This window comes from Krasilnikoviella flava, assembly GCF_900167525.1.
Taxonomy (GTDB): Bacteria; Actinomycetota; Actinomycetes; order Actinomycetales; family Cellulomonadaceae; genus Isoptericola; species Isoptericola flavus.
Genome location: NZ_FUZQ01000006.1, coordinates 113,750 through 170,297, shown reverse-complemented (window position 1 = coordinate 170,297; position 56,548 = coordinate 113,750). Strand labels below are relative to the sequence as shown.

Genomic DNA, 56,548 nt, shown 5'->3' with positions numbered 1-56,548 from the left:
GAAGCACACCGCCATCAGGCCCAGGGAGACCGCCATGCCCGCCGAGCCGATGAGCAGGAGCGGGCGCCGCCCCACCTTGTCGATGAGGGCGATGGCGATGAACGTCACGGCCACGTTCGTCACGGCCGTGATCGTCGAGACGAGGAACGCCTGCGACTCGTCGAAGCCCACCGCCTGCCACAGGGTCGTCGAGTAGTAGAAGATCACGTTGATCCCGACGAACTGCTGGAAGATCGCCATCACGATGCCGACCCACACGATCGGCTTCAGCCCGAACCGGTCGCCCTTGAGGCTGCCGAGGTCGGCGTTCTGCTCGTCCTTGCTGATCGAGTGACGGATCTCCGAGATCCGGGCGTCGACGTCCTCCTCGGGCCCGAGCACGCTCGACAGCACGCGCCGTGCGTCGTCGTCCTGGCCCTTCGTGACCAGATAGCGTGGCGACTCCGGCATCCGCAGCGCGAGGATCCCGTACACCGCCGCGGGAACCACGGCCACGAGGAACATCCAGCGCCAGGCCTCCCAGCCGAACCAGAGCTCGTTCGCCGCGCCGCCCGCGGCCGTCGCCAGGATCTGGTCGGACAGCAGGGCGGCGAAGATACCGACCGTGATGGCGAGCTGCTGCAGGGACCCCAGCCGGCCGCGCATGACGGCCGGCGCGATCTCCGCGATGTAGGCGGGGGCGATCACCGACGCGATGCCGATCCCGACGCCCGCCATGAAGCGCCAGAGGGCGAGGTCCCAGGCGCTCCACGCGATCGCCGACAGGATCGACGAGGCGAAGAAGAGCACGGCGCCCAGCACCATCACGTGCGTGCGGCCCCACCGGTCGGCCAGCTTGCCGCCGGACCACGCGCCGAGCGCGCACCCCAGCAGGGCGATGGCCACCACGAGGCCCGTGACGGTGGAGTTGAGGTCGAACTGCCCCTCGATCGCGTCGACGGCGCCGTTGATGACCGACGAGTCGAAACCGAAGAGGAATCCTCCGACCGCCGCCGCGGTCGCGAGTGCGGTGGCCTTCCGGTGGGCGCTGTGCGCGGCCGCCTGACCTGGTGTGGAGGTGGACATGAGTCTCCTAAGTCCGGGATTGCTTCGATGCTAGATCCGCGATCGTGTCTCGGCTCGGGGAGCGAGCGGCGGGCCGTCCGGTGCCGCCCGGACGCGGACCGCGGGAGACTGTACCGGTGAGCGACGTACCCGACCCGCGCCGGCCCCGCCGTCCCGCCATGCTCGACCCGCAGACCGCGGAGCAGATCCCCGGCTCCCTGGACCCCGCGCTGCGCGACGAGGTGGCGCACACCACAGCCCGCGCCGTCGTGCACCGGGCGCGGGCCGCCGAGGACCCCGAGGTGGTGGACCGGCTGGTGCGCCTCGTCGAGCGGGAGGGGCTCGACGTCGTCGCCGCCCTGTGGTCGGACGCGATGCCCGCCTCCCTGCCCGGCGCCCTGTGGCGGCTGTACGTGCTGCGCGAGTGGGTGCGCCGCGACCCGCGCACGGTGGGGCTGCGCTACCGGCTCGGCGTCGACGCGGCGCCCGTGCACGAGGTGGTCGCCGGCGTGCCCCGCCCGCCCGCCCCCGAGGACCTGCGGGCGCTGGCCGACGACGTCCTGTCCGGCGTCTACGCCGGCGACCTGGCCGTGGCCCTGGAGCGGGCCGCGTCGTTCTGCCGGATCCTCGCCACCGGCGCCGCGTTCGACGCCGACGCCCGCGAGGTCGCGGACCCCGACGGCGCCACCCGGATGACCCGCGGGGCGGCCGACCTCGTGCGCACGGCGGAAGAGCTGGAGCGGGCCGCGACGGGGTGGCGGGCGGGGACGCTCGACTGACCACATCGGTCCGTCGGTCGAGCCCGTCGGCACCAGGGCGTGGTCTCGACGAGCTCGACCAGCGACGGCCTCCCGGCGGGGCTGACCTGCGTGTTCGGAGCACGCCGACCCCCGGGCTTACGATGTTCGGGCGACGTCGGGCCGCGGTAGCCCCGGGCTCCATCTTCAGCCGCTACGAGCGGCCACGCGCCGAGAGGCGCTCCCGGTCCGGCGTCGCACCTCACCCCGAGTTTCCCGCAGCCGTCAGGTGGAATCGTTCAGCGCGCGTTCAACTGGTCGCGCCAGGATGGCCACCTCTAGTCTGTGAGAGTCTCAGCGTCCTCGATCCGGGAGCCACACGTGCGCCTGCGCCTGACACCGCGCGACACGACCTACTTCGACATGCTGGCGACGCTCGCGCAGCACAACGTCACCGGGGCCTCGCTCCTGGCGGAGCTGCTCGGGGCGTCCCGGCAGGAGAGGGACAAGATCGCCCACCGGCTCTCCGAGGCGGAGCACGTCGCGGACGACGCGACCCACTCGATCATGCGGCGCCTGAACCAGACGTTCGTCACCCCGTTCGACCGGGACGACATCTATGGGCTCGCCTCGGCGCTCGACGACTGCATGGACGCCATGGAGGAGGCCGGCGACCTCATCGTCCTCTACAAGGTCGACGAGCTCCCGCTGCGGGTCTCCGAGCAGGTGCAGGTGCTGCAGCGCTGCGCCGAGCTCACGGCGGAGGCCATGCCCCGCCTGCGCTCGATGGACCAGCTGTCCGACTACTGGGTCGAGATCAACCGGCTCGAGAACCAGGGCGACAAGCTGCACCGCGAGCTCATCGCACAGCTCTTCGACGAGCTCACGGACCCGATCCTGCTCATGAAGCTCAAGGAGATCGTCGACATGCTCGAGGAGGGCGCGGACGCCTTCGAGCGCGTCGCGAACATGGTCGAGGCCATCGCCCTCAAGGAGTCCTGACGGTGGAGGCGGCTCTCGTCGTCCTCGTCGTGGCGATCGCCCTCGGCTTCGACTACACGAACGGCTTCCACGACGCGGCCAACGCCATCGCCACCTCGGTGTCGACCCGGGCCCTGACCCCGCGGGTCGCGCTGGGCATGGCGGCCGTCATGAACTTCGTCGGGGCCCTGCTCGGCACCGAGGTCGCGGAGACCATCGCGACCTCGATCGTCGACCTGCAGGACGCCTCCAACCACACGGCGCTCATCGTCGTGCTGTGCGCGCTCATCGGCGCCATCGCCTGGAACCTCATCACCTGGTGGTTCGGCCTGCCCTCGTCGTCCACGCACTCGCTCATCGGCGGGCTCGTGGGCGCCGGGCTCGCGGCGGGGCTGCCGATCTACGGCCAGTCGATCATCGACAAGGTCGTGCTGCCGATGATCTTCTCGCCCCTCATCGGCTTCATCGGCGCGTACTTCGTCATGGTCGCGGTGCTGTGGATCTTCCGGAACGCCGCCCCGTCCCGCGTCACCCGCCGGTTCCGGCTGGCGCAGACCGCGTCGGCCGCCGCGATGGCTCTCGGCCACGGCCTGCAGGACGCGCAGAAGACGATGGGCGTCATCTTCATGGCCCTCCTCACGGTCGGCTGGGCCGACCCGAACGCCGGCATCCCGCTGTGGGTCAAGCTCGCCGCGGCCGCCGCGATCTCCCTCGGCACGTACTCGGGCGGCTGGCGGATCATGCGGACGCTGGGCCGGCGCATCATCGAGCTCGACCCGGCCCGCGGCTTCGTCGCCGAGTCCGTCTCGGCGCTGGTGCTGTACGCCAACGCGTTCATCCTGCACGCGCCCGTCTCCACGACGCACACGATCACGTCGGCGATCATGGGCGTCGGCGCCACGCGCCGGCTCTCGGCCGTGCGCTGGGGTGTGGCCAAGAACATCGGCGCGGCCTGGGTGCTGACGATCCCGGCCGCGGCGCTCGTGGCCGCCATCACGACGTGGATCCTGCACCCCTGGCTCACCTGACGCCCGTGACCGAGCCCGTCATCAGTAGACGGGGGGCGTGACCTTCTCGACGGCGACGACGCGCGGGCCCTTGCCCGTCGTGGACACGTGCGCCACGAGCAGGTCGCCGGGCTCGAGGAACGGGTCGCGCGAGGGGAGCACGTTCGCGACGGCGCGGCGCGAGTGCCGTCCCAGCACGTCCAGCACCGTCGGCAGCACCGGCCGGTGCGTGCACAGCACGGACGACCGGCCCGACTCGAGCAGCTCCCGCACGGTCGCGGCGACGCGGGACGGCAGGCGCTCGTGCTCCGCCTCGCCCAGCTGGTCGCTGAGCTCCGGCCGGGCGCGCGACGCCTGCACGTACGGCTCGATCGTCGCCGCGCAGCGCTCCCAGCGGCTCGACACCACGGACGAGACGCCGTAGGCCGCGAGGACCGGGACGAGCGCCGTGCCCTGGGCGTGCCCCACCGGGGTGAGCGGCCGGTCGTGCTCCGTACCGTGCCAGGCGGCCCTCGTCACCGCCTTCCCGTGCCGCACGATCACCACGGCGTGCGTCGTGAGGCGGCTCTGGGAGTGCGCCTGGACGAGGGCCTCGAGCGGGCCCTGGTCGGCCGTCCGCGTCAGCCGCGCCGCGGCGTCGTCGACGTCGAGCCATGCCTTCCTGTCGACCTCGTCCTTCGACGGCGGCTGCACGGGGAAGCGCGCGGCCAGGGCCGCGTCGTCGCCGGTGCGGGACGCGCGCCGGGCCGCCCAGTAGTGCACGCGCTTCACCCGGCCCTCGGGCGTCAGGTACTGCAGGCCCGGCAGCGGGACGCCGAGGACCACGGGCTTGCCCGTCTCCTCCGCGACCTCCCGCGCGGCGGCCGTGTTCAGCGACTCGCCCGGCTCGAGCTTGCCCTTCGGCCAGGACCAGTCGTCGTAGCGCGGCCGGTGCACGAGCTGCACCTGCAGCCGCCCCTCCCGCTCGCGCCACACGAGGCCGCCCGCCGACTCGATCACGGGGGCGTGCTCCACCGACGTCGCCCCCAGCCTGTCCACGAGCGGGGCCGCCGTCGCGCCCGCCGCCCGGCGCACCGGCGCCGCCCTCACCGGGCCCGCTCGGGCCGGCGGCGGTGGCGGTCGACGAGCCGCGCCTGCAGGTCGGTGAGCGGCTCGCCGTCCGGGCCGACGCTGTGCCGCACCCACGTGTCGTCCGGCTGCAGGTGCCACGTCGAGGTGCGGTCGGACATCGACGTGTCCATGAGCTCGAGCAGCTCGGCGACCTGGCCCGCGTCGGCGATGCGCACGAGCGCCTCGACGCGCCGGTCGAGGTTGCGGTGCATGAGGTCGGCCGAGCCGATGTACACCTCGGGGCCGGACTCCGGGCCCTCGCCGATCGCCGGGCCGGCCGCGTTGGCGAACGCGTAGATCCGCGAGTGCTCCAGGAAGCGGCCGAGGATGGAACGGACCCGGACGTTCTCGCTCAGCCCGGGCACGCCCGGGCGCAGCGCGCAGATGCCGCGCACCACCAGGTCGACCTGCACCCCGGCCTGGGAGGCGCGGTACAGGGCGTCGATCGTGGCCTCGTCCACCGCGGAGTTCACCTTGATGCGCACCCAGGCCTCGTGCCCGGCCCGGGCGGCGTCCGCCTCGCGCTCGATGCGCTCGATGAGGCCCGAGCGCACGGTGCGCGGAGCCACCAGCAGGCGGTGGAACCGCGACTGCGGGGCGTAGCCGGAGAGCTGGTTGAACAGGCGCGTGAGGTCCTGGCCGACGTCGCGGTCGCACGTGAGCAGCCCGTGGTCGGTGTACATCCGGGCCGTCTTGGGGTGGTAGTTGCCGGTGCCGATGTGGCAGTAGCGGCGCAGCCCGTCGGACTCCTGCCGCACGACGAGGGAGAGCTTGCTGTGCGTCTTGAGGCCCACGATCCCGTACACCACGTGCACGCCCGCCTCCTCGAGCTTGCGTGCCCAGGAGATGTTGGCCTGCTCGTCGAACCGCGCCTTGATCTCGACCAGCGCGAGCACCTGCTTGCCGGCCTCGGCCGCGTCGATGAGCGCGTCGACGATGGGGGAGTCGCCCGACGTGCGGTACAGCGTCTGCTTGATCGCGAGCACGGCCGGGTCGGCGGCCGCCTGCTCGAGGAACGTCTGCACGGACGTCGAGAAGGAGTCGTACGGGTGGTGCAGCAGGACGTCGCGCTCGCGGATCGCGCCGAACACGTCGCGCGCCGTCGCGGACTCCACCTCGGCGAGCTGGCGGTGCGTCGTGGGGACGAACGGCGGGTAGTGCAGCGACGCGCGCTCGATGTCGGCGATGACGTTGAGGCCCGTGAGGTCGAGCGGCGCCGGCAGCTCGTACACCTCCTCGTCGGCCACCCCGAGCTCGCGCACCAGCAGGTCGCGGATGCGCGGGGAGATGCCGTGCGCCAGCTCGAGCCGCACGGGCGGGCCGAAGCGGCGGCGCAGCAGCTCCTTCTCCATCGCCTGCAGGAGGTTCTCGGCGTCGTCCTCCTCGACCTCCACGTCCTCGTTGCGCGTGACGCGGAACGTGTGGCTCTCCCGCACCTCCATGCCCGGGAACAGGTGGTCGAGGTGCTGGGCGATGACCTCCTCCAGCGGCACGAACGAGGTCTGGGTGCCACCGCCCTGCGTGGGGGTCGGCGCCGACGGGCGGCCGCGGTCGTCGACCGCGATGAATCGCGGCAGCAGCGGCGGCACCTTGACGCGGGCGAAGTGCTCCTTGCCCGTCAGCGGGTTCGCGACGACGACCGCGAGGTTGAGCGACAGCCCCGAGATGTACGGGAACGGGTGCGCCGGGTCGACCGCCAGCGGCGTGAGCACGGGGAAGATCTGCTTGCGGAAGAACTTGTGCAGGCGCTCCTGCTCGCGCACCTCGAGCTGGTCCCAGTGCACGATCGTGATTCCCTCGGCGTCGAGCGCGGGCTGCACGTCGGAGCGGAACACTTCCGCGTGCCGCGTCATGAGACGGTGCGCGCCGTCGCCGATCGCCTCCAGCACCTGGCGCGGGCTCATGCCCGACGCCGCGGTGACCGCGATGCCGGTGGCGATGCGCCGCTTCAGGCCCGCCACCCGGACCATGAAGAACTCGTCCAGGTTGGACGCGAAGATCGCGAGGAAACGGGTGCGCTCCAGCAGCGGCAGCGTCGGGTCCTCCGCGAGCTCCAGCACCCGTTCGTTGAACGCCAGCCAGCTGAGCTCCCGCTCCGCGAACCGGTCGTCGGGCAGGGGCTCGAGCCCGGTCCGGACGGTGCCGTCCTCGACCTCCGGCTCCTCCGCGATGTGCTCCGCGATGTGGGCCGCGAGCTGCGGGTCCAGGTGGCGTGACGGCGCGACGGCCGTGGAGCGCGGCCGGCTGTCCGTCACCTCGGCGGCCGCGACGTCGGCGTCCGCTGCGGCGGGGGAGTACCGGCCGCGTCCGTCGCGGGTCCTGGTCGTTCGGGGGCGCGACGCTGTCATGCCCCCCATCGTGGCACCGATGGGTGAACGGCGGGTGACGAAGCCCGGCCTCTACGCCGCGGCGGCGGGCCGTGCGTACTGGACGTCCACGGCGGCGCGCTCGAAGCCGGCGCTCGCGTACGTGGCCAGGGCCGCCGCGTTGTCGCCGTCCACGTACAGCACCGCGCGGTCGCAGCCCACCCGCGCCAGGTGGCGCAGCCCCACGGCGGCGAGCGAGCGGCCGAGGCCGCGTCCCTGGGCGTCGGGGGAGACGCCGACGGCGTAGATCTCCCCGGTCCTGCCCCCGTCGTCGCGGGCCCCGCCGTCCTGACCCGGCTCGACCTTGGTCCACAGGTACCCGAGGGGCTCGCCGCCGCCGTCGGGCTCCACGAGGAAGAACCCTTCGGCGTCGAACCACGGCTCGCGCTGCCGGTCGCGGAGGTCGCCGGTCGTGAGGCGGCCCTGTTCCGGGTGGTCGGCGAAGGTGCGGGCGTTGAGGCGCACCCACGCCTCGTCGTCCTCGCCCGGGCGGAACGTGCGGAGCCGCAGCCCCGGGGTCTCAGGGGCTTCGGCCGCCGCGTCGCCGGCCCCGAGCGGGCGGGCCAGGACCAGCAGCTCGCGCGCCACCTCGTAGCCGTGCGCCGCGGCGAAGGAGCGTGCCGCCGGCAGGTCGCCGTGCGCCCACACCCGGAGCGGCTTGCCACGCTGGCCCGGCGCGCCGGAGAACATCGGCAGGCGTGCGTCGCGCTCCGCCGTCCGCAGCAGCACGCCGCCGACGCCTCGGCGCCGGTGCTGCGGGTGCACCACCAGCTCGGCGCTCGCCTCCTCGCCCCCGCGGTCCACCTGCAGGTAGCCGACGAGGGTGCCGTCGTCGTCGTGGGCCGCCACGTGCGTCAGCCAGTCGGCGTCCGTGCCGAGGCGCAGCAGCGGCTGCTCGGACAGGGGCGGCACGTCGTCGTGGGCGGCCGCGGCCGCGGCGAGGGCGCGGACGGCGTCCTGCGCGGCGGGGTCGAGGGGATCGAACCGGAGCGGGGGAGGGGTGCGCACACGCCCATTCTCCCCGAGGGGCGGCGCTCCGCGTCGACCACGGCGCCTGGGCCCCGGCCGGCGGCGACGTTCACACGCCCGCGCCGCCCCTGTCACGCGGCGGAAACAGCCCGCCCCTAGCGTTCGGGATGTTCCTCTGATCAACATTCACGCTCGGTCGACGCTCGGTGAGAGGAGACGTCGTGCAGCACGACGCCACAACCGTCGCCCCGCTCCCGGTCGGGCCACCCGACGGAGCCGCGACCCTGGCCGGGGCTGAGGTCGCCGCCCTGTGGGGCGTGCGGCAGCTCGACGGGACGCTCGTCGACGTCGGGCTCTCCGGCGGCCGGGTCGTCTCGCTGGCCCCGAGCGGGCCGCGACCGTCGTCCGACCTCCCCGGCCCCGGCCTGGACGCCCGCGGCTGGCTCGCGCTGCCCGCGGCCTGCGAGCCGCACGCCCACCTCGACAAGGCGTTCACCGCCGCGCGGGTCCCGGCGGGACGCGGGGCGGACCTCGAGGGCGCCGTCGCCCGATGGCGCGCGCTCGCACCGCGGATCGACCGCTCCGACGTGCTGGACCGGGCACGGTCCGCCGTCGAGCGGTACGCGAGCCGCGGCATCACCACGATCCGCACCCACGTCGACGCCCCCGCCGAGGGAGACCCGCTGCGCATGCTCGACGCGCTCCTCGCGCTCCGGGAGGAGCTCGCGGGGTCGGTGACCGTGCAGGTCTGCCTGCTGGGCGGGTGGCACACGCCGACCGCCGTGCTCCTCGAGGCCGCCGCCCGCGGTGTGGACGTGCTGGGCGGGTGCCCGCACCTCGCACCCGACCCGCACGGCGAAGTGACGCGCGTGCTCGACGTCGCGGAGCGCACGGGCCTGCCCGTGGACCTGCACGTCGACGAGCAGACGGCGCTGCCGGCGGACGGGACGCTCGACGTCGAGGACCTCGCCCGGCAGGTCATCGCCCGGGGCCTGACCCAGCGGGTCACCGCGAGCCACGCCGTCCGGCTGGGCTCCCTCCCGCCCGACCGGCTCGCCCCCGTCGTCGACCTCGTGGCGCGCGCCGGCATCGGCGTCGTGACTCTGCCGATCACCAACCTCTACCTGCAGGGTCGCGACGCCACCCACCTCGCCCCCCGCGGCCTCACCGCCGTGCGCGCGCTGCTCGACGCCGGGGTGCCCGTCGCCGCCGGGGCGGACAACGTGCGCGACCCGTTCAACCCCGTCGGCAGCTGCGACCCGTTCGAGACGACCGCGCTCCTGATGACCGCGGCCCACCTCACGGAGCGCGAGGCGCTCGCCGCGGTCACGACGACGCCCCGCACCGTGCTCGGCCTGCCGCCGGCCGGCCTGTCCCTCGGGGACCGCGCCGACCTGGTCCTCGTGCCCGACGTGCCGCTGGGCGACGTGCTGGCCGGCGCGGAGCAGGCGCGCGTCGTCCTCGCCGGCAACCGCGTCGTCGCGGACACCCGTGTCCGCCGCGACCTCTCCCTCGTGACGCCGCGCCGGCCGGCCGTCGTCCCGGCCCCTGTACCCGACCAGCTCGTGAGGTGACCCGATGAGCGCAGCGACCACGACGACAAGCACGAGCACGACCAGCACGACCCCGCGACCCGCGTCCATGACGCGCACGCTCGTGCTCGACGACGTGACCAAGGCCTTCCCCACCGGCACCGTCGCCCTCGAGGAGGTGAGCCTCTCCGTTTCCGCCGGCGAGTTCGTGTCGGTCGTGGGGCCCTCGGGGTGCGGCAAATCCACCCTGCTGCGGCTCGCGTCGGGGCTCGACGAGGTGTCCGGCGGGGACGTCGAGGTGAACGCCACGTCGACCTCCTACGTGTTCCAGGAGCCGACGCTCCTGGAGTGGCGCAGCGCGCTGCGCAACGTCGAGCTCGTCGGCGAGCTGCGGGGCGTGCCCAAGCTCGAGCGGCGCCGCCGGGCACGCGAGGCGCTCGACCTCGTGGGGCTGTCCGGGTTCGAGAAGCAGCACCCGCGCCAGCTCTCCGGCGGGATGCGGATGCGGGTCTCGATCGCGCGGGCCCTGGTCGCGGAACCCGACCTGGCCCTGTTCGACGAGCCGTTCGGGGCACTCGACGAGATCACCCGGCTGCGCATGCAGACGGAGCTGCAGAGCCTCTTCGCGCTCAAGAGCTTCGCGGGCCTGTTCATCACCCACTCGGTGTCCGAGGCGGTCTACCTGTCCACGCGGGTGGTCGTCATGAGCGGCCGGCCCGGGCGCGTGGTCGCCGACATCCCGGTGCCGTGGGGGTACCCGCGCACGCCCGAGCTGCGCTACGAGCCCGAGTTCGGTGCGCTCGTCGGCGAGGTCTCCGCCGCACTGGGGGAGCACTCGTGAGCACCGCCGCCGTCCACCAGCCCACCGCACACCCCGAGAACCGGACCGCTCCCCAGGAGGCCCACGTGACGTCGACCGCGACCCCGGCCGCGAGCTCCACCGTGGCCTCGGCCGAGACCCCCGCCGCCGGGTCCGTCCCGCCCTCGGGGCCCACGCCGCGAGCGGGGTCCGGCCGGGCCGCCGGACGGCGTCGCCTGGCCGGCGCCGTCGCCAAGGTCGGACCGCTGCTCGCGGCCGTCGCGGGCATCGTCGCCGTCTGGTACGTCGTCACCTACCTCGTCCTCAGCCCGGAGCGCCGCTTCCTGCTGCCGCCGCTGCACCAGGTCCTCGGCACGACGCTCGGCAACCCGCTCGTCATGGGCCCGATGCTCGACGCGCTGTGGCAGACCGTCGGCGTCGCCCTGTGCGGCCTGGCGATCGCCGTCGTGCTCGGCATCGGGTACGCCGTGGTCATGGTGCAGTCGGGCTGGGCCGAGAGGATCCTCTACCCGTACGCGGTGATCCTGCAGACCATCCCGATCCTCGCGCTCACGCCGCTCATCGGGATCTGGATGGGCTACGGGTTCAGCGCCCGCATCGTGGTGTGCGTCATCATCGCCCTCTTCCCGATGATCGCGAACACCCTGTTCGGGCTCCAGTCCGCGAGCCCCGCCGCGCACGACCTGTTCACCCTGAACCGCGCCACCCGCGCGCAGCGGCTCTTCAAGCTCCAGTTCCCGGCGGCGCTGCCGTCGATCTTCACGGGCTTGCGCAACGCCGCCGGCCTCAGCGTCATCGGCGCCATCGTCGGCGACTTCTTCTTCCAGCAGGGCTCGCCGGGGATCGGCGGGCTGCTGCGCACCTACACGCTGCGGCTCAACATGGACTCCCTGTTCATGGCCATCATCCTCACCGCCCTGTTCGGGGTCGCGATGTTCTCCGTCTTCGCCGCGCTCGACCGTGCGGTCATCGGCCGCTGGTACGGCCGCAGCGGCGCCTGACCGCGCGTCGACGGCGGCGCCCGCCCCCCGACGGCCGAACCACGTCCGTGGGGCGTCCCCGCACGCCTCCGTGCCGTCTCCCAGCCACGCCATCCTCCCCATCCGCCCGAGCCACCCCAGGAGTCACCATGGCACTCTCCCGACCCCGAAGGATCGCCGTCGCCGCGCTGTTCGTGGTCCCGCTGCTCGCCCTGACCGCGTGCGCCGGCGCGGACGCCGCCGGCGAGCAGGGCGGCGCGACCCCCCTCGACGCCCCGGCGGCCGAGGCGGACGGTCCGCTGGACCTGTCCGGCGTCTGCCCGGAGACCGTCGTCATGCAGCAGGACTGGCAGCCCGAGGCGGAGCACGGCGCGATGTACTCGCTGGTCGGCACCGACCACACGGTGGATGCCGAGGCCAAGTCGGTCACCGGATCCCTCGTGGCCCAGGGCGTCGACACGGGGGTGGACGTCGAGGTGCGGCCCGGCGGGCCGAACGTCAACTTTCAGCCCGTGCCGTCGCTCATGTACCTCGACGACTCGATCCTGCTCGGCGCCGTGACGACCGACGCGCAGATCACCGCGCTGGCCGACAACCCCGTGGTCACGGTGGCGTCCCAGCTCACCACCAGCCCGCAGATCGTCATGTGGGACCCGGCGAGCCACGACGGCGCGACGACGATCGAGGACGCCGCGGCGGCCGGCGATCCAGTCGTGTCCTCCGGCGACGTGTTCCCGCGGCTGCTCGTCTCCCAGGGCATCATCGACGACACGCAGATCGACCTCTCCTACGAGGGCACGCCGCAGCGTTTCGTCTCCGACCCGAGCACCCTGCAGCAGGGGTTCGCGACGGCCGAGCCGTACATCTACGAGAACGAGATCCCGCAGTGGGGCAAGGCGGTCGGCTACCAGCTGCTCGCGGACGTCGGCTACTCGGTGTACCCGGAGGCCCTCACGGTGCGGGCCGACAAGGTCGAGGAGAACGCGGACTGCCTCGCCAGGCTCGTGCCGATCATGCAGCAGGCGCAGATCGACTACCTCGAGGAACCCCAGGCCACGAACGACCTGATCGTCGACCTCGTCGACGCCTACCAGACCGGGTGGACGTACTCGCAGGGCGTGGCGGACTTCTCCGTCCGGACCATGCAGGACCTCGACCTCGTGACCGACGACCCGGAGTCCGGGGTGTTCGGCCGGATCGACCCCGAGCGGATGACGGAGATCGTCGGCACCTTCGCGCCGATCCTCGTCGACGCGGGCCAGATCGGCTCGGCCGACATCGACCCCGAGACGCTGTACACCAACGAGTTCATCGACGACGCGATCTCGATGGGCAGCTGAGGAGAGGACCGACGACATGACCACCTCGCACACCACCCCGCGCAGCAGCACGGCCACCTCCGGACGGGCGGCGCTGGCCGCGGCCGAGATCGCGGACCTGCTGGGGCCGGAGGCCGTCTCCACGGACGCCGAGCTGCTGCTCAAGACCTCCGCCGACTGGTCGCGGATGTCGCCGGTCCTGCAGGAGAAGGTCCCCGCGGGCCGGTACCTGCCGGACGCCGTCGTCCGCCCGCGCTCGGGGACGGAGGTCGCCGAGGTGCTGAGGATCGCCTACGAGCACGGCGTCCCCGTGACCCCCCGGGGGTCGGGCACCGGGAACTACGGGCAGGCGACGCCCTTCGACGGCGGTCTCGTGCTGGACCTGCGCGGGCTCGACGCGATCCGCGTCAACGACTCCGGCACGGTGACGGCGGGCGCCGGCGCGAAGATCACCGCCGTCGACGCCGCGGCGCGGGCCGCCGGCCGGGACATCTGGATCTACCCGTCGACGAAGGGGTCCACGATCGGCGGGTTCGTGGGCGGCGGCTCGGCCGGCACCGGGACGATCGAGCGCGGCTCGACGTCCGACGGCTTCGTGCTCTCCCTCACGGTGGCGCCCATGGACGGCAGCGGCACCACGTTCACCGTCACGGGCCCCGACGTCACGCCGTACGTGCACGTGTACGGGGTGACCGGGGTGGTCGTGGAGCTGGAGATCGCCACCGACCCGGCGCGGGACTGGGTCGCGATCTACGCGGCGTTCGACGACTGGGGGTCGATGACGGGCGTGCACCGCTCGCTGCTCGACCTGCCCGTGCTGCCGCGGCTCGCGTCGGCCGACCCGCCCGCGCTGGTGCCGAGCCTGCCGGCCGAGGTGCCGCTCGACCCGGCGCGGCACAGCCTGCGGGTGATCGCGGAGGCCTCCACGGTGGCGGAGGTCGAGGCGCGGGTGGTCGCCGCGGGCGGCGCCGTCGTCGCGAGCCTCGCGGACTACGCGGAGACGGACAAGCTGTCGTCGATGTCGTACAACCACCCCGTGTACTTCCTGCAGAAGGCGCACCCGGACCGCACGTGGTTCCACATGGAGACCGGCGGCCCCGCGCACTGGGACCGCCCGGAGGAGGTGCGCGCGGTCTACGACGGGGACGTGCACCTGCACCTCGAGCTCATGGGCTCCGCGCCGCTCGCGATGGTGGTCGCGGACTACGTGTCCGAGGAGGAGGTGCTCGCCGGGATCCCGCGCCTCGAGGCGCTCGGCCTCGGCGTGCACTCGCCGCACCAGTGGTACGTCGACCGCCACGTGGACCTCGCGCGCGAGGTCGCCCGGACCACGGACCCCAAGGGCCTGCTCAACCCGGGCAAGCTCGTGGACTCCCCGCCGGTCGACACCCGCGTCAACATCGGGGTGCGCTGATGCCCGCCCCGCGTCTCGCGGACCTCACCTGGCGGCAGGTCGAGGCGCTGCCCGCCGACACGGTCGCGGTGCTGCCGCTCGGTGCCATCGAGCAGCACGGCCCGCACCTGCCCGTGTCCACGGACCTCGTCACCGCGTCGGAGACGGCGGCCGCGGCGGTCGAGACGGTGGCCCGCTCCGGCGCGGCCTCGGTGGTGCTGCTGGAGCCCCTCGCGTACACGAAGTCGGACGAGCACGCGGGGTTCCCGGGCACGATCTGGCTGTCGTGGGACACGCTCATGCGGGTGCTGACGGACGTCGGCCGGTCGCTGGCCGCGTCGGGGATCACCCGCCTGGTGTTCGTCAACGGGCACGGCGGCAACTCCGCCCTCGGGCAGGTGGCGAACCGTGAGCTGCGCCGCCGGTTCGGGCTGCGCACGTTCTTCGCGCACGTCGCGACGCCGCGCGACCAGGGCGGCGTCCCGGCGTCCGGCGACGAGCACGGCCTCGGCGTGCACGGCGGGCACGGCGAGACGTCGCTCATGCTGCACCTGCGCCCCGAGCTGGTGCACATGGACCTCGCGGAGCGCCGCGTGCCCGAGGGTCTGCTCGCGTACGAGCAGATCGGGTTCGGCCGCGCCACGTCGTTCGGCTGGCTGTCGAGCGACTTCGGCCCCGACGGTCACGTGGGCGACCCGACGACGGCGACCGCCGAGGCGGGCAAGGAGGCGTTCGAGCATGCCGTCGAGCAGCTGGCGCGCACCCTCGTCGAGGCGGCGCGCTTCACGACCCCCGACGACGGCGCAGCCGCACTCGCCGCGCGGGACCGGGCGTGAGCGCGCCGGGGACGGCACCGGGGGCGACCGCTGCCCTCGTCGTGCGCGGCGCGCTCGCCGTGCGGACCGGGCCGGGCGCGACCGAGGGCGAGGCGGGTGGGGACGTCGTCGTCGGCCGCGACGGGCGGGTGCGGGCCGTCGGGGCCGCGCCCGCTGCCGCCGTCGCCGGGGCGGAGCTGCTCGACGCGACGGGCTGCGTCGTGACGCCTGGCCTCGTGAACGCCCACCACCACCTCCTGCAGACGGCGTTCCGCACGCTGCCCGGCACCCGTGGCGTCCCGATGCGTCGGTGGCTGGACCTCATGGGCGCGGCGTACCGGCGTGCCGGGGTCGACGCGGAGCTGGTCGGCGCGGCGGCGCGGGCGGGCCTCGCCGAGGCCCTGCTCAGCGGGGTCACGACGGTCGCCGACCACCACCTGACGTGGCCGGCGTCGCTCGGCCCCGCGGACACGGTGGACCTGGCGGTGGCGGCGGCCGGCGCGGCCGACGAGCTCGGGGCGCGCCTCGTCCTCGTGCGCGGCACCGCCGGGGACGACCCGGAGGCCGCGGCGCTGAGCGCCGACGCGATCGCGGCCGCGCTGGTCGGCGACGCGCCGGATGGTGATGGGCTGGATGGTCACGGGCGCGGCGGGGTGCGCGCGGACGGTGGCGTGCAGGTGGCCGTCGGGCCTGCCGGGGTGCACAGCGACCGGGAGGCGACCTTCCGGCTGCTGGGAGAGGTGGCGGCGCGCCGTGGCCTGCGGCGCCGCACCCAGGCCAACGAGCAGGTCGACGTCGCCGCCGCGCTCGAGCGGTACGGCCGGCGCCCGCTGGACCTGCTCGACGAGTGGGGCTGGCTCGCACCCGACGTCACCGTCGCGCACCTGTGCGACGTCACCGACGCGGAGATCGACCGGCTCGCGGCGTCGGGCGCGCACGCGACCCACGCGCCCGGCTGCGACGTGCCGATGGGCTGGGGCGTCGCGCCCGTGGCCCGGCTGCTCGCCGCCGGGATCGGGGTGGGGCTCGGCACGAGCGGCGGCGGGTCGAACGACGCCGGGCACCTGCTCGCCGACGCGCGCCTCGCGATGCAGGTGTCGGCGCTGGTGGGCCGCCAGCTCACGGCGCGGGAGCTCCTGGACGCCGCCACCGCCGGGTCGGCGGGCGGGCTCGGGCGGCCCGAGCTCGGCCGGCTCGAGCCCGGCTCCGCGGCGGACCTGTGCGTCTGGGACGTCGGCGGCGCTGCCGACGCGGGGGTCGCGGACCCGGTCGCCGGCCTGCTCTGGGCCTCGCCGGGGCGGCGACCGCGCCACGTCGTGGTCGGCGGGCGGGTCGTGGTGCGTGACGGCCGTCTGGTGACGGCCGACGAGCGCGACCTCGCGCGCGGCCTCAGCCGGCGTCTGGCGCGAGTCGCTGCTTGACCACCAGCAGCCTGTACGGCCCGCCGTCGGCGCTGGCCCACCGGTGGCGGGTGCCGCCGCGGTAGAAGGCCGAGTCGCCGGCAGCCACCTGGTCCAGGCTGCCGTCGAGGTCGAGCAGCACGCGCCCCTCCACGACGTACGCGAACTCGTCCTCGTCGTGGGCCCAGTAGGGGCCGAGGTCGCGCGACGTGCCCGTGTACTCGAGCGGGTCGAACGGCCGCTCCCCGGCGGGAGCGAGGGCGCGGACCGTGCCGCCGCCCGCCGAGGCCGAGGCGTCGTCCGTCCGGCGCAGCACCGGTGTGCTGCCGGCGGGCGGCGCGGTCGCCTCCGCGAGCAGGATCTGCTGCGTGGTGCCGAGCGTGGTCGCGACGCGGAACAGCGACGACATGCTCAGTCGCGCCCGGCCCCGCTCGACCTGGCTGAGGAACGAGTGCGAGAGGTCGGTGGCCGCGGCGAGCTGGACGAGGGTCAGGCCCGCGGCGTGCCGCAGCGCGCGGATCCGCTGCCCCAGGCGGGTGACCGAGCGGTCGAGGGGGTCGGAGGCCTCGTCGGCGCGCACGTCCATGGCTCGATGCTAGGGGAGCGTCACGCCCGTCGACCCGCCGCCGGGGGCGGGTCGACGGGCCTGGGCGCGGCCGTAACAGAACCCGCGCGCGGGGGTGATCCCGGCGAAACATCGAACGCCCAGGATGATGACATGTTGATGACATCAACATCGCCTCGCGGGTCCGTCGCCGACGGGTTCCGCGACGCGATGGCCGGGCTGGCGAGCGGGGTGTGCGTGGTCACGACGACGGCGGGGGGCGTCCCGGCCGGGCTGACCACCACCGCGGTGATGAGCGTGAGCCTCGACCCGCCGCTCGTCGCCGTCGGGGTGGGGCGCACCAGCCGCACGCTCGAGCCGCTGCGCGCGGCCCGCAGGTTCGCCGTCCACGTGCTGCCGCACGACCGTGAGGACGTGGCGGCCGTGTTCGCCTCCAAGGCCACGGACAAGTTCGCCGGGCTCGCCGTCCGGCCGGGCGAGGGTGGCGTCCCCGTGCTGGCCGACGTCGCGCGGCACGTCGTGGAGTGCGAGACCTGGGCTGAGGTCGAGGCGGGCGACCACGTGCTGCTCGTGGGCCGGGTCGTGCGGGTGCACGGGGCGGCGGCCGCGGACGGGCGCGCGCTGGTGCACTTCGACCGGGCGTTCCACCCGGTCGGCGCTGCCCGGTCCGAGCAGGAGTGCGCGTGACCGACCGGTCCGTCGCGGCACTCGGTGCCGACCGTGCCGACCGTGCCGACGGTGCCGACGGTGCCGACGGTGCCGACCGTGCCGACCGGGCCGACGTCCTGACCCGAGCGGTGCGGCCGGGGGACGCGGCGTACGAGCGGTCGCGTCGGGCGCTCGCCGTCTCGGGCGTGGTGCCCGACGACCGTCCCGCGCTCGTGGTCGCGGCGCGCGACGCCGCGGACGTCGCGTCCGCCGTCCGGCACGCCTTCCGGGCGGGCCGGCCCGTGACCGTGCGCTCCGGCGGGCACGGCACCGCGTTCACGGCCCTGGCGCAGGGCGCCCTCGCGCTGGACGTCTCGGCGCTCGACGACGTGCGCGTCGACCGCGCAGCGCGCACGGCACGCGTCGGACCGGGCGCGACGTCGCTCGCGCTCGCGCAGTCGCTGGACGGCTCAGGGCTGGCCTTCCCGGTGGGACACAAGGCGAGCGTGGGGCTCGGCGGCTTCCTGCTCGCCGGCGGCAACGGCTGGAACCAGGGCGCGTGGGGCAGCGCGTGCGAGTCGGTCCGCGACGCCGAGGTGGTGCTGGCCGACGGTCGGCGCACCGTGCTCGACGACGCGTCAGATCCCGAGGCGTTCGCCGTGCTGCGCGGGGCCGGCCCCGCCTTCCCGGGGGTGGTCACGTCCTTCGGGCTGCAGCTGTGGCCGGAGCCCGTGGTACGGCGACGCTCGGTGCGGATGCGGGCCGCCGGCCGGGACGGGCTCACGGCGATCGGGACGTGGGCCGACGCGCTCGCCGCCGTGGTGGCCCCCGAGGTCGAGCTCACGCTGGTGCTCGCGCCCGCCGGCGGGGTCGTCGCGTCGGTCACGGCGTTCGGCCGGGACCACGCGCACGCCGACGAGCTCCTCGAGCCCGTCTCTCGTGCGCTGCCGGCCACGACGAGCGCCGTGGTGTCCAGCGCCACGACCATGCCGGGGCTGCTGCTCGACGAGCCCGCACGGCCCGGCGCGGGGTGCGTGGCGCAGCAGGCGTGGAGCCGCGCCGGCTACGCCGAGGTCCTGCCCCGGCTCGCCCCGCACCTCGCCGGCGCGCCGTCGGCCGCGTCGAGCGTGCTCGTGAGCTCCGCCTCGTACCGGCGGTCGGCACCACCCTCCCCGGACCCCCTGCACCGGCCGCTGGGCACGCTCACCGTCGCCGCGTACGCGGTCTGGTCGCCGGGCGAGGACGACGACGCGAACCTGGCCTGGCCCACCACGACCCTCGCGGCGCTCGCCGGCGGGACCACCGGCCACTACGTCGGCGAGGCCGACCTGCGCCGCACTCCCGACCGGCTCGCGCGCTGCTGGGAGGCCGGCGGGATCGAGCGCGTGCAGGCCGTGCGCGCCCGGCTCGACCCCGCCGGCGTCTTCCACCCGCCACCCGGGCTGGCCTGAGACCGCCGTGCCGCCGACCCCGCGCCGCCCACCCGCGCACGTCGAAGGGACCCCCGTGACCCGCACCGCCCCGCTCGCCCTCACCGTCGTCGACGCCCTGCTCCTGCCGGGCGCGGACTCCGGCCCGGAATGGTTCTTCGGCTGGCTGCAGGTCGGCTCCGACGGCCGCATCGTCGCCCTGGGGCCCGGGGAGCCGCCGCCCGACGACCAGGGCGCACCGGTGCTGGACGCCGGCGGCGCGATCGTCGCCCCCGGGTTCGTCTCGGCGCACTCGCACCTGTTCACCTCGGGCCTGCGGGGGATCGCCCCCGACGCGACCCTGTACCCGTGGGTGCGCTCCATGATGGAGCTCTTCCGTCACACCGAGGCGGAGGACATGTACTGGGCGACGCTGCACGGGTCGCTCGACTTCCTGGCCAACGGCGTGACCAGCGCCTACAACTTCATGCAGTCGGGCGTCACCTGGCTGTACGACCCGGGTACCGCCCGAAACGTGCTCGGCCGGGTGCACCCCGACGACTACACGACCCGGCAGATGGACGGCACCGTCGACGCGGGCCTGCGGGCGATCCACGCGATCCGGCTGGACGACGAGTCCGGCCCGGAGGACCAGGTGCTGACGCGCTTCGCCCGCATGGTCGACGCCGCGCGCGCCCCCGAGCGATCGGGCTGCGACCAGCACCTCGGGGTCTCCGTCATGGGTGCGGTGCAGTGGGCGGCGGGGCCGCGTACCGCGGAGCTCGAGGCCCACGTGATGCGCGAGCACGGCATCACCGACCAGGCGCACCTCGTGGAGACGGCCGAGGGCCTGGACACCCAGCGCGCCAAGTTCGCCTGGTACGAGGAGGCCGGCGCGCTCGGGCCGGACCTCCTCTGGGGCACTTCGTGCACCCGACCGACGCGATGGTCGACCGGGTCGCGGCGGCGGGCAGCCCGGTGGTCTGGCAGCCGACGTCCAACGGACGGCTCGGGTCGGGCGTGGCCGACGTGGTGCGCTACCGCGACGCCGGCATCGCCGTCGGTGTCGGGCTGGACGACCAGTCGTGCACCGACATCTCCGACCCCTGGTCGAACATGCGCCTCGGCCTCTACTCCCAGCGGGCGCTGCACCGCGACGCCGCCGTGCTGTCCGCGCGCGACGTGCTGCGCCTGCACACCCTCGGGTCCGCGGAGGTGCTCGGGGTCGCCGACCGGGTGGGCAGCCTCGAGGTCGGCAAGCACGCCGACTTCGTGCTCGTCGACCACCGCGCGCCGAGCACCGGGCCGGTCTGGGACGTCGTCGCGACCTACGTCCTGGCGTGCGGCCTGCGCAACCTGCGCGCCACCTACGTGGGCGGTCGGTGCGTCGCCCGCGACGGGCGCGCCACGACGCCGCTGGCCGAGCGTGCCGACGGCGAGCTGGCCGAGCGGATCGAGCGCGCCGCCCACGCCGACGGGCGCAGGCTGGCGGTCACCGCGGAGCAGCTCGTGTCCCCCCGGGCACGGGTGCCGCACCCGTCGCACGACGCGCGCGACACCCGTGCCCTCACGCGGAGCTAGCGGCGGGGGCCCTTCGGGCAGCGGGACAGGTCGACCTCGGCTGTGTCGCCGCGCGCGAGGGTCACCTCGACCGACCGGACGGGCTTGCCCGCGGGGTTGCGGCACGAGATCGTCCACGACTCCTCGAGCAGCGTCGACGACTCCTGGGACTGCCGCAGCGACGGCAGCAGGTGCCACTCGAACCGGCCGCTCGTCGGCACCTCGAGGGTGGAGACCAGCTCGTGGTCGGACTCCAGCGTCCCGCCGTCCGCCACCGGCGTGGCGGAGGACTCGACCGTGACGTCCTTGCGGACGGTCAGCTCGATGCCCCGGGGCGCGGTCCCCGTGACGACCGAGTGCAGCGCCGGGTCGGCCGCCGCCTGCCACGCCCGGAGGAAGGCCGCGCGGGCGCTGGAGCCCTCGTACTCCCCGGTGCCCCAGTACTGCTGCGGCACGTACTCGTACGGCGGGTGGAACCGCTGCAGGCCGCTGAAGCCCGGCATCAGCTCCGGGGTGAAGCCGAACGTGCCGTTGACGTACAGGCCGTGCTCCTCCGCGGTGCCCGACGCGTCGTAGTACACCTCCGGCCACGGGCCGGCCTTCCATCCGAGCAGCGAACCGAGCTCCTGCGCCAGACCGTCGTACAGATCGACGTCCGCCGGCACCGGCTCGAGGGGCGACGACGGCGCCCGCAGCAGGCGGGCGTCGGGCGTGTGTGCGTTGACCGCGACGGTCACCTGGTGGGAGTCGATGAGGTCGCGCATGTTCGCGATCTCGGGCTCGGAGTACGGGTGGGCTCCGTGGTGGTTGCCGGCGCTCGTCTCCACGCTCGACCCGGGGCCGCCCCAGAACGGCCCGTAGTTGCGGTTCGGGTCCACGCCGAGGTCGCCGGTCGTGGCGACGCACTCCTCCCACGTCGGGACGACCCCCGGCCGGACGCGACAGTTCTTGCGCTTCATCTCGTTGATCAGCTCGCGAGAGATCACGTATCCGTCCGGGTTGACCACCGGGACCACGATCATCCGCGCGGAGTCCATGAGTGCGGTGATCTCCGGGTCCGACCCGTAGCTCGTCACGGCCTCGGTGGCGAACTCGGTGGTGAGCTCGAGCGTCGGCCACTCCCGGGCGTGGTGCACCCCGGTCAGGAGGAAGACCGGGTCCCCGTCCTCCGCGGCGACGTCGCCGGCGATCTCGACGCCGTAGATCGGACGTCCGACCAGGGACGTCCGGGGCATCTCGAACAGCCGTACCTGCTCGGGGTGCTCCTCGGCCAGGTCGTGCAGCTCGGCGTTGACCGTCTCCAGGTCGCGGTAGGAGACCCGGCCGGTCGGCAGCGAGGAGGCCTTCGAGGGGTCGTCGGTCACGGCGGCCTGAGCCCGGTCCTCCGTGGCGCGGGCCTCCCGCAGGTCCTCCAGCTGGGCGGCGGCCGGCTCGACGTCGAACCGCCAGCCGCCGCGCTCCAGACGCTGACGGTCCGCCTCGCCGTACAGCAGCACCTCGGCCCGCGGGGTCTCGACGTCCAGGACGTCGAGACCGGTCGACAGGAGCCGTTGCTTCTGGGCCGGGGTCGCCGCGCTCACCGTCGCGATCTGGAGCCCGGCGACCGGGGCGGAGGCAGCGTCGGGTGCTGCCGGCTGCTCCGACGCGGCGGATGCCGCGAGCGCGAGGGCGGTCAGGGTCGACGTCGCGACGGCGGTGGCGGCGAGGCGACCGGCCCGGCGGCGCCGGGTGCTGTTCTCGTGCTTCTCGTGGTGCCTGAGGGTGCTGTTCACGGGGCTTCCTCCCTGGCTGCGGACACGCGGGCCGACGCGCGGTCCAGCCGCCGTCAGCCCTTCGTCCAGGACGCTCCCAGAGGACGCACACTCGGGCAACACGGAAATCTCGGGGCAACCTGCGCGACCCGGCGCGGCAACGCGGCGGCCGGGCGAAAGGTCAGTGCGACATCCGCCACCGGCGCATCCGCACCGAGATCGCGGCGACGTGGGCGCTCGCGGCCCGGCGCGCGCCGTCGGCGTCACCGGCGGCCACGGCGTCGGCGATGCGGCGGTGCTCGACCACGGCGATACGCCGGTTGGACTCCTCGGCCCACATGCCTGACGTGTACAGGTGCGCCTGGGCGTCGAGCCGCCGCAGCGCGTCGGCGAGCGGCCGGTTCCCGGAGACCTCGCGCACCCGGGTGTGCAGCTCGACGTCGAGCCGGGCGTCGCGCAGCGGGTCCGTGGGTTCCTCGAGCAGGTCCGCCTGGCGCTCCACGAGCTCCAGGAGCCCGGCGACGTCGTCGGCCGAGGCCCGGCGTGCCGCCTCCTGGGCGGCGAGCCCGTCGAGGGCCTCCCGCACGGCGAGCACGTCACGCACGGCGTCCTCGTCGAGCTGGAGCACCCGCGCGCCCGCGTGCGGGACGTGCACGGCGAGGCCCTCGTGGATGAGCCGCTGGACCGACTCGCGCACGGGGCTGCGGCTCACGTCGAGCCGGGCGGCGAGGGCGGGGACGCTCAAGGGGGCGCCCGGTGGGAGCGCCCCCTCGAAGATCTGGTCGACGAGCGTGCGGTAGACGGACTCGGCGAGCAGGGAGCCGGACTCGGCGGTGGTCATGCGGCACTGTAACCGGGCCCGGTACCCACCGGCTCAGCCCTTGCGGTAGTTGGCGCGCACCCGCTCCTGCAGGTAGTCGTGCGCCGTGATCGGCGGGTAGGTGCCCTGCGGCGTCTCGATGGCGACGTCCCGGTTCGCTTGCGCGAAGAACGGGATGGAGAAGCGGGAGCCCGTGTAGTCGCCCAGGCCGGGAAGCTTCACGCGGTGGAAGTTCGACAGGAGCTGGTCGTCGCTCCACCGCATGAGCATGTCACCGATGTTGCAGGTGATCGCCTCGTCGGACGGCGTGACGGGTGTCCACTCCTGCGCGTCGGCGTCGCGGCCCGGGCACACCTGCAGTCCTCCCTGGCCGTCCCGCTGGAACAGCAGGGTGAGGCAGTCGAAGTCGGTGTGCGCACCCGCCCGCCACACCCCGGGGCGCTCCTTCTGGTCCGCGGGGAGGGGCAGGTAGTGGATGAGGCGGAGCGTCGACTGGTACTCGGCGGAGGCCGGGTCGTGCGCGCGGGCGAAGAAGTCGCGGTCGAGGCCCAGCTTGTCGGCGAAGCAGGACAGCACGCGCATGGCGAGGTCCCAGCACTGCGCCTCGAAGCCGAGCACGAAGTCCCGGAACCCGGGCAGCTCGTCGTCCGGCCACAGGTCGTCCATCCGCGGGCGGGTGACCTGGTACGACTCCTTCTGGTCGGGGGTGCCCACGGACGGGCGGGTCTGGGAGAGCTTCTCCCACCCGGCGTTGGTGCCGGACACCAGCGGGTAGCGGCCCTTGACGTCGTCGGGCAGCGAGAAGAACCGCGCCGACTCGGCGAACGCGCGGTCCACCTGGTCCTGGGGGATGCCGTGCCCGACCAGCTGGAAGAAGCCGATCTCGGTGGCGGCCGTCCACAGCTGCTCGGTGATCTCGGCCCGGCGCTCCTCGAAGTCCGACAGGTCGATGCGGGGGATGGTGCGGCCGGCGTTCTCGGTGCCGACGCCCCCCATCCGCGACTCCTTCTGGAGCTCGGCGAGTGCGTAGGTGTCCGTCATGGTGTTCTCCCTCGGAGGGTACGGTCCCTGGCGATGTCGCTGGACAGTGATGTCATGTAATTACCTGGCGTTGATCCCTGTCAACGTCGCTCATCGCGTTCGATCGAGAGTTTACGAGGCCGCAACACCGGGGTATTGCATGTAATACCGCCCGTCGGGAGAGTGGTGGCGCCAGCACCCCTCCCAGAGAGCGAGCCCCCCCATGGCCCTGTCCCGCACCCACCTCGTCCCCCTGGCCGCGGTCCTCGGCCTCCTCACCCTCTCGGGGTGCGGCGCCGGGGCCACCGCGGACACCGCGTCGTCGGGCGCGTCCGCGGCGCCGGCCGCCGACGGCGGCGGCGTCCTCGCCGGCACCTGCCCGGACGAGGTGGTGGTCCAGCTGCAGTGGCAGCCGCAGTCCGACCAGGGCGCCGTGTTCGGCCTGCTCGGGGAGGGCTGGACGCTCGACGCGGAGCAGCACTCGGTCACCGGAGCGCTCGTGGCGGACGGAGAGGACACCGGCGTCGACCTCACCCTGCGGGCCGGCGGGCCGGCGATCGGGTTCCAGTCGGTGCCGTCGCAGATGTACGTCGACGACACGGTGACGGTGGGCCTGGTGCACGGCGACCAGCTCGTGGCCGCGGCGGCGGAGGCCCCCGTCGTCGGCGTCGCGCCGCTGCTCAAGCACAGCCCGGCGATCCTCATGTGGGACCCGGAGTCGCACCCCGAGATCACGGGCGTCGACGACGTGCGTGCCTCGGGCGCCCCGGTCGTGGTGTCCGCCGACCAGATCTACCCGGCCTGGATGGTGGCGCACGACCTCCTCGACGCCGACCAGATCGACACGACCTACGACGGCAATCCCGCGCGGTTCGTCGGCGACCCGACCGTGGTGCAGCAGGGGTTCGGCAACTCCGAGCCGTACACGTACGAGAACGAGGTGCCCGAGTGGGGCCGGTCCGTCGGGTTCGGCTACGTCAAGGACGTTGGCTACGACGTCTACGCCTCGAACGTCTCGGTCCGCGCGGACCGCCTCGAGGAGCTCGCCCCGTGCCTGGAGCTGCTCGTGCCGATGATCCAGCAGGCCAACGCGGACTACGTCGCGGCGCCGCAGGCGGTGAACGACCTGATCGTCGACGTCGTCGCGCAGGACCCCTCGTACTCGCCGTACTCGGCGGGGGAGGCGGCGTACAGCGCCGAGACGCTCGCCGCGGAGGGGCTGATCGGCCCCGAGGAGGACGGTTCCGTCAGCACCTACGACATGAGCCGGGTGGAGTCGTTCGTCGCGGACCTGGTGGACGTGCTCGAGGGCGAGGGGACGGACCTCGGCGACCCCGCGGCCGACACGCTGTTCACGGACCGGTTCACCGATCACGACGTGACGATGGACTGAGCCGGGACGACGGAAGAAGCACAGGGCGGCCGCCTCCCGGGGAGGCGGCCGCCCTCGGCGGTGCGATCAGTTCTCGGCGTCAGTCCTCGCTGGACGCCGAAGGCTTGGCCAGGCCCGCGGAGATGAGGTCCATCACCGAGGAGTCGGCGAGCGTGGTCGCGTCGCCCACGGTGCGGTTCTCGGCGACGTCGCGCAGCAGGCGGCGCATGATCTTGCCGGACCGCGTCTTGGGCAGCTCCGGCACGACGAGGATGCGGCGCGGCTTGGCGATCGGGCCGATCTCCTTGGCGACGTGGTTGCGCAGCTCGGCCTGCACCTCCTCGGCCCCCTCCGGCGTCGAGGCGCGGTCGGCGTGCTCGCCGCGCAGGATCACGAACGCCACGACGGCCTGGCCGGTGGTCTCGTCGTTGGCGCCGACGACGGCGGCCTCGGCCACGACGTCGTGCGAGACGAGGGCGGACTCGATCTCCGTGGTCGACAGGCGGTGGCCGGACACGTTCATGACGTCGTCCACGCGGCCGAGCAGCCAGATGTCGCCGTCCTCGTCCTTCTTGGCGCCGTCGCCGGCGAAGTACAGGCCCTCGAACCGCGACCAGTACGTGTCCTTGAAGCGCTGCAGGTCACCCCAGATGCCGCGCAGCATGGAGGGCCACGGCTCGGACAGCACGAGGTACCCGCCGCCGCCGTCCGGCACCGAGTGCGCCTCGTCGTCCACGACGTCGGCCACGATGCCGGGCAGCGCGACCTGCGCGGAGCCGGGCTTGGTAGCCGTGACGCCGGGCAGCGGGCTGATCATGATCCCGCCGGTCTCGGTCTGCCACCAGGTGTCCACGATGGGGGCGGTGTCGCCGCCGATGACGCGGCGGTACCACATCCACGCCTCGGGGTTGATGGGCTCGCCCACCGAGCCGAGCACGCGCAGGCTCGAGAGGTCGAAGCCGGCGGGGATGTCCTCGCCCCACTTCATGCAGGTACGGATCGCCGTCGGGGCGGTGTACAGGATCGAGACCTGGTACTTCTCGACGAGCTCCCACCAGCGGCCGCGGTGCGGGGTGTCCGGCGTGCCCTCGTAGATCACCTGGGTGGCGCCGTTGGCCAGCGGCCCGTACACGACGTACGTGTGCCCGGTGACCCAGCCGATGTCCGCCGTGCACCAGTAGACGTCGGACTCGGCCTTGAGGTCGAAGACGTTCTTGTGGGTGTACGCGGCCTGGGTCAGGTAGCCGCCCGTGGTGTGCAGGATGCCCTTCGGCTTCCCCGTGGTGCCCGACGTGTACAGGATGAACAGCGGGTGCTCCGCGTCCACCGCGACCGGCTCGTGGAACGTGTCGGCGTGCTCCAGGGCGTCGTGCCACCACACGTCGCGGCCCTCGGTCCATGCGACGTCCTGCCCGGTGCGGCGCACGACGAGCACGTGCTCGACGGTGCTCGCGGGCTCGCCGTCCTTGGGACCGACCGCTTCGTCGACGGCGGGCTTGAGGGCGGAGGGCGCGCCGCGCCGGTAGCCGCCGTCGGCCGTGATGACGAGCTTCGCCTCGGCATCCGCGATGCGGCTGCGCAGCGCGTCGGCCGAGAAGCCGCCGAAGACCACCGAGTGCGGGGCGCCGATGCGCGCGCACGCGAGCATCGCGACGACCGACTCGACGAGCATCGGCAGGTAGATGACGACGCGGTCGCCCTGGGTGACGCCGAGCGCCGTCAGCGCGTTCGCGGCCCGGGAGACCTCGCGCTGCAGGTCGGCGTAGGTGACGGTGCGGGTGTCGCCCGGCTCGCCCTCGAAGTGGATGGCGACCCGGTCGCCGAGCCCGGCCTCGACGTGCCGGTCCACCGCGTTGTAGGCGGCGTTGAGCTTCCCGTCGGCGAACCACTTCGCCACCGGCGCCCCGGACCAGTCGAGCGTCTGGGTGAACGGCGTGGACCAGGTGACGAGCTCCCGCGCCTGGTCGGCCCAGAACCCGAGGCGGTCGGCCTTCGCCTCCTCGTACAGGGACGCCTGGGCGTTCGCCTGCGCCGCGAACGCGGGGCTCGGGGGGAACGCTCGCGTCTCGTGCAGCAGGTTCTCGAGGCTGGGGGCGGTGGTCTCGTTCTCTGGCACGCTTACCTCCGGTGCGCATCGTCACTGGTGCGGTCCCGCCGGCGCGCGACACGTCGCGCCCGGGGACGGCGGGGCCACGCTGGGACCCGCCGTCGGGAGTCTAGACCGCGTGCGTGACCGGGGTCACGCCGTCCCATCGTTCGGCCGTACTCCTCACAAACCGCCCCGGCCGCGGTGCGACGAATTCCGCTGGGAGCGGGCGGGGCGGCCTGGTAGACCTCGACCATGACGACCCTCGAGGTGAGCTGGCCGCGCCGGTCCGACCCCGTCGTGCTGCGACCGCCGACGCCCGCGGACCTGGACCAGGTGCTCACCTGGCGCAACCGGCCGGACGTGACCCGCTGGCTGCTGCGCACGGAGGTGGACCCGGAGGCGTACCGCGCGACGTGGCTCGCGTCCGTCGACGACCCGCGCGACCACGCCGTCGTCGCCGACCTGGACGGCGTCGTCGTCGGGACGGGCACGCTGTCGGTGGGCGACGGGATGGGACAGTCGCAGGGCGACGTGTGGCGGGGCGTCGAGGGGTCCCTGGGCTATCTGGTCGACCCGGCGTACGCCGGTCGGGGCGTCGCCACCGCGATCGCGGGCGGGCTGCTCGAGCTGGCGTTCGCGGAGCTGGGGCTGCACCGCGTCACCGCCGGCTGCTTCGCCGCCAACGCGGCGTCGTGGCGCGTCATGGAGAAGGTCGGGATGCGGCGCGAGCAGCACGGCGTCCAGGACTCGTGGCACGACGAGCTGGGCTGGGTCGACGGCTACACGTACGGGATCCTCGCGGCGGAGTGGCGGGCCCGGCCGGAGCGCTGAGGGAGCGGGCACGAAGACGGCGCCCGGGATTCGATCGACCGAGCGCCGTGCCCGCCAGCCCGGACGCGGGTATCAGGCGCTGAATCCGATCACTGGGTGGGGCCGTTCCCACCGAGTGGGTCCTCAACCGGGGACTTCCTGTGCGTGGGTCCCGCGTCCGGCTGTCTTCACCCATGGAACGCCCGCCCGTGCCGGTGTGCAAGCGCTCAGGCGCGACGGCGCACCCACCAGCGGCGGAGCAGCCAGGCGGCGATCCCGGCGGCCACGACGCCCCCCGCGGCGAGGGCGACCGCGGGCGGGCGGATGGCGGAGCGCAGGGCCACGGGGCGGGAGAAGGTGAGCACCCCCCAGCCGTTCTCGGCGGCGACGCGGCGCAGCGTCTTGTCGGGGTTGACGGCGAAGGCGTGGCCGACGGCGCCCAGCATCGGCGCGTCCGTCACGGAGTCGGAGTAGGCGTAGCTGCGCTCGAGGTCGTAGTCGCGCTCGGCGGCGAGCTGCCGCACCGCCTCGGCCTTCTGCGCGCCGTACGCGTAGAACTCGATCTCCCCGGTGTACCGGCCGTCCTCGACCGCCATGCGGGTGGCGACGACGTGGTCGGCGCCGAGCACGGTGGCGATCGGCTCGACGAGCTCGGCCCCGGAGGCGGACACGATGACGACGTCGTGCCCGAGCTCGTGGTGCTCGGCGATGAGCTCCACGGCCTCGGCGTAGACGTAGGGGTCGATGAGCTCGTGCACCGTCTCGGCCACGATCTGCTGCACCTTGCTCACCTCCCAGCCGGTGGCGAGCTCGGACAGGTGCTTGCGCATCCGTTCGGTCTGGTCGGCGTCCGCGTTGCCGGCGTAGAAGAGGAGGTGCGCGTACGCGCTGCGCAGCACGTCGCCGCGGGTGATGAGGCCCCCGGCGTAGAAAGGCTTGGAGAAGGCGGCCGACGAGCTCGTCGCGATGATCGTCTTGTCGAGGTCGAAGAACGCGGCCACGCGCACCCGGGGGCTCGCCGCCGCGGGCGGTGACGTCTCGCGCGGTCCCTGGTCGGTCACGGGCGAGAGCCTAGTCGTGCGCGCCGACCCGCCGCCTGGGACTTCATGCACAACTCTTGTGCACAAGAATTGTGCATGGTTACTGTGCAGGCATGGAACCGACGCCCGAGCGCCCGTACACCCACCTCGAGCTCACTGCCGAGGCGGCCAAGGTGCTCGCGCACCCGCTGCGGTCCCGGCTGCTCGGCGCGCTGCGTCGAGGTGGTCCGGCGTCGGCGACAGCGCTCGCGGCCGAGCTGTCCACCAACACCGGCGCCACCAGCTACCACCTGCGCAAGCTGGAATCGGTCGGGCTCGTCAGCGACACCGGCGACGGGCGCGGCAAGGAGCGGCTCTGGGAGGCCGCGACGCAGAGCCACGGGTGGCGCGACTCGGACTTCGGCGGGGACGAGGACGCGCAGACGGCGCTCGGCTGGCTGGTGCGGGACTACCACCGGCAGTTCGACACGCACTACGCGCACTGGCTCGACGTGCAGGACAGCTGGCCCACGGAGTGGACCGACGTCTCCGGGATGACCGACACCTGGGTGGACGTCACGCCCGAGCAGGCGCGGGCCATGGAGGCCGAGCTCGAGGCCGTCGTCAACAAGTACCTGCGCGTCGGCACCGGCGACCCCCGGGCGCGACGCCTGCACCTGTGGCGGTTCCTGTTCCCGCTCGACGCCGACGACGTTCCCGAGGCGGAGACCGAGGCATCTCCGGGGGAGGACGAGTCGTGACACCGCAGCGCGTCTTCCTCCTGCTCACCGCCACACGGTGGTTCCCGGTCGGGCTGGTCGTGTCGGTCACCACGCTGCTGCCGATCGAGCGCGGGCTGTCCGTGGGGCAGACGCTCACGCTCGCGTCCGTCATGGGGCTCGTGGTGTTCGCGCTCGAGCTGCCCACCGGCGGCACCGCGGACGCCGTCGGGCGCCGGCCCATGCTCGTCGCGGCCGCAGTGGCGCAGGTGCTGGCCGCCACGACCTTCCTGCTCGCGCAGACCGTGTGGGCGTTCGTCGTCGCGGCCGCGCTCACGGGGCTGTTCCGGGCGCTCGACTCCGGCCCGCTCGAGGCGTGGTTCGTCGACGCCGTGCACGCCGAGCACCCGGGTGCCGACGTGGACCGCACCCTCGCCCACCAGGGCACCGTGCTCGGCGCGTCGATCGCGCTGGGCGCGCTCGTCTCCGGCGGGCTCGTCTGGTGGCACCCCTTCCCGGCGTGGTCGGCGCTCGCGCTCCCGTACGCCGCGTACTGCGTGCTCGCCGTCGCGCACCTGGTGATGGTCGTGCTGCTGGTGAGCGAGCCCCGGCCCACGCAGGTCGAGGCCGTCGAGACCCGGGGCCTTCGGCGGTGGCGCGCGGGATGGCGAGCCACCGCCGACGCCGCCCGCCAGGCTCCCGCGAGCATCGCGTCCGGGCTGCGGCTGGCCCGCGACAACCGCGTGCTGCGCGGCCTGCTGCTCGTGGAGATCTTCGCCGCCGCGGCGATGGTCGTCTTCGAGTCGCTGCAGCCGGTACGGCTGGCCGAGCTGCTCGGGGGCGAAGCCCAGGCGGGCGCGGTCATGGGGCCGGTGGCCTCGGTGGGCTGGGGCGTGTTCGCGCTCGGCGCCGCCCTCTGCGGCGTCGCGTCGCGCCGGTTCGGTGTCGCGCGCACCGCGATGGCGGCCCGCGTCCTGAACGGCCTCGGCGCCGTGTGGATGGGGCTCACCGGCGGCCCGGTGATGCTGGTGGTCGCCTACCTCGTCACGTACGGGCTGCACGGCAGCTCCGGACCGAGCTACAACGCGCTGCTGCACCGCGAGGCGCGTCGGGACAACCGCTCCACCGTGCTGTCCATGGCGTCGATGGTGGGGTTCGCGTCGTACGCCGTCGCGTCGCCCGCGCTGGGCTGGGTGGCCCAGACGACGTCCACCACGCTCGCCATGGTGCTCGGCGGCGGGTTCAGCGTGCTCGGCGTGCTGTGCTTCGTGCCGGCGCTGCGCGCGGAACGGCAGCGGGCGCGGCAGGCCCCGGTCGCGCCGGTTCCCGAGGACGCCGCCGCGGCCTGACACCGCCGGGAGCCCGCCCCCAGGCGGCGTCCGTCCACAGATCTCGTCGCGCCGCCGCTCCGGCACGTCGCCGCGGCCCAGCCTGGGCGCATGGACGACGCACTCACCCGCATCTTGCCCCGGCCGACGGCACCGGCCCTCGGGGCCACGACCGTCGCCGACCTGCCCGCAGGGGCCGGCCCCCCGGAGCGCGACGCCGCGCCGTGGCGCCCGGCTGGGCGGGCGCCATGGGCGTCCGCCCGGGGGAGACGCACGATCGCCCTCGTCGGCGCCTGCGGCGGGGCGGGGGTGAGCATCCTCGCCGCTGCCGTCGCGCAGGGGCTGCGGCGCGCCGGGGAGGGCGCGGTCCTCGTCGACCTCGACCTGCCCGGCCCAGGCGCCGACGTGCTGCTCGGCATCGAGGACGAGCCCGGCGCCCGATGGCCCGAGCTCGCCGCCGCCCGCGGCGACGTGGACGGCGTCGGGCTGGTCGCGGCGCTGCCCCGCTGGCGTTCGGTACCCGTGCTCTCCGGGGCGCGCCTGCGCCCGGAGCGCCCCGACGACGCCGTGGTCGTGGACGTCGCCACCGGCCTGTTGCGCGGCGGTGAGTCCGTGGTGCTCGACCTGCCCCGGCCCGCCGCCTGGACCGCGGCCGTGCGGATGCTCGTGTCGGCCGCGGACGTCGTGCTGCTCGTGGTGCCGTGCACCGCGACCGGGGTCGCGGGGGCGCTCGCCGCGCGTGCCGAGCTCGTCGAGCTGGGGGTGCGCGACCCGTGGCTCGTCGCCCGGCGGCCTGCGCCCGGTCGCATCGACGCGGCCGCTCTGGAGGACGTCGTCGGCCTGCGGGTGGTCACGACCGTGCGCGCGGACACGCGGCTCGCGGCCGCCGTCGACCGTGGCGACGGGCCTCCCGTCGGCCGGCGGTCCCCGCTCGGCCGAGCCGTGGACCCGCTCGTGACGGCGCTTGCGGGTGCGGCGTGACCGGCCGCGCGCTGGTCGACCGTGACCTGCTGGACGACGTGCGGGCCCGCGTCGGCGCGTCCGGCTCGGCGCTCGACGACGCCGCAGTGCGCGACGCGTTGCGGGCCACCGGGCGGGTGTTCGGCTCGGCCGCGCTCGCCGACCTCACCCGGGCGGCACGCGCCGAGCTCACGGGCGCGGGTCCGCTGCAGGGTCTGCTCGACGAGCCCGACGTCACCGACGTGCTGGTCAACGGTCCGCGCGACGTGTGGGTGGACCGCGGCGACGGGCTGCGGCGCGTGGACCTCGATCTCGGCACCCCCGACGCCGTGCGGGCGCTGGCGGTGCGGATGGCCGCCGTCGCCGGTCAGCGGCTCGACGACGCCGCCCCGACCGTGGACGCCCGCATGCCCGACGGCACGCGCCTGCATGCCGTCGTGGAGCCCGTCGCGCCGGCCGGGGCGGTCATCGCGCTGAGGGTGCTGCGCCAGGCGGCGCACTCCGTGGAGTCGCTCGTCGCTGGTGGCGGGCTGCCTCCGCAGTGGGAGGCCGTGCTGCACGGGCTGGTGACCGGCCGGGCCAACCTGCTCGTCACCGGAGGCACGGGCACCGGCAAGACGACCCTGCTCGCCGCGCTGCTGTCACTGGTGCCGCCGGGGGAGCGGGTGCTCGTGGTCGAGGAGGCCCGCGAGCTCGCGCCCCGGCACCGGCACGTGGTGTCCCTCGCCGCCCGCCGGCCCAACGTCGAGGGTGTCGGCGAGGTGACGCTCACCGAGCTGGTGCGCGGTGCGCTGCGGATGCGGCCCGACCGGATCGTCGTGGGGGAGTGCCGGGGCGCCGAGGTGCGCGAGCTCCTCCTGGCGATGAACACGGGGCACGACGGCGGGATGGCGACCGTGCACGCCAATGCCGTCGAGCACGTGCCCGCGCGGCTGGAGGCGCTCGCGGCCCTGGCCGGGATGCCTCGGGACGCCGTCGCGGCGCAGGCCGCCGCAGCCCTCGACGTGGTGCTGCACCTGCGGCGGCACGGCGGGCGGCGTCACCTCGCCGAGATCGGCCTGGTCGGGCGGGACGGCGACGGGCGGCTGGTGGTGCGTCGCGCTGCCGGGTGGGCGCCGGGGTCGACGCCCCGGCCGGACGACGCGTGGGACGAGCTGATCGGGCGGTGGGCCGCGTGACGGGGTTCGTCGCGGGCTCCGCGTCGGTCGGCCTCTGGGTGGGGCTCGCCGCCTGGTTGGTCCTGGCCCGCGGCGGACGCCGCGCGGCGGCGATCGCGCGGGCGTCCGTGGTGCCGCGCCCAGGGCCGCGGCCCGGGATGAGACGGGTGCGGCGGGAGGCTTCGGGAGCGGAGGCCGTGCGCGTCGCGGTCGCGCAGGTCGTCGCGCTGCTGCAGGCCGGCGCACCGCCCGCCGCGGCGTGGTCGCGTGCGCTCGGCGTGCCGGTCGACCCCACCGGGGTGCCCGACGCGGCGGCCCTGACCCCTCTCGTCGGCGGCGCCGGGCACGCGCGGTCCGTGGTCGCGGCAGCCGTGCTCGCACGCGACGTCGGCGCCCCGCTCGCCTCCGTGCTCGACGCCGTGTCCGGGGCGCTGGTGGCCGAGGCCGAGGCACGTGCGGAGCGCGAGGCGTCGTTGGCGGGCCCGCGGGCCACCGCGCGCGTCCTGATGTGGTTGCCGCTGCTGGGCGCGCTCCTGGGCGGCGTGCTGGGCGCCGACCCGCTGGCGACGGCGCTCGACGGCGGCGCGGGCACGGTGGCGGTCTGCCTCGGGCTCCTGCTGATCGCGACCGGGTGGGCGTGGACGCGACGGCTCGTCGCCGTGGCCCGGACGGCGGGGGAGGAGGCACGGTGATCGCCCTGCTGTCCGGCGGCACGCCCGCCGGTGTCGCGTGGACGGTGGCGGCGGCCGCCCTGCTCGCGGCCCTGCCGTGGTGGGTCGCGCGACGGGCTACCGACCGAAGGGTGACGCACCTCGAGTCCGACCGCCGGCCCGTCGTGCCCGGTGAGCGCGCCGGGGACGAGCCCGTGGACGTGCCCGTGCTGCTCGAGCTGCTGGGGGCGGCGCTGCGCTCCGGTGCCGGGGTGCCGCGCGCGCTCGAGGCCACCGGCGCCGCCGTGGGGGCTGACCGTGGAGCGAGCGGGTCCGTCGGTCGCGGGACCGCGGACGGTGCCGCCCTGCGTGCCGCGGCCGACGCCCTGCGGCTCGGCGCGGACTGGGACGGGGCGTGGCGCGACGCCCCCGGGCGGCTCGCGCCGGCCCACCGGGCGCTGCGCGGGGCCTGGACCGACGGCGCATCGCCGTCCGGCGCGCTGCGCGCCGCGGGCGAGGAGCTGCTGCGCGCCCGCCGGGCGACCGCCCGCACCGCCGCGGCCCGCCTCGCGGTGCGCCTGGTGCTGCCGCTCGGCGCCTGCTTCCTGCCCGCGTTCGTGCTGGTCGGGCTCGTGCCCGTGCTGCTCGCGCTGGGCGTCGACCTGCTGTCCGGGTGACGGTGCCCGGCCCACGACGACCCGGGCACCGCCCGGGTCCGACGCACCCGCCCGGCCGGGTGGATGCGTCACGACCGGCCCGGGGCATCCGGCTCCGGTCGGCAGGACGGCATCGCGGTGGAGACCGCGACGCACGTCGAAGAGAACGACGAGAACACGGAGGGGTCATGAGGAACGAGGACGAGGGCCGTTCGGCGGCCGAGGTCGAGCAGGGCGGCGGCGCGTCGACGACCGCGACGGAGGGCGAGGGTTCGCCGGGCGTGCGCTCCGACGAGCCCGCGCGTGCGCCCCGCACGCAGGGGGTGGACCCGGAGGCGGGGCTCGCGACCGCGGAGTACGCCGTCGCCACCGTGGCCGCGGTCGGGTTCGCAGGCCTGCTCATCGCGGTGCTGAAGAGCGACACCGTGCGTGGCCTGCTCGAGGGCATCATCAGCTCGGCGCTGTCGGTCTGATGGCGACGCACCGCAGCAGGCGCCTCCGCGCGAGGCCCGACGGGGAGCGGGGCGCGGTGACGGCCGAGCTCGCCGTCGGGCTGCCGGTGGTGGTTCTCCTGCTGGTCGCGGTGCTCAGCCTCGCGGCCGCGTCCACGGCGCAGATGCGCGCCCTGGACGCGGCCCGGGCGGGGGCCCGCGCCTACGCAATCGGGGAGGACGACGCGGCGGCCCGGCAGGCGGTCGCGCAGGTCGGCGGCGACGACGCGGAGCTGAGCGTCGCCCGCGACGGCACGTGGGTACGGGTCACCGTCACCCGGCCGGTGGTGGGCGGCTGGTTCGCCGGGGCGCCCGTACGCGCGTCCGGCGACGCGACGGCCTGGGTCGAGCCGTGAGGAGGGACACCGCCGGAGACCGCGGTGCGGGGACCGTCGTCGTGCTGGCGCTGGCCGCCGTGGTCGTGCTGCTCGCGCTGGCCGTCGGCGCGCTGGGAGCCGCGCAACGTGCGCGCGGCTCGGCACAGGCGGCCGCGGATCTCGGTGCCCTTGCCGCCGCGACCGCGTGGCGGCAAGGCGGTGACCCGTGCGCCACCGCGGCCGAGGCGGTGCGTCGCAACGACGGACGGTTGGCGGCGTGCGTCCCGGAGGGCGGCGGCGCCGTCGGGGTACGGGTCGCGAGGCCGGCGCTGGGCCCGGAGGCGGGGCCGTGGGCGGCCTCGCTCGGTGACGCCACCGCGCGTGCCCGTGCCGGCCCGAGGCCGGCCGGCACCACCGGCGTGGGCCCCGACAGCCCGACCGGCGACGACGTCAGGAGGGGTTGACGTGGAACAGTGCGGCGCGCTCGCTGATCTTGCGGGCGCGTGCCAGGCGAGGCTTGTCCGAGCCGTCACGGATCACCGAGCCGGACGCCTCGAAGTCAGCGAGGAAGTCGAGCGCCCATGCCACGTCGGCGCTCGACGGGCTGAACGACTCGTTGATCACGGCCGGGGTCTCGAGGTCCAGGCAGAGCTTGCCGGTGAGTCCGAGGGCCACGCCGTCCGCCGACTGCTCGCGCAGCAGCGCGTGGCTGGTGCCGACCGTGGGGCCGTCGATCGGGCCGGGCAGCCCGCCGATGCGGCTGGCCGTGACGAGCCGCGAGCGCGGGTACGCCATCGCGAGGGACTCGTTGGCCGTGCCCGTGTCACGACGGTAGTCGCCGGACCCGAACGCGAGGCGGAACGCCCCCGGGGCGCGCGCGATGCTCACGGCGTCCTCGATGCCGAGCGCGGACTCCACGAGCGGGATGACCGGCACGCTGCCGCCGAGCCGCTGGGCGGTGTCGACCACCTGGTCGGGGGACTCCGTCTTGGCGAGCATGACGCCGAGCAGCCCGTCGGTGTCGCGCAGCGCGCGCACGTCGTCGGCCCAGGCCTGCGATCCGCGCTCGTTGATGCGCACCCACGCGCGGCCGCCCTGGGCGAACCAGTCGAGCACCTTGGCGCGCGCCTCGTCCTTGCGGCTGTCGTCGACCGCGTCCTCGCAGTCGAGGATCACCTGGTCGGCGCGGGAGAGCTGGGCGGCGTCGAACGCGTCGTCGCGCAGGGCCGACAGCAGGAGCCAGGAGCGGGAGTTGGCGGGGTCGACGCGCGTCTCCTCGCGGGAACGGCGTCGTTCGGCGAGGTCGATCTCGATAGTCACCTCACGATGGTAGGTTCCGCCGGCGCGTGGCTCAGCACGGCATCCAACAAGCGCAGGGCTGCGGACTTGTCGAGAGGCGCGTTGTCGCTGCCGCACTTGGGCGACTGGACGCACGCCGGGCAGCCCTCCGCGCAGGCGCAGGCGGCGATCGCGTCGCGCGTGGCGCGCAGCCAGCGGGCGCCGAGCTCGTACCCGCGCTCGGCGAATCCCGCGCCACCCGGGTACGCGTCGTACACGAAGACGGTGGCCTCGCCGGTGTCGGGATGCACCTCGGTGGACACGCCGCCCAGGTCCCACCGGTCGCAGGTGGCGAGCAGCGGCAGCAGCCCGATCGACGCGTGCTCGGCCGCGTGCAGGGCGCCCGGCGTCTCGTCGGCAGAGACGCCCGCCGCCCGCAGCACGAAGTCCGGCACGGACCACCAGACGGCGGTCGTGGCGAGCGTGCGCGAGGGCAGGTCGAGAGCTTCCGTGCCGAGCACCTGCATGTCGGGCAGGCGGCGGCGCTGGAAGCTCACCACCTGGCTCGTGACCTCGACGGGGCCGAGGCCCCACCGCACCGGGCCCCACTCGCGCGTCTCGGTGGGCCGCTGGCCCTGGTCGTCGAGCGCGATCTCCATGACCTCGTGCGACCAGGTGCCGTGCTCGACGTCCTTGCGCACGACGAACGCCACGTGGTCGGTGAGGTCCAGGTGGTCCACGACGAACGTCGCCCCCTGGTGCACGTACACCGCGCCGTCGTGCACCTGGCCGTCCGCGGACCCGGCGTCCACGGTGCCGAGCAGGCGACCCGTCGTCGCCTCCACCACCCGCACCGGTCGCCCGCCGGAGCCACGCAGGTCCGCCATCGCCGATGCGGGCTGCGCGTGTGTCCAGTACCACCCCGACGGCCGGCGCCGCAGCGCGCCGCGTGCTACGAGGACGTCGAGCACGTCGCGCACCGCACGCGGGTCGCCGAAGGCGGCGAGGTCCTCGGCGCGCAGCGGCACCTCCTGCGCCGCGGCGCACAGCTGCGGGGCCAGGACGTGCGGGTTTGCCGGGTCGAAGACGGTGGCCTCGAGCGCGGCGTCGAAGACCGCCTCGGGATGGGTCACGAGGTAGGTGTCGAGGGGATCCTCGCGCGCGACGAAGGTCACCAGGCCCTCGGCGCCCGCCCGCCCGGCGCGGCCGGCCTGCTGCCACAACGACACTCGGGTGCCGGGCCAGCCCGCGACGAGGACGGCGTCCAGACCGGAGATGTCGACGCCGAGCTCGAGCGCGTTGGTCGTGGCGAGCCCGCGCAGCTCGCCGGTGCGCAGCGCCTCCTCGAGGGCGCGTCGCTCCTCCGGCAGGTAGCCGCCCCGGTAGCTGGCCACCCGCGCCTCGAGCCCCGCGGCCACGGGGCGCAGGTGGTCGCGCGCCTGCTGGGCCACGGACTCGGCCCCCCGCCGGGACCGGGTGAACGCGAGGGTGCGGGCCCCGTGCGCGGTGAGGTCGGCGAGCAGGTCCGCCGCCTCGGCGGTCGCCGACCGGCGCGGGTGCTCGGCGGTGCCGCGGGTCGTGAGCACCGGCTCGGACTCGTGCTCGGTGTGGGACGGGTCGAGCGGGTCGGGCAGCGCCCACGGGTCGTCGTCGTGCGACGGCGCCTCACCGGCGGCCGCGCGCGAGCGCTCGAACCCGGCGACCTCCGGCGGCTGCCACAGCGCGAACGTGCGCCGGCCGGCGGGCGAGGAGTCGGCGGTGACCGTCACGACGTCCTCGGGCGGCACGCCGACCAGTCGCCCGGTGCTCGCCGCGGGCTCCGCCGTCGTCGCGCTCGCGACCACGAAGACGATCTTGCCGAGGGTCGCCGAGCCCTCCGGCGCGAGCCGGTCCGACGGCCGGTAGTGGGCGGCCAGCCGCGCGAGCCGCCGCAGCACCAGGGACACGTGGGCGCCGAAGACGCCCCGGTAGGCGTGGCCCTCGTCGACGACGACGTACCGCAGCCCGCGCAGCAGCCGCGCCCAGCGGCGATGGCCGGGCAGCAGGGAGAAGTGCAGGAAGTCGGGGTTGGTGAGCACCACGTCGGCGTGCTCCGTGACCCAGCGCCGCTCCTCGGTGGGCGTGTCGCCGTCGCAGGTCGCGACGCGCGGACGCGCCGCGGGGCCGGGGCCCGGCTCGGGCATGGCCGCGACGAGCCTCTCGAGCCCGGCGAGCTGGTCGGCCGCGAGCGCCTTGGTGGGCGACAGGTAGAGCACGGTCGCGGGCGCGGGGCCGCGCACCGCGGTGAGCGCGGGGAGCCAGAACGCGAGCGACTTGCCCGAGCCGGTGGACGTCGCGAGCGCCACGTGTCGCCCGCGCCAGGCGGCGTCGGCCGCCTCGACCTGGTGCGCCCACGGACGCTCGACCCCCAGCGACCGGTAGCCGTCCACCACGCCCGGCTCCGCCCACGCCGGCCAGTCGACGGTCACGCCGGCGCGCGCCGGGAAGGTGCGGACGTGCGTGAGGCGGTCGGCCCGGGCCCCGTGCGCGGTCAGCACGTCGAGCAGCGGGTGCTGCCCGGGTGCGGTGGCGGGGTCGGCGGGCACGGGCCACAGTCTCGCACCGCGCGGCGACCTGTCCGGCGGGACGGCGGGCGAGGGCGCCCGGGAGAGCAGGCCGGGCATGTCCGCCATAGGGGTATCCGTGCAGAACAACCGCACTATCGGGTTTTGAACGTGAATGACACCCCTTTCAGGTGAAGGGAGTGTGTGCATTCACGCTCGGGCTTTGTTATCCGATCGTGACATCGTTCCCTGGTACGCATGCCTCGATCCACCGCCCGTCGTTCCGTCGTGGCCGCAGTCGCCGGCGCGCTCGTCACCTCCGCCATGGTGGTGCCGGCCGTGGCCTCCGCGACCCCTGCCTCCGCCGCTCCCGTGTCCGCCGTCACACAGTCCGTGCGCACCGCTGCCACTGGCGGCGGCGTCCGCTGGGTCAAGTGGAACAAGGCGCCCCTCACGAAGACGCCGTCCAGCCGGTCCCGGACCGTCGCCCGGCCCGACGACGGCACGAAGCTGCGCGTCCTGGACCGCGGCACGTACCGCCTCCAGGTGCGGACCCCCGCCGGCAAGGTGGGCTGGGTCTCCAAGAAGGCCGTGACGCCGGTCAAGCTCAAGGACGTCTCCGGCACCCGCTACACCAAGGGCCGGGTCGCGCTGACGAAGGACATCGGCTCGGGGTCCAAGGTCGTCAAGAAGGTGCGCCTCGGCACGAAGGTCGCAGTCCTGGCCCGCACCACAGGCCGCGACAGCAACCGCGTCAAGGTGCGCGCGCCCGGCGGCAGGACGGGCTGGATCTCGACGAGCCGCATCACGAAGCGCAACGTGTGGGGACAGCTCGCGCGCTGCGAGTCGGGCGGCAACCCGCGTACCAACACGGGCAACGGGTTCTACGGCATGTACCAGTTCACCGGCCGCACGTGGCACGCCGTCGGCGGCAAGGGCCTGCCGCACCGCCACGGCAAGGGTGAGCAGACCAAGCGGGCGCAGATCCTGCAGGACCGCGCCGGCTGGGGGCAGTGGCCGCACTGCACCCGCAAGCTCGGCCTCCGCTGAGCACGACGACCGCCGGTCGGTCTCGTCAGCCGGCGAGCACGGCCTGCATGGCGCGGGACAGGTACCAGGGGTCGACGACGGCGGTGAGCTCGCGCGCGGAGTGCATCGACAGGATCGCGGCGCCGACGTCGACCACGCGGATGCCGAGGCGGGTCGCGGTGATCGGGCCCGTCGTGGAGCCGCAGGGCACCGTGTTGTTCGAGACGAACTCCTGGCTCGGCACCCCGGCCGCGGCGCACGCCGCCTGCCAGCGCGCGGCCCCGTGCGCGTCGGTCGCGTAGCGCTGGTTGGCGTTGATCTTGAGGATCGGGCCGCCGCCCGCGTGGGGGTGGTTCGCCGGGTCGTGCCGCTCCGGGTAGTTCGGGTGCACCGCGTGCCCGACGTCGGACGACACGCACAGCGACGCCGCGAACGCGCGGGCCCGCTCGTCCTCCGCCGCGCCCAGCCCGGCCGACACCCGCCGCAGCACGTCCTCGAGGAAGGGGCCGGCCGCGCCCGAGCGCGACCCCGAGCCGATCTCCTCGTGGTCGAACGCCGCGACGACGCCGATCCCCGTGAGGTCCTCGGGCGCCACGGCGAGCAGCGCCACGATCGCGGCGTGCGTCGAGAGCTGGTTGTCCAGGCGCGGCGACGCCCACAGCGCCTCGCCGATGCCGAAGGCGCGCGGCGGCTGCGTCTCGGCCAGCACGACGTCGTAGCCGAGCACGTCGGCGGCGTCCACGCCCTCACCGTCCGCGCCGGCCGCGGCGGCGAGCTCCGCGAGCACGTCGGCCTGCGACACGTCGCCGAGGCCGACGACGGGCTGCGTGTGCCGCTGCTTGTCGAGCGTCAGGCCGTCGTTGGCCGACCGGTCGAGGTGGATGGCGAGCTGCGGGATGCGCGCGATCGGGCCGGTGCGCACCAGGTGCTCGACCGTGCGACCTGAGCCGTCCGACGTCACCAGCCGGCCGGCGAGCTCCACCTCGCGGTCCAGCCAGGAGTTGAGCAGAGGCCCGCCGTACACCTCGACGCCGGCCTGCACCCAGCCGTCGCGACCGGTGGTCGGCTTCGGCTTGAGCTTGAACCCGGTGGAGTCGGTGTGCGTGCCGAGGATGGTGAACGGCGTCGTCGCGCCGGCCGTCGGCGGCACCGCGAACGCGATGACCGAGCCGTCGCGGACGACGACGTAGCGGCCGCCGGGCGCGACGTCCCACGCGGCCGTCTCGTCCAGCCGCGCGAAGCCGGCGGCCTCCGCGCGTCGGGCCACCTCCGCGGCGGCGTGGTACGACGACGGCGAGGCGGAGACGAACGCCCCCAGGTCCTCGGTGTGGGCACGGGCTGCTGCGGGGACGACGTCGGGCATGACCGTCATCTTCCCACGCCGGCCCGCGCCGCAGGTGCGGCACCGGGGCGCGGGTCACTCGCCGCGCGGCGGCCCCAGGTACCCGTCGACGAACTGCATCCAGCCGCCGTCCTCGCGGATCACGACCCGCCAGCCCTCGTAGCCGGACCGTCCCGCGTCGCGCATCTCCTCCGCCTCGCGCGCGGTGATCGCGCCCGCGTCGACGGCGTCCTGCCAGTCCTCGGTCGTCGCCTCGCACCCGCCGGGGTTCACGCGCGGCCACGAGTACGCCCGCTCGACGCCGTCGTCGCCCTGCGACTCGATCACACAGGGCGTCGTCCCCACGAGCAGCCGCGCGAGGATCGCGTACACGTCGTCGTCCTGCTCGGCGTCGGGGAGCGCGAAAGTGTCGCGCGGCGGCTGCCCGCCCCAGTTCAGGTCATGCCGCCCGGCCGCCTCGGCGAGCGTGGTGAGCGCCTGGTCGTCGCAGCTCGTGGCCGCCTCGAGGAGAGTCCGCGCGGTGTCCTGCACGGGCTCGGGGAGCTCGGCGACGTCCGGCTCCGGCACGTCGAGGCCTGCCGCAGAGCAGTCGCCCACCTCGGAGGCCGTGTCGCTCGCCTCTCCGGCGGTGTCGAGCGGGGCGATGAGCGTCGCGCCGTCGGCATCCACGCGGACGTCGAGCCACGGGCCCGCGACGACGACGTGCTCCTGGAAGTCGTCCGACCACACGACGTCGTAGGGCGTGACCTGGTACTCGCCGTCGGGCAGGGGCGTCGCGTAGGAGGTGGTGCCCTCGGCCTCGCCGTCCGGCGCGCACGTCGTGAGGGTGGAGTCCTCGGCCGTCCGGTCGATCCGCCCGGGCCGGACGTCGACCGGGTCCTCGGTCATGTTGATCCCGAGGTCGACCACCTGTCCGTCCTGCGCCCACAGGAGGGTGGGGCCGGTGAGCACGCCGTCCTCGGGCGGCGTCTCGCCGACGACGGTCCAGGTGTCGAGGCGGAGGATCGCCGGCTCGTCGGTGGCGGGGCCGCCGAGGTGCGGGTCGTCCCCGGCGACGAGGATCTTGTAGCCCTGGGCGCGGGTGGTGGGCACGTCCTCGGCGGGCATGCCGCACGTCAGCCCGGTTCCCTCGAGCCAGCCCGGCTGGTACCCCGGCCGGATCAGGTCGGCGGCGCGCGCGCCGTCCCTCGGCGTGTCGTCGGACGGCGACGGCGTCGGGCTGTTCGCCGGGCCGGGCAGGGGCTGCGGCGCGTCGGGCAGCAGCGCGGCACCCCCCAGCACCAGCCCCGCGGCGACGGCGAGCGTCGTGGCGCCGATCCCGGCCTGCTTGACGGTGCGCCGGCGTCGGACCCGCCGCCCCACGGATCCCAGCGCGTCGTCGAGGGTCGACGCCGACGCCCCCAGTCCGGCCAGGGTGTCCAGCTCGCGGCGCAGCGCCTCGTCGGTGCGGGCGTCCGCCCAGTCGTCCCGCGCGTGGTTCGTGCTCATCGTCCGGCCCTCCGTCCTGTCGTCGTGGTCGTGGTGAGGTCGGTGCCCCCGCCGGCCGCTCGGCCCGTGGCTCGCACGGCGCCGTCGTCGGGCACCCGCAGCACGTCGCGCAACGTCGTCGTCGCGTCGGCGAGGTAGCGCTTGACGGTGCCCTGCGCGAGACCGAGCGCGTCGGCCACCTGCGGCACGGTGAGGTCCTCGAAGTACCGCAGGACGACGCACGCCCGCTCGCGCGGGGCCAGGCGCCCGAGCGCGGCGGCGACGTCCGCCCGCGCCGTCGCGCCCGAGGCCGCGCCGCGCACCCGGTCATCGATGGCCACGAGCGGGCGCGCCGCCGCCCAGCGCTTCGTGCGCCGGTGCTCGTCGAGGAAGAGCGTGAGGATCGCGCGTCGCACGTACGCCTCGCTCGTCCCGCCCCCGTCGAGCGGATGCACGCCCGGTCCGCCCCGCGCGTCACCGGTCGCGCCACGACGCAGCCGCGCGAACACCTTGACCAGCGCGTCCTGCACCAGGTCCTCCGCGAGCCGTTGGTCCCCGCAGAGCACGTAGGCGTACCCGACCAGCGCACGCCCTCGTGCCCGTGCGAGCTCGGCGAGCTGGTCCTCCCAGCGACTCATGGGTCCCCTCCCGTGTCGTCCTCACCCACTCGGACGGTCGGGCGACGGGAAACGTTGGGGACAGGATTCCACGGCGGTTCGTGACGGCCGTCACATGTGGGTAGACTCCCCGCATCCCGCCGTCAACGGCGACGGCGGGACCTTACCGACGGGCGGTCACCGCCGTCCCCGCCGGGTCGAGGAAGCACGTCAAGGAGGACGGATGCTCACGTTCGGATCCAGCAGCATCACGATCGTCGCGGTCATCGCGGTCATCGGGCTGGCCGCCCTCGTGTGCGCGGCGGCCCTGCGCAGACAGGTGCTGGCCGCCCCCGAGGGCACGCCGGGCATGCAGGAGATCGCCCAGGGCGTCCAGGAGGGCGCCTCGGCGTACCTGAGCCGCCAGTTCCGGACCCTCGCGCTCTTCGCCGTCGTGGTGTTCGCGCTGCTGTTCCTCCTGCCGGGAGACGGCGGGGTGCGGGTGGGGCGGTCCATCGCGTTCCTCGTCGGTGCAGGCTTCTCCGCCGCCATCGGATACCTCGGCATGTGGCTCGCGGTGCGTGCCAACGTGCGCGTCGCCGCGGCCGCGACCCGGCCCGACGGGCGCGCCGACGGCGCGCGGATCGCGTTCCGCACCGGCGGCGTCGTGGGCATGTCCGTGGTGGGGCTGGGCCTGCTGGGGGCTGCGCTCGTCGTGCTGGTCTACCGCACGGACGCGCCCGCCGTGCTGGAGGGCTTCGGCTTCGGCGCCGCGCTGCTGGCCATGTTCATGCGCGTCGGCGGGGGCATCTTCACCAAGGCGGCCGACGTCGGCGCCGACCTGGTCGGCAAGGTCGAGCAGGGCATCCCGGAGGACGACCCGCGCAACGCCGCCACCATCGCCGACAACGTGGGCGACAACGTCGGCGACTGCGCCGGCATGGCCGCCGACCTTTTCGAGTCCTACGCGGTGACGCTGGTCGCGGCGCTCATCCTCGGCAAGGCCGTGATGGGGGAGCAGGGCCTCGTCTTCCCGCTGATCGTCACCGCCGTCGGCGCCTTCGTCGCGCTGCTGGGCGTGCTCGTGACCCGGGTGCGCGGCAGCGAGAACGGGCTCGCCGCGATCAACCGCGGGTTCTACATCTCCGCGGTCGTCGGCGCCCTGCTGGCCGCGGTCGCCGCCTTCGTGTACCTGCCGTCCTCCTTCGCCGAGCTGTCCGGCACCGCCGAGCTCGGCGACGCCACCGCCGACCCGCGCGTCGTCGCCTCGCTGGCCGTCGTCATCGGCGTCGTCCTGGCGGGCATCATCCTGTGGATCACCGGCTACTTCACGGGCACGACATCGAAGCCCACGCTGCACGTGGCGGCGACGTCGCGCACCGGCGCGGCCACCGTGGTGCTGTCCGGCATCGGGGTGGGCTTCGAGTCCGCCGTCTACACCGCGGGTGTGATCGCCGCCGCGATCTGCGGCGTCTTCCTGCTCGCGGGCGGGTCGCTCTGGCTCTCGCTCTTCCTCGTGGCGCTTGCCGGCTGTGGCCTGCTCACCACGGTCGGCGTGATCGTCGCGATGGACACCTTCGGGCCCGTGAGCGACAACGCGCAGGGCATCGCCGAGATGTCGGGCGAGGTCGACGAGGAGGCCGCGCAGATCCTCACGGACCTCGACGCGGTCGGCAACACCACCAAGGCCATCACCAAGGGCATCGCGATCGCGACGGCGGTGCTCGCCGCGACCGCGCTCTTCGGCTCGTACGCCGACGCCGTGTCGACCGCCCTGGGCGAGGTCGCCGAGCGGGGGGCAGGGCTGGTCCCGGCCATGCTCAGCTTCGAGATCGTGTCGCCCGTGACGCTCGTGGGGGTGATCCTCGGCGCCGCCACCGTGTTCCTCTTCTCCGGCCTCGCCATCGACGCCGTGACCCGCGCCGCCGGGGCGATCGTCTTCGAGGTGCGCCGCCAGTTCCGCGAGCACCCCGGGATCATGACCTACGAGGAGCGGCCCGAGTACGGCCGGGTAGTGGACATCTGCACCCGTGACTCGCTGCGCGAGCTCGCCACCCCGGGCCTCCTGGCCGCGTTCGCGCCCATCGCCGTGGGCTTCGGCCTCGGGGTGGGTCCGCTGGCCGGCTTCCTCGGCGGCGCGATCGGCGCGGGCGTGCTGATGGCCGTCTTCCTCGCCAACTCCGGCGGCGCGTGGGACAACGCGAAGAAGATCGTCGAGGACGGTGCGTTCGGCGGCAAGGGCTCCGAGGCGCACGCCGCCACCGTCATCGGCGACACCGTCGGCGACCCCTTCAAGGACACCGCCGGGCCGGCGATCAACCCGCTCATCAAGGTGATGAACCTGGTGTCGCTGCTCATCGCGCCCGCCGTGGTGATGCTGAGCGTCCCCGCCGACGCGAACCAGGCGTGGCGCATCGGCATCGCCCTCGTCGCGGCGGGGATCGCCTTCGGCGCGGTCATCATGTCCCGGCTGCGCGCGGCCCGCGTCGACCGCGAGCAGGCCGACGAGACGGCGGGCGTCCCCGCGAGATAGAGAACCCCGAGTCGCGAGAGAGAAGCTCGGACAGGACCGTACGTGGGTGCGGTCCTGTCCGAGCTTCTCTCTCGCGACTCGGGGTTCTCTCGGGCCGGGCTACTGGCCGGTGCGGCCGTCGATGCACTCGCGCAGCAGGTCGGCGTGCCCGGCGTGGCGGGCGTACTCCTCGACGAGGTGCTCGAGGACGTCGCGGACGGGCAGCAGCTCGCCGTCGCGCTCGACGGTGCGAGCCATGTCGGCGTCCGTCTGGGTGGCGAGCCAGGCGTCGGCGGCCTCGGTCTCACGACGCCAGGTGGCCCACGCCTCCTCGACGACGGCGGGGTCGGCGACGGCGCCGTCGAAGTCCGCGTCCGGGCCGCCGTCGGCGGTGTAGAGCGGCGGCAGGTCGGGCTGCCCCTGGAGCCGCCGCCGGAACCAGGTGTGCTCCACCTTCGCCAGGTGCCGCACCAGCCCGAGCAGGGACAGCGTGGACGGCGGGACGGAGCGGCGGGCCATCTGCTCAGCGTCGAGCCCCTCGCACTTCATGGCGATCGTGTGCCGGTAGGCCTTGAGGTAGAACCAGTGGGTCTGCAGCTCGCCCACCGGGTCGGCCCACTGCTCGCGGGGATCGGCCTCGGGGTCCACCCACATGTCGGGGAACCGGCGTGGCTCGGACGTGGTCACGGGGTCTGTCATGGCGGTCATCCGACTCCTCCTGCGGCGGGTGCGCAAGGGAATTGCCCGGGCGCGTCGGCCGCCGGGGTGGGCTAGCGTCACGATGTGCCCGACGACGACGTCGACCCGCTGGAACGCGTGCGCGCGCTGTGCCTCGCCCTGCCCGGGACGACCGAGCGGCTGAGCCACGGCGAGCCCACCTGGTTCGTGCGGCGGTCGTTCGTCATGTACTCCGACCACCACCACGGCGGCCCGCGGGCCATCTGGTGCGCTGCCGCACCGGGCGTGCTCGAGGAGCAGGTCGACAGGGAGCCGCAGCGGTTCTTCCGCCCGCCGTACGTGGGGGTGCGCGGGTGGCTCGGCGTGCGGCTCGACGTCGACGTCGACGGGGACGAGCTGGCGGGGATCGTCGAGGACGCCTACCGGCAGGTGGCGCCCGCACGGCTCGTGGCACGGCTCGACGGGGCCTCCGGGGCGTCGTGACGCGCGGGCGCCGGCCCGGTGAACTCTGTGTTTCCGGCCGTGCCGAGTTGCCCGCGGCACGCCATGCTGGGGGCGCGGGACGACCTCCGGGTGCGGTCCCCGGCGGGACGACGGAGTCCACGCCGACGACGACGAGAAGGAGACCCATGCAGCTCCCACGCACCGTCGCGGTGCTCGGCACCCTCACCCTCGTGGCGACGACCCTCGTCGGCACCGCCGCCGCCGACGGCCCGGACCGGCCCGGGCGCGGGCCCGAGCGGGACGCGGCGTCGGCCGGCGCCGCGTCGTTCGCCGAGCTCGCGCGCACGGCACAGCGCTCCGGGCCCGGCCACGGCGGGGGCACGACGAGCGGCGCGATCGACCTGCCCCGCGCCTACCCGTCCCAGCCCGACCTGACCGTGTTCCCGCCGGACGACGACGACGCGACCGACCTCAACGGCACGATCAGCCACGCCGAGATCGCCCCGCGGCTGACGGCCCTCATGGCGTCGAGCGACCGCGTGTCGACGCAGGTGGTGGGTCGCTCCACGGCGGGCCGCGACCTGTACCTGGTGACCGTGACGGCGCCGGAGTCCCGCCGCGAGACGACGCAGCAGACCCGGTGGCGGGAGGAGATCCGCACCGCCCCGGAGCGGGCGGCGTCCGATCGCCGCCTCGAGGCGGGCTACAAGACCCCGCTGTGGATCAGCGCCAACATCCACGGCAACGAGTGGGAGGGCACCGACGCCGCGATGCAGGTCATCGAGGACCTGGCGACGTCCGACGACCCGGCCACCGCGTCCCTGCTCGAGGACCACCGGCTGTACTTCTCGCTGACGCTCAACCCCGACGGCCGCACCCTCGGCACCCGGGCGACGAGCCTGAGCCTCGACGCCAACCGCGACATGATCACCGGGGCGACGCCGGAGTCGCGGTCCTTCGTCGCGACCGCGCAGGCGCTGCAGCCGCTCTACGCGGCCGACTTCCACGGGTACACCGAGGTGCTGCAGGTGGAGCCGTGCGGCCCGCCGCACGGCGAGAACTACGAGTACGACCTGTTCATCCCGCACGGGTACGCGATCGCGCGCCAGGTGGAGGACGACGTGGTCGCGGCCGAGATCCCCGGGAACACCTACTACGACCCGGCCACGGACGAGGCCGTCGACGAGAACACCGGGTTCATCAAGATCCCGTACCGCGACACACCTTCCGGGTGGGACGACTACCCGCCGGTCTTCACCGCCCAGTACGCGGCGTACCACGGCGCCACGACCAGCACCGTCGAGCTGCCGAAGGGACGCACCGGCCCGGCCACCACGCCCGAGGACGCCGCGATCAACACGGCGGTGGCGAAGCAGACGATGACCTCGATGATCGACTACGTGGCCGGCCACCACGACGCGATGCTGGCCGACCAGATCGAGGCGTTCCGCCGGGGCGTGGCGGGGGAGCCGAAGGACGCGCTGACGGTCGACGACGTGGCGGCCGTGCCCGGCCCGGACGAGTGGAAGCAGCACTGGGACGTGGTCGACGACCAGGACCCGGTCGACCTGCCGCGGGCGTACGTCATCCCGGTCGGCGACGGGCAGCGATCGGCCGCGGACGCCGAGGCGCTGGTGGACCAGCTCCTGTTCCACGGCGTGGAGGTGGGCACGCTGTCGCGCAGCACCCGTGTCGACGGCACGACGTACCCGCGGGGCTCGTTCGTCGTCGACCTGCACCAGCCGTTGCGGGGTCTGGCGAACGCCCTGCTCGACCTGGGCACCGACATCTCGGCGAAGGTGCCGTCGATGTACGACATCTCGGCGTGGAGCCTGTCGTCCCTGTGGGGGGCGACGGTCGACCGTGTCGGGTCGACCACGGACCGGCCGGTCGGGAAGGTCGTGCCGCTCCGCGGCGAGCCGTCGGACGCGCGCGTGCCGCACGGCGCCCGCCACGTCGCCTTCGACGTCGCGGGGGTCGAGGACTACCGCGCCCTCAACGCGCTGCTCGAGGAGGACGTCCCGGTCTGGCTCCTGGACGACGGTCGCGCCGTCGTCGGGCGCGGGGACGGCCGGACCGTCCGGGAGGTCGCGCGCGAGCACGACGTCCCGTTCGAGGCCGCGACCCGGCAGGAGCTGCGCCGGCTGGACGAGGCGGCGGAGCTCGACGACCTCACGGTCGCGTACGCGGGCAACCAGGACGACCTGCTGTCCCTCACGGAGCTGGGGTTCGACGACCTGGTGCGGGTCACGGCGGCAGGCATCGAGGCGGGGGCGACGACCGGGACGACAGGGCTCGAGGACGCCGACGTGCTCTGGGTGGGCTCGTCCCTGGCGCTGCCCGCCGGCGGCGCGGGTCGTTCCGCGGTGCAGGAGTGGGTGGACGACGGCGGCTCGGTCGTCGGCCGCACCGCAGCCGCGTTCGCCGTGGCGGAGACCTACGGGATCGTCGAGGGCTCGGCGGTCACGGGCAACGTGCTGGGCAACGGGATCGTCGACGTCGACACGGCGGGCTCGTCGTTCCTTTCCGCGCACCCGCAGGACCAGGCGTTCGTCTATCCGGCGACCTGGTTCACGGACCTCGGCGAGGGCACCACGGCCGAGCAGTCCTACGACGCGGTCGAGCCGCTCCTCGCGGGGCACTGGGCGCCGTCGGGCGCGGGGTCGGACGGGCCGGACGCGGCGGCCGGTCAGGCGGCCGTGGTCTCCGGCGAGGCGGAGTCGGGGGCGCGGGCCGTCGTCTTCGGCACGTCGGTGTTCTTCCGCACCCACCCGAAGGGCGGCCTGGGCCAGGCTGCCCAGGCTCTCTTCTGGGCGGCCTCCGGCACCTGACCCGCCAACCTGCCGCCCGGGGCCGGACCCGGGCGGCAGGAGCGTCGTCAGGAGGCGCGGGCCCGGCGGACCATCCCGGCCGCGACCGCCGACCCGACGCCCACCAGGGCCCCGACGCCGAAGGCCCACCACAGCCGGGTGCGCAGCGGCACGAGCAGCGCGTCCACGGCGTCGTCCAGCACCTGCCGCCCCGACGCGCCGACGTCGAGCCCGGCGAAGCCCGCGTGCACGGCCTCCGGCAGCAGCACGAGCAACAGCAGCATCGCCACCGCGACCAGCCCGCCCGTGACGGCCACCGTGGGCAGACGCCGTCCGGGCCGGGCGACGAGGGCGGCCAGGACGGCGAGCAGCACGGTCGCCGGCAGCGCCCACGGGGTCCACCGGTCGAGCACCGCGACGGCCGACTGCGCCGTCGACAGGTCGTCCGACGCGTACAGGACGACGTCCGCGCCGGTCTGCGCGAAGCCCTCCGGGACGGGCAGCCCGCGGTCGCGCAGCGCCTGCCCGACCGCTTCCAGGAACGGGTCGAGGGGCAGGGTCACCACGCCGCCGTCGGCGTCGACCACGTCGCTGTCGTCCCGGAGCACGGCCACCGTGGCGGCGTGCCCCTGCCGGCTGGCCTCCTCCCACGCGGGCGCGAAGGCGTCGGACCGCACGAAGACGTCGGCCACCTCGCCGATCACGGGCCGTAGCGCCCCGGCCACCAGCCCCGAGTCGACCTGGCCGACCACCGTGTCCGTCAGGGCCTCGGCGACGGCGTCCTGCGTGCTGATCTCGTCCGCGAGCGGTGCGGTGGCGGCCACAAAGGCGTCCGTGTCGAGGAGCGTGCCCTCGACGTACCGCGCGGGGACGGTGAGCACCGCCGCGAGGACGGCGAGCAGGACCAGGACTCCGCTGAGGAGGCTCCGCGCGACCGACATGATCGGCACGCTACGCGGCCTCCGCGCGGGCTACAGCCCGGTGCGCCCGTCGAGGCACTCGCGCAGCAGGTCCACGTGCCCCATGTGCCGGGCGTACTCCTCCAGCACGTGCAGCAGCACGTCGCGCGCCTCGACGGTGCCGCCGTCGTACGCCACCTCGCGGTTCATGTCCTCGCCGGCGAACCAGTCGTCCGCGACCTCGACGGCGCGGTGCCAGGCGTCCCAGGCCTCGTCGACGCAGGTCGCGTCCGGCAGGGCGCCGTCGAAGTCGACGTCGGGGTAGCCGGGCAGCTCGAACGGGCCGCGCTCGTCCTGGCCCTGGAGCACGCGGCGGAACCAGTGGTGCTCGACGTTCGCGAGGTGCCGCACCAGCCCGAGCAGCGAGAGGGTCGACGGCGGCACGGAGCGGCGGGCGAGCTGCGAGGCGTCCAGGCCCTCGCACTTCATGACCAGCGTCATGCGGTACCGGCAGAGGTACTCCCAGAGCGTCTCCTTCTCGCCGACCGGGTCGACGCCCGTCGCGCGCGGGTCGTTCTCGGGATGCACCCACAGGCCGGGCGTGGTAGAGGTCACGCGCGTAATCTGGCCGAACGGCCGCCTCGGGTCAAGCGGCCCCCTCCCACCTGCGACGACGTTCCGGAGGCGCGGGAGGTCCCGGTAGCCTTCGGCAGCATGAGGGCCAGCGGGAGACGAGCCTCCGGGCCGTCGGGCGGCCTGGTCGGTCGCCTGAGGCGACCGGTGCCGGGGGCGTGGCGCCGCCCCTCCTCCCTCGCCGCGGTGGGGGCGGTCGCGCTGCTGACGGGACTCGGCGCCGGCGTCGCGTCGGACCTCCTGGCGGACGACGGCGTGTCGGCCCAGGGCGCCGCCCTGGCGGGCCCGGCCGACGAGTGCGCGGTGGTGCAGGCGGCGTGGTCGCGGTCGGCGACGCTGCAGCTCGGGATGTCGGCCGACGACCCGGCCACCCTGCGCCGGGGGTTCGTCGGCGCCCGCGACGCCCTCGTCGACGTGCGTCCGCCCACGGCGGTGCAGGACGACTGGCGCACGGTCACGGCCTACGTCGGCACGGTCGCCGACGAGATCGAGCTCGCCGACGAGGACGACGTGTCGTCGGCGGTCGCCGAGGCGCTGGCCGGCCTGGACACCGCCGCGATGACGGCGGCGTCGAACCGGGTCACGACGTTCCTCAAGGAGGGTTGCGCCGAGGCCGGCGCGTCGGACGAGCCCACGGGCTGAGCGCGCCGGGCGCCTCGAGGCCGCCGCACCGCGGCGGGGGATTTCTCGCGCGCGCGAGCGGTGACGCACCATAGGGGGATGCGTCGTGCCCGCCTTCTGCCCCGTCAGCTCCCGGTCGTCGTCGTGGGAATGCTCGTCACGGGGGCGGCGCTGGCCGGCTGCGGGCAGGCCGGCACCGACGAGGAGCCGGTCGCGGAGCCCGCCCCGGCGGTCTCGATCCCCGGCGACCTCGACATGGGCGTCGAGGGCGAGCCCAGCCGCTCGAGGGACGCGTCGTCCTCGCCCGGCGCGGACGACGACGGCAGCGAGGACAACGCCGACGCAGACGCCTCCGCGGTCGACCACGAGACGTGCGTCGAGCTCCAGCAGGCCTGGTCCGCCACCAACCGTGCGCTCGTCGACCTGAGCCCGGAGCACCCCCGCGCGCTGGTGCAGAGCTTCCGCACCGCGGACAAGGCGATGGCCGCGGCGGAGCCGCCCGAGGACCTGGCGGAGCCCTGGGGCGCGATGGCGGACTACCTGGGCAGTGCGGTGACGGCGTTCCAGGACGTCGACGAGGACGACGCGTCCGCGGTCAGCTCCGCGGTCGCGGACGCGATCACCGCGGACGACACGGCGGACGCGACGACGGCCGCCAAGGACATCACCGCCTTCCTGTCGACGTCGTGCGCGGGCCGATGAGCGCTGCCGGGACGACGCCCGTGCCGGACGCCGCCGCCGCGCCTCTCCTGGACGCGCTGCGGGCGGGGCTCGACGCCGCGGGCTACACCGTGGACGGCGTCGAGGAGGCGCTGGGCGACGTCGCGTCGGCGGCGCTGCACCGCGAGCAAACGGTGCCCGCCCGCCGCGCGCTCGCGGGGGCGTCCGGCGCGCACGAGCCGCGCGCCGCGCTCGCCAGCCTCTTCCTGCTCGGCGACGACGTCCCGCGGGCGGCGCTCGACCGCGCGCTCCCGGGCCTCGGCACCGCGGGCGCCGCCCGCCTCGGCCTCGTGGCCGCCTCCGGGGAGGGGGACGACGACACGGTGCGCGCCGTCGTCGACCTGCGTCCGTACGGGGCGGTCGACGCCGGTGGCGAGGCGTCGTGGTGGCTCTCGAGCGACCTCGCCGAGCTGGCGACCGGCGGCCGCCTCGCCACCGACCACGTGCTGGGCGCCGGCGGCGCCTCCACGACGCTGGCGCAGGTGACGGCCCGCACACCGGTGGGTCGCGTGCTCGACCTCGGCACGGGCTGCGGCATCCAGGCGCTGCACGCCGCGCGGCACTCGCGCCAGGTGGTGGCCACCGACCTGTCGCGACGCGCGCTCGGGTTCGCCCGGTTCAACCTGGCCCTCAACGCGCCCTCGCCGGGCACGGAGGTCGGGCTGCGGCACGGCTCGATGCTGGAGCCGGTGGCGGGCGAGAGCTTCGATCTCGTCGTGTCCAACCCGCCGTTCGTCATCACCCCGCACGCGGGCGCGGCGGGCGCCGCGGTGGCCGAGGCGCTGGGCGACTACGAGTACCGCGACGGCGGCCGCTCGGGCGACGACCTGGTGCGCGACCTCGTGCAGGACGTCGGCCGCGTGCTCGCCCCGGGCGGCGTGGCACAGCTGCTGGGCAACTGGGAGCACCGGCGCGGCGAGGCGTGGGACGAGCGCGTGGGGACGTGGCTCGACGCGTCCGGCCTCGACGGGTGGGTGATCCAGCGCGAGGTGCTGGACCCGGCCGAGTACGCGGAGACGTGGATCCGCGACGGCGGCACCACGGCGGAGCGCGAGCCGGGTGCCTGGTCCGCGGCCTACGGGGCGTGGCTCGACGACTTCGCGTCGCGCGACGTCGAGGCGGTCGGCTTCGGCATCGTCACGCTGCGCCGGCCCGCCGACGGCGCGCGCCCCACGCTGCGGCGCCTCGAGGAGCACACCGGGTCGGTGCACCAGCCGCTCGGCGCACACGTCGCCGCGTCCCTGGCCGCGCACGACTGGCTCGCCGCACGGGACGACGCGGCGCTCGCGGCCGCGCACCTCGTCGTGGCGGACGACGTCTCCGAGGAGCGGTTCCACACGCCGGGCGAGGCGGACCCGAACGTCATCGTGATCCGGCAGGGCGACGGCCTGGGGCGCGGCGTGCACGCGTCGACCGGGCTCGCCGCGTTCGTCGGGGTGTGCGACGGCGAGCTCGCCGTCGGCCAGATCGTCGGCGCCCTGGGCGCCCTGCTCGACGTCCCCGTCGAGGACCTGCGCGCGGAGCTGCTGCCCGCCGTCCGCGGCCTGGTGCGCGACGGCTTCCTGCGCCCCGCTAGCGCGGCGTAGCGAGGTACGGGTCGGCCCACGCGCTGACGATCCGCGCGGCGCGCTGGGCCTGGCCGGGGGCCGTGAGCAGGTGGTCGCTGCCCTCGAGCGCGACGAAGCTGCGCGGGTGGCGGGCCGCCGCGAAGATCTGGCTGGCGTTCTCGATCCCGACCACGGTGTCCGTGGGCGCGTGCATGATCAGCAGGGGCAGCCCGAGGTCGGCGATGCGGTGGTCCAGGTCGGCGTCGCGCACGTCCTCGACCATCCCGCGCTTGAGGTTGAGCCGCTTTCCGCCCACCTGCCACACGGCGTTCCCCTCGGCGAGCACCTGGTCCACCAGGTCGTCGTACTGGTGCTCGGCGTGGCTGGGGTCGAACGGCGCGCACACGGACACGACGGCGCGCACCCCGGCCTCGGGCGCCGCGGCGATCGCGGCGGCCCCGCCCCAGGAGTGACCGACGAGCAGGTCGGGCCCGGCCTCGTCCCCGGTGAGGTGCTCGGCCACGAACCGCGCCGCGAGCACCGTGTCGGCGACCTTCACCGTGAACGAGCCGTCGCCCCAGTCGCCCTCGGAGTCGCCCAGCCCGAGGTTGTCGAACCGCAGCATGCCGATCCCCTCGGACGCGAGCTGCTTGCAGATGCGCGCCGCGGCGGGGGAGTCCTTGCCGAGCGTGAACCCGTGGGCGAACACGCCCCAGCCGCGCACCTCGCCCTCGGGCCGGTCGACGATGCCCGCGAGCCGGGGCCCCGTGCTGCTCGCGAACGTCACCCGCTCCGCCACGGCCCGCCCTCCTCGTGCGTCGACGCGTCCGGGCCCTCGTCCTGCGGGTCGCCGGGCGCCGGTCCGGCGCGCGACGAGTCTGCCACGGGGGCGTCGTGACCCCCGCCACATGGGGAGTGCTCCCCTGCCGGTCGGGGCGCGTGATCGGGGGCGGTCGGTCACCATGGACCTTATGCGCAACCGAATGTCCCTGACCCGTGCCACCGCGGTGGCCGCCGGAGCCCTGCTCACCCTCGGCCTGGCCGCCTGCAGCGGTGCGGGCGACTCCCAGGAAAGGTCGTCGTCCGACGCGGGCACCGCCGCCGAGGAGCAGCCCACCGAGGAGGCGCTGGCCGAGGAGAGCCCGCAGGAGGAGGCGCCGGCCGAGGAGGGGGCGGACGGCGACGTCTGCGCGGCCTTCGACTCGCTCACCAGCGCCTCGTCGGCGCTGAGCAGCGCCGACCCGGCCGACCTGCAGCCCACGCTCGACAAGCTCGAGGAGCTCACCACCACCCTCGAGGGTGTCAGCGAGCCGCCGGCCGAGATCGCGGACGACTGGGGCACCCTCACCACGTCGTTCCGGTCGGTGACCGACGGGCTCAGCGAGGCGGCGGAGGACCCGACCGCCACCGACGCCATGACCAAGGTCAACGACGCCATGTCCACCATGACCGGCCAGGAGTTCCAGGACGCCGTGCAGGGCGTCGGGACGTACGCCGGCACCCACTGCTGACCCACCGGACCATGACGAGGCCCCGCCGAGCACGCTCGGCGGGGCCTCGTCGTGCCACGGTCCTCAGCCGATGACGACGGCGGCCTCCGGGCGCCGGTAGAGCC

Annotated in this window: 52 protein-coding genes (2 of these 52 cut by a window edge); 32 read left to right on the top strand and 20 right to left on the bottom strand. The window is 74.8% G+C overall.

Going from position 1 to position 56,548, the window contains the following annotated elements; all coding sequences use genetic code 11:
- Positions 1–1,065 carry the 5' portion of a sugar porter family MFS transporter gene (locus B5Y66_RS16880; RefSeq protein ID WP_079575676.1) on the bottom strand. Its footprint begins 375 nt before the window's first position, so the window shows 1,065 of its 1,440 coding nt (coding positions 1–1,065); it begins with the start codon at positions 1,063–1,065; the stop codon falls past the left edge of the window.
- Between the two features lie 158 nt (positions 1,066–1,223).
- On the opposite strand from B5Y66_RS16880, the gene B5Y66_RS16875 reads away from it, so the two are divergent.
- The 3 genes from B5Y66_RS16875 (at position 1,224) to B5Y66_RS16865 (ending at position 3,790) form a co-directional block, all read left to right on the top strand.
- A complete protein-coding gene (locus B5Y66_RS16875; protein WP_079575674.1) occupies positions 1,224–1,823 on the top strand; it encodes a hypothetical protein in 600 nt (199 codons plus the stop codon).
- 339 nt (positions 1,824–2,162) lie between these two features.
- Positions 2,163–2,783 carry a DUF47 domain-containing protein gene (locus tag B5Y66_RS16870; protein WP_079575672.1) on the top strand — a complete coding sequence of 207 codons (621 nt, stop codon included), beginning with the start codon at positions 2,163–2,165 and terminating at the stop codon, positions 2,781–2,783.
- A gap of 2 nt (positions 2,784–2,785) precedes the next feature.
- Positions 2,786–3,790 carry an inorganic phosphate transporter gene (locus tag B5Y66_RS16865; protein ID WP_079575671.1) on the top strand — a complete coding sequence of 335 codons (1,005 nt, stop codon included), beginning with the start codon at positions 2,786–2,788 and terminating at the stop codon, positions 3,788–3,790.
- A 21-nt stretch (positions 3,791–3,811) separates the two neighbouring features.
- Here B5Y66_RS16865 and B5Y66_RS16860 read toward each other — a convergent pair whose 3' ends face one another.
- Genes B5Y66_RS16860 through mshD form a run of 3 tightly spaced genes read right to left on the bottom strand, consistent with a single transcriptional unit; the run spans position 3,812 to position 8,253 of the window.
- Positions 3,812–4,858 (bottom strand): NUDIX hydrolase, encoded by a 1,047-nt coding sequence (locus B5Y66_RS16860; protein WP_407656400.1) that lies wholly within the window; start codon positions 4,856–4,858, stop codon positions 3,812–3,814.
- On the bottom strand, positions 4,855–7,236 hold the full coding sequence (locus B5Y66_RS16855; protein ID WP_079575670.1) for an RNA degradosome polyphosphate kinase: 2,382 nt from the start codon (positions 7,234–7,236) through the stop codon (positions 4,855–4,857). Before B5Y66_RS16855 ends, B5Y66_RS16860 begins: the two co-directional genes overlap by 4 nt.
- Before the next feature lie 42 nt (positions 7,237–7,278).
- Positions 7,279–8,253 carry a mycothiol synthase gene (gene mshD, locus B5Y66_RS16850; RefSeq protein WP_079575669.1) on the bottom strand — a complete coding sequence of 325 codons (975 nt, stop codon included), beginning with the start codon at positions 8,251–8,253 and terminating at the stop codon, positions 7,279–7,281.
- Positions 8,254–8,435: 182 nt separating this feature from the next.
- Between mshD and B5Y66_RS16845 the strand changes: the two genes are divergently transcribed.
- From B5Y66_RS16845 to B5Y66_RS16815, 7 genes are all read left to right on the top strand, one after another.
- On the top strand, positions 8,436–9,788 hold the full coding sequence (locus B5Y66_RS16845; RefSeq protein ID WP_079575668.1) for an amidohydrolase family protein: 1,353 nt from the start codon (positions 8,436–8,438) through the stop codon (positions 9,786–9,788).
- A 67-nt stretch (positions 9,789–9,855) separates the two neighbouring features.
- Positions 9,856–10,587 (top strand): ABC transporter ATP-binding protein, encoded by a 732-nt coding sequence (locus B5Y66_RS16840; protein ID WP_407656407.1) that lies wholly within the window; start codon positions 9,856–9,858, stop codon positions 10,585–10,587.
- Positions 10,584–11,567, top strand: coding sequence for an ABC transporter permease (locus B5Y66_RS16835; protein ID WP_245807189.1), 984 nt, complete (start codon positions 10,584–10,586; stop codon positions 11,565–11,567). The genes B5Y66_RS16840 and B5Y66_RS16835 overlap by 4 nt, the downstream gene beginning before the upstream one ends.
- Before the next feature lie 128 nt (positions 11,568–11,695).
- On the top strand, positions 11,696–12,886 hold the full coding sequence (locus tag B5Y66_RS16830) for a substrate-binding domain-containing protein (RefSeq protein WP_079575666.1): 1,191 nt from the start codon (positions 11,696–11,698) through the stop codon (positions 12,884–12,886).
- A gap of 16 nt (positions 12,887–12,902) precedes the next feature.
- On the top strand, positions 12,903–14,279 hold the full coding sequence (locus B5Y66_RS16825) for an FAD-binding oxidoreductase (RefSeq protein ID WP_079575665.1): 1,377 nt from the start codon (positions 12,903–12,905) through the stop codon (positions 14,277–14,279).
- Positions 14,279–15,094: a creatininase family protein gene (locus tag B5Y66_RS16820; RefSeq protein ID WP_079575664.1), complete on the top strand. Its 816-nt coding sequence runs from the start codon at positions 14,279–14,281 to the stop codon at positions 15,092–15,094. Before B5Y66_RS16825 ends, B5Y66_RS16820 begins: the two co-directional genes overlap by 1 nt.
- A complete protein-coding gene (locus tag B5Y66_RS16815) occupies positions 15,091–16,494 on the top strand; it encodes an amidohydrolase family protein (RefSeq protein ID WP_245807188.1) in 1,404 nt (467 codons plus the stop codon). The genes B5Y66_RS16820 and B5Y66_RS16815 overlap by 4 nt, the downstream gene beginning before the upstream one ends.
- Here the strand turns inward: B5Y66_RS16815 and B5Y66_RS16810 are convergent.
- The gene (locus tag B5Y66_RS16810) at positions 16,463–17,059 is read right to left on the bottom strand and encodes a helix-turn-helix domain-containing protein (RefSeq protein ID WP_079575663.1); all 597 of its coding nucleotides are present in this window, start codon (positions 17,057–17,059) and stop codon (positions 16,463–16,465) included. The genes B5Y66_RS16815 and B5Y66_RS16810 overlap by 32 nt on opposite strands.
- A 138-nt stretch (positions 17,060–17,197) precedes the next feature.
- Between B5Y66_RS16810 and B5Y66_RS16805 the strand changes: the two genes are divergently transcribed.
- The 3 genes from B5Y66_RS16805 to B5Y66_RS23185 all read left to right on the top strand — a co-directional run bounded on the left by B5Y66_RS16805 (position 17,198) and on the right by B5Y66_RS23185 (position 20,676).
- Positions 17,198–17,725, top strand: coding sequence for a flavin reductase family protein (locus B5Y66_RS16805; protein ID WP_176168915.1), 528 nt, complete (start codon positions 17,198–17,200; stop codon positions 17,723–17,725).
- Positions 17,722–19,137, top strand: a complete 1,416-nt coding sequence (locus B5Y66_RS16800) for an FAD-binding oxidoreductase (protein WP_079575661.1) — start codon at positions 17,722–17,724, stop codon at positions 19,135–19,137. The genes B5Y66_RS16805 and B5Y66_RS16800 overlap by 4 nt, the downstream gene beginning before the upstream one ends.
- Positions 19,138–20,022: 885 nt before the next feature.
- Positions 20,023–20,676, top strand: a complete 654-nt coding sequence (locus B5Y66_RS23185; RefSeq protein ID WP_217700836.1) for an amidohydrolase family protein — start codon at positions 20,023–20,025, stop codon at positions 20,674–20,676.
- Here the strand turns inward: B5Y66_RS23185 and B5Y66_RS16790 are convergent.
- From B5Y66_RS16790 to B5Y66_RS16780, 3 genes are all read right to left on the bottom strand, one after another.
- Positions 20,673–22,427, bottom strand: a complete 1,755-nt coding sequence (locus tag B5Y66_RS16790; protein WP_176168914.1) for a M14 family zinc carboxypeptidase — start codon at positions 22,425–22,427, stop codon at positions 20,673–20,675. The genes B5Y66_RS23185 and B5Y66_RS16790 overlap by 4 nt on opposite strands.
- Before the next feature lie 160 nt (positions 22,428–22,587).
- Positions 22,588–23,247, bottom strand: coding sequence for a GntR family transcriptional regulator (locus tag B5Y66_RS16785; RefSeq protein ID WP_079575659.1), 660 nt, complete (start codon positions 23,245–23,247; stop codon positions 22,588–22,590).
- Between the two features lie 33 nt (positions 23,248–23,280).
- Positions 23,281–24,267, bottom strand: a complete 987-nt coding sequence (locus B5Y66_RS16780) for an isopenicillin N synthase family dioxygenase (RefSeq protein ID WP_079575658.1) — start codon at positions 24,265–24,267, stop codon at positions 23,281–23,283.
- 202 nt (positions 24,268–24,469) lie between these two features.
- On the opposite strand from B5Y66_RS16780, the gene B5Y66_RS16775 reads away from it, so the two are divergent.
- On the top strand, positions 24,470–25,639 hold the full coding sequence (locus B5Y66_RS16775) for a nitrate ABC transporter substrate-binding protein (RefSeq protein WP_079575657.1): 1,170 nt from the start codon (positions 24,470–24,472) through the stop codon (positions 25,637–25,639).
- Positions 25,640–25,718: 79 nt separating this feature from the next.
- Here the strand turns inward: B5Y66_RS16775 and acs are convergent, their stop codons facing one another.
- Complete coding sequence (acs, locus tag B5Y66_RS16770; RefSeq protein ID WP_079575656.1) at positions 25,719–27,734, bottom strand: acetate--CoA ligase; 2,016 nt, start codon at positions 27,732–27,734, stop codon at positions 25,719–25,721.
- A 225-nt stretch (positions 27,735–27,959) separates the two neighbouring features.
- On the opposite strand from acs, the gene B5Y66_RS16765 reads away from it, so the two are divergent.
- Positions 27,960–28,538: a GNAT family N-acetyltransferase gene (locus tag B5Y66_RS16765; RefSeq protein ID WP_079575655.1), complete on the top strand. Its 579-nt coding sequence runs from the start codon at positions 27,960–27,962 to the stop codon at positions 28,536–28,538.
- A 206-nt stretch (positions 28,539–28,744) separates the two neighbouring features.
- On the opposite strand, the gene B5Y66_RS16760 is transcribed toward B5Y66_RS16765, so the two are convergent.
- Positions 28,745–29,578 (bottom strand): HAD family hydrolase, encoded by an 834-nt coding sequence (locus B5Y66_RS16760; RefSeq protein WP_079575654.1) that lies wholly within the window; start codon positions 29,576–29,578, stop codon positions 28,745–28,747.
- Positions 29,579–29,670: 92 nt separating this feature from the next.
- Between B5Y66_RS16760 and B5Y66_RS16755 the strand changes: the two genes are divergently transcribed.
- From B5Y66_RS16755 to B5Y66_RS16715, 9 genes are all read left to right on the top strand, one after another.
- Positions 29,671–30,297, top strand: coding sequence for a winged helix-turn-helix domain-containing protein (locus B5Y66_RS16755; protein WP_079575653.1), 627 nt, complete (start codon positions 29,671–29,673; stop codon positions 30,295–30,297).
- Positions 30,294–31,604 carry an MFS transporter gene (locus B5Y66_RS16750; RefSeq protein ID WP_245807187.1) on the top strand — a complete coding sequence of 437 codons (1,311 nt, stop codon included), beginning with the start codon at positions 30,294–30,296 and terminating at the stop codon, positions 31,602–31,604. Before B5Y66_RS16755 ends, B5Y66_RS16750 begins: the two co-directional genes overlap by 4 nt.
- Before the next feature lie 90 nt (positions 31,605–31,694).
- A complete protein-coding gene (locus tag B5Y66_RS16745; RefSeq protein ID WP_245807186.1) occupies positions 31,695–32,564 on the top strand; it encodes a pilus assembly protein FlpE in 870 nt (289 codons plus the stop codon).
- Entirely contained in the window at positions 32,561–33,721 is a 1,161-nt protein-coding gene (locus B5Y66_RS16740; protein WP_079575652.1) for a TadA family conjugal transfer-associated ATPase, read from the top strand. The genes B5Y66_RS16745 and B5Y66_RS16740 overlap by 4 nt, the downstream gene beginning before the upstream one ends.
- The gene (locus B5Y66_RS16735; RefSeq protein ID WP_079576000.1) at positions 33,718–34,392 is read left to right on the top strand and encodes a hypothetical protein; all 675 of its coding nucleotides are present in this window, start codon (positions 33,718–33,720) and stop codon (positions 34,390–34,392) included. The genes B5Y66_RS16740 and B5Y66_RS16735 overlap by 4 nt, the downstream gene beginning before the upstream one ends.
- Positions 34,389–35,027, top strand: coding sequence for a type II secretion system F family protein (locus tag B5Y66_RS16730; protein ID WP_245807185.1), 639 nt, complete (start codon positions 34,389–34,391; stop codon positions 35,025–35,027). Before B5Y66_RS16735 ends, B5Y66_RS16730 begins: the two co-directional genes overlap by 4 nt.
- Before the next feature lie 167 nt (positions 35,028–35,194).
- Complete coding sequence (locus B5Y66_RS16725) at positions 35,195–35,479, top strand: DUF4244 domain-containing protein (RefSeq protein WP_079575651.1); 285 nt, start codon at positions 35,195–35,197, stop codon at positions 35,477–35,479.
- Positions 35,480–35,535: 56 nt separating this feature from the next.
- Positions 35,536–35,853 (top strand): TadE family type IV pilus minor pilin, encoded by a 318-nt coding sequence (locus B5Y66_RS16720; RefSeq protein WP_245807184.1) that lies wholly within the window; start codon positions 35,536–35,538, stop codon positions 35,851–35,853.
- Positions 35,850–36,278: an Rv3654c family TadE-like protein gene (locus B5Y66_RS16715; protein WP_079575649.1), complete on the top strand. Its 429-nt coding sequence runs from the start codon at positions 35,850–35,852 to the stop codon at positions 36,276–36,278. Before B5Y66_RS16720 ends, B5Y66_RS16715 begins: the two co-directional genes overlap by 4 nt.
- On the opposite strand, the gene B5Y66_RS16710 is transcribed toward B5Y66_RS16715, so the two are convergent.
- Together B5Y66_RS16710 and B5Y66_RS16705 are read right to left on the bottom strand one after the other, a co-directional pair.
- On the bottom strand, positions 36,265–37,134 hold the full coding sequence (locus B5Y66_RS16710; RefSeq protein WP_176168913.1) for an HpcH/HpaI aldolase/citrate lyase family protein: 870 nt from the start codon (positions 37,132–37,134) through the stop codon (positions 36,265–36,267). The genes B5Y66_RS16715 and B5Y66_RS16710 overlap by 14 nt on opposite strands.
- A complete protein-coding gene (locus B5Y66_RS16705) occupies positions 37,131–39,677 on the bottom strand; it encodes a DEAD/DEAH box helicase (protein ID WP_245807183.1) in 2,547 nt (848 codons plus the stop codon). Before B5Y66_RS16705 ends, B5Y66_RS16710 begins: the two co-directional genes overlap by 4 nt.
- A 216-nt stretch (positions 39,678–39,893) precedes the next feature.
- On the opposite strand from B5Y66_RS16705, the gene B5Y66_RS23180 reads away from it, so the two are divergent.
- The gene (locus B5Y66_RS23180; RefSeq protein WP_139820947.1) at positions 39,894–40,685 is read left to right on the top strand and encodes a transglycosylase family protein; all 792 of its coding nucleotides are present in this window, start codon (positions 39,894–39,896) and stop codon (positions 40,683–40,685) included.
- A 25-nt stretch (positions 40,686–40,710) separates the two neighbouring features.
- Here B5Y66_RS23180 and B5Y66_RS16695 read toward each other — a convergent pair whose 3' ends face one another.
- From B5Y66_RS16695 to B5Y66_RS16685, 3 genes are read right to left on the bottom strand one after another with little or no spacing between them, the layout of a single operon-like run.
- The gene (locus B5Y66_RS16695) at positions 40,711–42,027 is read right to left on the bottom strand and encodes a M18 family aminopeptidase (RefSeq protein ID WP_079575648.1); all 1,317 of its coding nucleotides are present in this window, start codon (positions 42,025–42,027) and stop codon (positions 40,711–40,713) included.
- Between the two features lie 54 nt (positions 42,028–42,081).
- Positions 42,082–43,494: a hypothetical protein gene (locus B5Y66_RS16690; RefSeq protein ID WP_079575647.1), complete on the bottom strand. Its 1,413-nt coding sequence runs from the start codon at positions 43,492–43,494 to the stop codon at positions 42,082–42,084.
- The gene (locus B5Y66_RS16685; RefSeq protein WP_079575646.1) at positions 43,491–44,111 is read right to left on the bottom strand and encodes a sigma-70 family RNA polymerase sigma factor; all 621 of its coding nucleotides are present in this window, start codon (positions 44,109–44,111) and stop codon (positions 43,491–43,493) included. Before B5Y66_RS16685 ends, B5Y66_RS16690 begins: the two co-directional genes overlap by 4 nt.
- A gap of 202 nt (positions 44,112–44,313) precedes the next feature.
- Here B5Y66_RS16685 and B5Y66_RS16680 point away from each other — a divergent pair, with 202 nt between their 5' ends.
- The gene (locus B5Y66_RS16680; protein WP_079575645.1) at positions 44,314–46,602 is read left to right on the top strand and encodes a sodium-translocating pyrophosphatase; all 2,289 of its coding nucleotides are present in this window, start codon (positions 44,314–44,316) and stop codon (positions 46,600–46,602) included.
- A 99-nt stretch (positions 46,603–46,701) separates the two neighbouring features.
- Here the strand turns inward: B5Y66_RS16680 and B5Y66_RS16675 are convergent, their stop codons facing one another.
- Positions 46,702–47,289, bottom strand: coding sequence for a DinB family protein (locus B5Y66_RS16675; protein WP_176168911.1), 588 nt, complete (start codon positions 47,287–47,289; stop codon positions 46,702–46,704).
- A gap of 75 nt (positions 47,290–47,364) precedes the next feature.
- Between B5Y66_RS16675 and B5Y66_RS16670 the strand changes: the two genes are divergently transcribed.
- Both B5Y66_RS16670 and B5Y66_RS16665 read left to right on the top strand, forming a co-directional pair.
- Positions 47,365–47,742, top strand: coding sequence for an MmcQ/YjbR family DNA-binding protein (locus B5Y66_RS16670; RefSeq protein ID WP_079575643.1), 378 nt, complete (start codon positions 47,365–47,367; stop codon positions 47,740–47,742).
- Positions 47,743–47,888: 146 nt separating this feature from the next.
- Positions 47,889–50,534 carry a M14 family zinc carboxypeptidase gene (locus B5Y66_RS16665; protein WP_079575642.1) on the top strand — a complete coding sequence of 882 codons (2,646 nt, stop codon included), beginning with the start codon at positions 47,889–47,891 and terminating at the stop codon, positions 50,532–50,534.
- A 47-nt stretch (positions 50,535–50,581) separates the two neighbouring features.
- Here B5Y66_RS16665 and B5Y66_RS16660 read toward each other — a convergent pair whose 3' ends face one another.
- Positions 50,582–51,454 carry a hypothetical protein gene (locus B5Y66_RS16660; RefSeq protein WP_139820946.1) on the bottom strand — a complete coding sequence of 291 codons (873 nt, stop codon included), beginning with the start codon at positions 51,452–51,454 and terminating at the stop codon, positions 50,582–50,584.
- A gap of 30 nt (positions 51,455–51,484) precedes the next feature.
- The gene (locus tag B5Y66_RS16655; protein ID WP_245807182.1) at positions 51,485–52,027 is read right to left on the bottom strand and encodes a DinB family protein; all 543 of its coding nucleotides are present in this window, start codon (positions 52,025–52,027) and stop codon (positions 51,485–51,487) included.
- Between the two features lie 99 nt (positions 52,028–52,126).
- On the opposite strand from B5Y66_RS16655, the gene B5Y66_RS16650 reads away from it, so the two are divergent.
- From B5Y66_RS16650 to B5Y66_RS16640, 3 genes are all read left to right on the top strand, one after another.
- Entirely contained in the window at positions 52,127–52,687 is a 561-nt protein-coding gene (locus B5Y66_RS16650) for a hypothetical protein (RefSeq protein ID WP_139820945.1), read from the top strand.
- A 78-nt stretch (positions 52,688–52,765) separates the two neighbouring features.
- Positions 52,766–53,368, top strand: a complete 603-nt coding sequence (locus tag B5Y66_RS16645; RefSeq protein ID WP_139820944.1) for a hypothetical protein — start codon at positions 52,766–52,768, stop codon at positions 53,366–53,368.
- Positions 53,365–54,972, top strand: a complete 1,608-nt coding sequence (locus tag B5Y66_RS16640; RefSeq protein WP_079575994.1) for a DUF7059 domain-containing protein — start codon at positions 53,365–53,367, stop codon at positions 54,970–54,972. Before B5Y66_RS16645 ends, B5Y66_RS16640 begins: the two co-directional genes overlap by 4 nt.
- On the opposite strand, the gene B5Y66_RS16635 is transcribed toward B5Y66_RS16640, so the two are convergent.
- Positions 54,959–55,732 (bottom strand): alpha/beta hydrolase family protein, encoded by a 774-nt coding sequence (locus B5Y66_RS16635; protein WP_079575638.1) that lies wholly within the window; start codon positions 55,730–55,732, stop codon positions 54,959–54,961. The genes B5Y66_RS16640 and B5Y66_RS16635 overlap by 14 nt on opposite strands.
- 172 nt (positions 55,733–55,904) lie before the next feature.
- Here B5Y66_RS16635 and B5Y66_RS16630 point away from each other — a divergent pair, with 172 nt between their 5' ends.
- Positions 55,905–56,444 carry a hypothetical protein gene (locus tag B5Y66_RS16630; RefSeq protein ID WP_139820943.1) on the top strand — a complete coding sequence of 180 codons (540 nt, stop codon included), beginning with the start codon at positions 55,905–55,907 and terminating at the stop codon, positions 56,442–56,444.
- Positions 56,445–56,507: 63 nt separating this feature from the next.
- Here B5Y66_RS16630 and B5Y66_RS16625 read toward each other — a convergent pair whose 3' ends face one another.
- Positions 56,508–56,548 carry the end of a TrkH family potassium uptake protein gene (locus B5Y66_RS16625; RefSeq protein ID WP_217700834.1) on the bottom strand. It continues 1,384 nt past the right edge of the window, so 41 of the gene's 1,425 nt are visible here — the last part of the coding sequence; its start codon lies off the right edge, out of view; it ends in the stop codon at positions 56,508–56,510.

Excerpts from the sequence above, each read along its gene's own strand:
- B5Y66_RS16725 (WP_079575651.1), top strand. The coding sequence starts at position 35,195 with ATGAGGAACGAGGACGAGGGCCGTTCGGCGGCCGAGGTCGAGCAGGGC.
- B5Y66_RS23180 (WP_139820947.1), top strand. The coding sequence starts at position 39,894 with ATGCCTCGATCCACCGCCCGTCGTTCCGTCGTGGCCGCAGTCGCCGGC.
- B5Y66_RS16660 (WP_139820946.1), bottom strand. The coding sequence starts at position 51,454 with ATGTCGGTCGCGCGGAGCCTCCTCAGCGGAGTCCTGGTCCTGCTCGCC.
- B5Y66_RS16690 (WP_079575647.1), bottom strand. The coding sequence starts at position 43,494 with ATGAGCACGAACCACGCGCGGGACGACTGGGCGGACGCCCGCACCGAC.
- B5Y66_RS16840 (WP_407656407.1), top strand. The coding sequence starts at position 9,856 with ATGACGCGCACGCTCGTGCTCGACGACGTGACCAAGGCCTTCCCCACC.
- B5Y66_RS16775 (WP_079575657.1), top strand. The coding sequence starts at position 24,470 with ATGGCCCTGTCCCGCACCCACCTCGTCCCCCTGGCCGCGGTCCTCGGC.
- B5Y66_RS16805 (WP_176168915.1), top strand. The coding sequence starts at position 17,198 with ATGACATCAACATCGCCTCGCGGGTCCGTCGCCGACGGGTTCCGCGAC.
- B5Y66_RS16820 (WP_079575664.1), top strand. The coding sequence starts at position 14,279 with ATGCCCGCCCCGCGTCTCGCGGACCTCACCTGGCGGCAGGTCGAGGCG.
- B5Y66_RS16755 (WP_079575653.1), top strand. The coding sequence starts at position 29,671 with ATGGAACCGACGCCCGAGCGCCCGTACACCCACCTCGAGCTCACTGCC.
- B5Y66_RS16650 (WP_139820945.1), top strand. The coding sequence starts at position 52,127 with ATGAGGGCCAGCGGGAGACGAGCCTCCGGGCCGTCGGGCGGCCTGGTC.
- B5Y66_RS16785 (WP_079575659.1), bottom strand. The coding sequence starts at position 23,247 with ATGACCACCGCCGAGTCCGGCTCCCTGCTCGCCGAGTCCGTCTACCGC.
- B5Y66_RS16685 (WP_079575646.1), bottom strand. The coding sequence starts at position 44,111 with ATGAGTCGCTGGGAGGACCAGCTCGCCGAGCTCGCACGGGCACGAGGG.
- B5Y66_RS16665 (WP_079575642.1), top strand. The coding sequence starts at position 47,889 with ATGCAGCTCCCACGCACCGTCGCGGTGCTCGGCACCCTCACCCTCGTG.
- B5Y66_RS16855 (WP_079575670.1), bottom strand. The coding sequence starts at position 7,236 with ATGGGGGGCATGACAGCGTCGCGCCCCCGAACGACCAGGACCCGCGAC.
- B5Y66_RS16765 (WP_079575655.1), top strand. The coding sequence starts at position 27,960 with ATGACGACCCTCGAGGTGAGCTGGCCGCGCCGGTCCGACCCCGTCGTG.
- B5Y66_RS16780 (WP_079575658.1), bottom strand. The coding sequence starts at position 24,267 with ATGACGGACACCTACGCACTCGCCGAGCTCCAGAAGGAGTCGCGGATG.
- B5Y66_RS16645 (WP_139820944.1), top strand. The coding sequence starts at position 52,766 with ATGCGTCGTGCCCGCCTTCTGCCCCGTCAGCTCCCGGTCGTCGTCGTG.
- B5Y66_RS16630 (WP_139820943.1), top strand. The coding sequence starts at position 55,905 with ATGCGCAACCGAATGTCCCTGACCCGTGCCACCGCGGTGGCCGCCGGA.
- B5Y66_RS16810 (WP_079575663.1), bottom strand. The coding sequence starts at position 17,059 with ATGGACGTGCGCGCCGACGAGGCCTCCGACCCCCTCGACCGCTCGGTC.
- B5Y66_RS16675 (WP_176168911.1), bottom strand. The coding sequence starts at position 47,289 with ATGACCGCCATGACAGACCCCGTGACCACGTCCGAGCCACGCCGGTTC.
- B5Y66_RS16745 (WP_245807186.1), top strand. The coding sequence starts at position 31,695 with ATGGACGACGCACTCACCCGCATCTTGCCCCGGCCGACGGCACCGGCC.
- B5Y66_RS16830 (WP_079575666.1), top strand. The coding sequence starts at position 11,696 with ATGGCACTCTCCCGACCCCGAAGGATCGCCGTCGCCGCGCTGTTCGTG.
- B5Y66_RS16875 (WP_079575674.1), top strand. The coding sequence starts at position 1,224 with ATGCTCGACCCGCAGACCGCGGAGCAGATCCCCGGCTCCCTGGACCCC.
- B5Y66_RS16640 (WP_079575994.1), top strand. The coding sequence starts at position 53,365 with ATGAGCGCTGCCGGGACGACGCCCGTGCCGGACGCCGCCGCCGCGCCT.
- B5Y66_RS16680 (WP_079575645.1), top strand. The coding sequence starts at position 44,314 with ATGCTCACGTTCGGATCCAGCAGCATCACGATCGTCGCGGTCATCGCG.
- B5Y66_RS16825 (WP_079575665.1), top strand. The coding sequence starts at position 12,903 with ATGACCACCTCGCACACCACCCCGCGCAGCAGCACGGCCACCTCCGGA.
- B5Y66_RS16695 (WP_079575648.1), bottom strand. The coding sequence starts at position 42,027 with ATGCCCGACGTCGTCCCCGCAGCAGCCCGTGCCCACACCGAGGACCTG.